This window comes from Flavobacterium sp. HTF (genome assembly GCF_003105115.1).
Classification (GTDB): Bacteria; Bacteroidota; Bacteroidia; order Flavobacteriales; family Flavobacteriaceae; genus Flavobacterium.
Window position 1 is genome coordinate 1 of sequence record NZ_QETH01000012.1, and the last position, 57,671, is coordinate 57,671.

54 protein-coding genes and 2 tRNA genes (1 of these 56 running past the window's edge) are annotated in these 57,671 nt (G+C 33.9%); 24 read left to right on the forward strand and 32 right to left on the reverse strand.

Annotated elements, in window-relative coordinates:
* The 4 genes from DCO46_RS05645 to mutS form a co-directional block, all read right to left on the reverse strand.
* Positions 1–260: DUF1508 domain-containing protein (locus DCO46_RS05645; RefSeq protein ID WP_116751592.1), on the reverse strand; the 260-nt coding region annotated here is incomplete at its 3' end.
* 133 nt (positions 261–393) lie between these two features.
* Positions 394–479 (reverse strand) — tRNA-Leu (locus DCO46_RS05650).
* Between the two features lie 47 nt (positions 480–526).
* Positions 527–599, reverse strand: a tRNA-Gly gene (locus DCO46_RS05655).
* A 158-nt stretch (positions 600–757) separates the two neighbouring features.
* Complete coding sequence (gene mutS / locus DCO46_RS05660) at positions 758–3,364, reverse strand: DNA mismatch repair protein MutS (RefSeq protein WP_116751593.1); 2,607 nt, start codon at positions 3,362–3,364, stop codon at positions 758–760.
* Positions 3,365–3,519: 155 nt separating this feature from the next.
* Here mutS and DCO46_RS05665 point away from each other — a divergent pair, with 155 nt between their 5' ends.
* From DCO46_RS05665 to DCO46_RS05675, 3 genes are all read left to right on the forward strand, one after another.
* Complete coding sequence (locus DCO46_RS05665) at positions 3,520–3,951, forward strand: DUF1573 domain-containing protein (RefSeq protein WP_042565706.1); 432 nt, start codon at positions 3,520–3,522, stop codon at positions 3,949–3,951.
* A gap of 76 nt (positions 3,952–4,027) precedes the next feature.
* Positions 4,028–4,564 carry an RNA methyltransferase gene (locus DCO46_RS05670; protein ID WP_116751594.1) on the forward strand — a complete coding sequence of 179 codons (537 nt, stop codon included), beginning with the start codon at positions 4,028–4,030 and terminating at the stop codon, positions 4,562–4,564.
* A gap of 113 nt (positions 4,565–4,677) precedes the next feature.
* Positions 4,678–7,704 carry a T9SS type B sorting domain-containing protein gene (locus tag DCO46_RS05675; RefSeq protein ID WP_243416257.1) on the forward strand — a complete coding sequence of 1,009 codons (3,027 nt, stop codon included), beginning with the start codon at positions 4,678–4,680 and terminating at the stop codon, positions 7,702–7,704.
* 102 nt (positions 7,705–7,806) lie between these two features.
* On the opposite strand, the gene folK is transcribed toward DCO46_RS05675, so the two are convergent.
* A complete protein-coding gene (gene folK / locus DCO46_RS05680) occupies positions 7,807–8,940 on the reverse strand; it encodes a 2-amino-4-hydroxy-6-hydroxymethyldihydropteridine diphosphokinase (protein WP_116751595.1) in 1,134 nt (377 codons plus the stop codon).
* A 135-nt stretch (positions 8,941–9,075) separates the two neighbouring features.
* On the opposite strand from folK, the gene sppA reads away from it, so the two are divergent.
* Together sppA and DCO46_RS05690 are read left to right on the forward strand one after the other, a co-directional pair.
* Entirely contained in the window at positions 9,076–10,833 is a 1,758-nt protein-coding gene (gene sppA, locus DCO46_RS05685) for a signal peptide peptidase SppA (RefSeq protein WP_116751596.1), read from the forward strand.
* 350 nt (positions 10,834–11,183) lie between these two features.
* Entirely contained in the window at positions 11,184–13,784 is a 2,601-nt protein-coding gene (locus DCO46_RS05690) for an AsmA family protein (RefSeq protein WP_116751597.1), read from the forward strand.
* Positions 13,785–13,854: 70 nt separating this feature from the next.
* Here the strand turns inward: DCO46_RS05690 and DCO46_RS05695 are convergent, their stop codons facing one another.
* Positions 13,855–14,895, reverse strand: a complete 1,041-nt coding sequence (locus tag DCO46_RS05695) for a glycosyltransferase family 9 protein (RefSeq protein ID WP_243416258.1) — start codon at positions 14,893–14,895, stop codon at positions 13,855–13,857.
* Between the two features lie 242 nt (positions 14,896–15,137).
* Complete coding sequence (locus tag DCO46_RS05700) at positions 15,138–15,932, reverse strand: DUF2797 domain-containing protein (RefSeq protein WP_116751599.1); 795 nt, start codon at positions 15,930–15,932, stop codon at positions 15,138–15,140.
* A gap of 232 nt (positions 15,933–16,164) precedes the next feature.
* Here DCO46_RS05700 and DCO46_RS05705 point away from each other — a divergent pair, with 232 nt between their 5' ends.
* Positions 16,165–17,688 carry a GH3 auxin-responsive promoter family protein gene (locus DCO46_RS05705; protein WP_116751665.1) on the forward strand — a complete coding sequence of 508 codons (1,524 nt, stop codon included), beginning with the start codon at positions 16,165–16,167 and terminating at the stop codon, positions 17,686–17,688.
* Between the two features lie 280 nt (positions 17,689–17,968).
* Here DCO46_RS05705 and serB read toward each other — a convergent pair whose 3' ends face one another.
* From serB to DCO46_RS05740, 7 genes are all read right to left on the reverse strand, one after another.
* The gene (gene serB / locus DCO46_RS05710) at positions 17,969–19,198 is read right to left on the reverse strand and encodes a phosphoserine phosphatase SerB (RefSeq protein ID WP_116751600.1); all 1,230 of its coding nucleotides are present in this window, start codon (positions 19,196–19,198) and stop codon (positions 17,969–17,971) included.
* A 219-nt stretch (positions 19,199–19,417) separates the two neighbouring features.
* The gene (locus tag DCO46_RS05715; RefSeq protein WP_116751601.1) at positions 19,418–19,855 is read right to left on the reverse strand and encodes a VOC family protein; all 438 of its coding nucleotides are present in this window, start codon (positions 19,853–19,855) and stop codon (positions 19,418–19,420) included.
* A gap of 10 nt (positions 19,856–19,865) precedes the next feature.
* Positions 19,866–20,306, reverse strand: coding sequence for an SRPBCC domain-containing protein (locus tag DCO46_RS05720; protein ID WP_116751602.1), 441 nt, complete (start codon positions 20,304–20,306; stop codon positions 19,866–19,868).
* Between the two features lies 1 nt (position 20,307).
* Positions 20,308–20,718, reverse strand: a complete 411-nt coding sequence (locus DCO46_RS05725; RefSeq protein ID WP_116751603.1) for a VOC family protein — start codon at positions 20,716–20,718, stop codon at positions 20,308–20,310.
* An 11-nt stretch (positions 20,719–20,729) separates the two neighbouring features.
* Positions 20,730–21,137, reverse strand: a complete 408-nt coding sequence (locus tag DCO46_RS05730; RefSeq protein ID WP_116751604.1) for an SRPBCC family protein — start codon at positions 21,135–21,137, stop codon at positions 20,730–20,732.
* A gap of 40 nt (positions 21,138–21,177) precedes the next feature.
* On the reverse strand, positions 21,178–21,582 hold the full coding sequence (locus DCO46_RS05735) for an SRPBCC domain-containing protein (RefSeq protein ID WP_116751605.1): 405 nt from the start codon (positions 21,580–21,582) through the stop codon (positions 21,178–21,180).
* 1 nt (position 21,583) lies between these two features.
* The gene (locus DCO46_RS05740) at positions 21,584–21,991 is read right to left on the reverse strand and encodes a VOC family protein (RefSeq protein WP_116751606.1); all 408 of its coding nucleotides are present in this window, start codon (positions 21,989–21,991) and stop codon (positions 21,584–21,586) included.
* A 140-nt stretch (positions 21,992–22,131) separates the two neighbouring features.
* Here DCO46_RS05740 and DCO46_RS05745 point away from each other — a divergent pair, with 140 nt between their 5' ends.
* Positions 22,132–23,097, forward strand: a complete 966-nt coding sequence (locus tag DCO46_RS05745; RefSeq protein WP_116751607.1) for a GlxA family transcriptional regulator — start codon at positions 22,132–22,134, stop codon at positions 23,095–23,097.
* Positions 23,098–23,308: 211 nt separating this feature from the next.
* On the opposite strand, the gene clpX is transcribed toward DCO46_RS05745, so the two are convergent.
* The 6 genes from clpX to DCO46_RS05775 all read right to left on the reverse strand — a co-directional run bounded on the left by clpX (position 23,309) and on the right by DCO46_RS05775 (position 29,344).
* Positions 23,309–24,541, reverse strand: coding sequence for an ATP-dependent Clp protease ATP-binding subunit ClpX (gene clpX / locus DCO46_RS05750; RefSeq protein ID WP_116751608.1), 1,233 nt, complete (start codon positions 24,539–24,541; stop codon positions 23,309–23,311).
* A 176-nt stretch (positions 24,542–24,717) separates the two neighbouring features.
* On the reverse strand, positions 24,718–25,392 hold the full coding sequence (clpP, locus tag DCO46_RS05755; protein WP_116751609.1) for an ATP-dependent Clp endopeptidase proteolytic subunit ClpP: 675 nt from the start codon (positions 25,390–25,392) through the stop codon (positions 24,718–24,720).
* 238 nt (positions 25,393–25,630) lie between these two features.
* Entirely contained in the window at positions 25,631–26,953 is a 1,323-nt protein-coding gene (locus DCO46_RS05760; protein WP_116751610.1) for a trigger factor, read from the reverse strand.
* A gap of 118 nt (positions 26,954–27,071) precedes the next feature.
* The gene (locus DCO46_RS05765) at positions 27,072–27,416 is read right to left on the reverse strand and encodes a phage holin family protein (RefSeq protein WP_116751611.1); all 345 of its coding nucleotides are present in this window, start codon (positions 27,414–27,416) and stop codon (positions 27,072–27,074) included.
* 89 nt (positions 27,417–27,505) lie between these two features.
* Entirely contained in the window at positions 27,506–28,435 is a 930-nt protein-coding gene (locus tag DCO46_RS05770; protein ID WP_116751612.1) for a sterol desaturase family protein, read from the reverse strand.
* Between the two features lie 144 nt (positions 28,436–28,579).
* On the reverse strand, positions 28,580–29,344 hold the full coding sequence (locus DCO46_RS05775; RefSeq protein ID WP_116751613.1) for an alpha/beta fold hydrolase: 765 nt from the start codon (positions 29,342–29,344) through the stop codon (positions 28,580–28,582).
* Positions 29,345–29,562: 218 nt separating this feature from the next.
* Here DCO46_RS05775 and DCO46_RS05780 point away from each other — a divergent pair, with 218 nt between their 5' ends.
* A complete protein-coding gene (locus DCO46_RS05780; RefSeq protein WP_116751614.1) occupies positions 29,563–30,693 on the forward strand; it encodes a hypothetical protein in 1,131 nt (376 codons plus the stop codon).
* Positions 30,694–30,792: 99 nt separating this feature from the next.
* Here the strand turns inward: DCO46_RS05780 and DCO46_RS05785 are convergent, their stop codons facing one another.
* Positions 30,793–31,506, reverse strand: a complete 714-nt coding sequence (locus DCO46_RS05785) for a pyridoxine 5'-phosphate synthase (RefSeq protein WP_116751615.1) — start codon at positions 31,504–31,506, stop codon at positions 30,793–30,795.
* A gap of 116 nt (positions 31,507–31,622) precedes the next feature.
* Between DCO46_RS05785 and DCO46_RS05790 the strand changes: the two genes are divergently transcribed.
* The 7 genes from DCO46_RS05790 (at position 31,623) to DCO46_RS05820 (ending at position 39,134) form a co-directional block, all read left to right on the forward strand.
* A complete protein-coding gene (locus DCO46_RS05790) occupies positions 31,623–32,282 on the forward strand; it encodes a CBS domain-containing protein (protein ID WP_116751616.1) in 660 nt (219 codons plus the stop codon).
* A 99-nt stretch (positions 32,283–32,381) separates the two neighbouring features.
* Positions 32,382–33,266: an NAD kinase gene (locus DCO46_RS05795; RefSeq protein WP_116751617.1), complete on the forward strand. Its 885-nt coding sequence runs from the start codon at positions 32,382–32,384 to the stop codon at positions 33,264–33,266.
* A 173-nt stretch (positions 33,267–33,439) separates the two neighbouring features.
* Complete coding sequence (locus DCO46_RS05800) at positions 33,440–34,123, forward strand: DUF6089 family protein (RefSeq protein ID WP_116751618.1); 684 nt, start codon at positions 33,440–33,442, stop codon at positions 34,121–34,123.
* A gap of 4 nt (positions 34,124–34,127) precedes the next feature.
* Positions 34,128–34,868, forward strand: a complete 741-nt coding sequence (locus DCO46_RS05805) for an isoprenyl transferase (protein WP_116751619.1) — start codon at positions 34,128–34,130, stop codon at positions 34,866–34,868.
* Positions 34,801–37,560 carry an outer membrane protein assembly factor gene (locus DCO46_RS05810; RefSeq protein ID WP_116751620.1) on the forward strand — a complete coding sequence of 920 codons (2,760 nt, stop codon included), beginning with the start codon at positions 34,801–34,803 and terminating at the stop codon, positions 37,558–37,560. The genes DCO46_RS05805 and DCO46_RS05810 overlap by 68 nt, the downstream gene beginning before the upstream one ends.
* A gap of 42 nt (positions 37,561–37,602) precedes the next feature.
* A complete protein-coding gene (locus tag DCO46_RS05815; protein ID WP_116751621.1) occupies positions 37,603–38,616 on the forward strand; it encodes an OmpH family outer membrane protein in 1,014 nt (337 codons plus the stop codon).
* A 14-nt stretch (positions 38,617–38,630) separates the two neighbouring features.
* Positions 38,631–39,134: an OmpH family outer membrane protein gene (locus DCO46_RS05820; RefSeq protein ID WP_207784950.1), complete on the forward strand. Its 504-nt coding sequence runs from the start codon at positions 38,631–38,633 to the stop codon at positions 39,132–39,134.
* Positions 39,135–39,290: 156 nt separating this feature from the next.
* On the opposite strand, the gene DCO46_RS22625 is transcribed toward DCO46_RS05820, so the two are convergent.
* Positions 39,291–39,467 (reverse strand): hypothetical protein, encoded by a 177-nt coding sequence (locus DCO46_RS22625; protein WP_165828844.1) that lies wholly within the window; start codon positions 39,465–39,467, stop codon positions 39,291–39,293.
* Between the two features lie 110 nt (positions 39,468–39,577).
* Between DCO46_RS22625 and murI the strand changes: the two genes are divergently transcribed.
* Positions 39,578–40,354 (forward strand): glutamate racemase, encoded by a 777-nt coding sequence (gene murI, locus DCO46_RS05825; RefSeq protein WP_116751622.1) that lies wholly within the window; start codon positions 39,578–39,580, stop codon positions 40,352–40,354.
* Position 40,355: 1 nt separating this feature from the next.
* On the opposite strand, the gene DCO46_RS05830 is transcribed toward murI, so the two are convergent.
* Complete coding sequence (locus tag DCO46_RS05830) at positions 40,356–41,591, reverse strand: aromatic hydrocarbon degradation protein (protein ID WP_116751623.1); 1,236 nt, start codon at positions 41,589–41,591, stop codon at positions 40,356–40,358.
* Complete coding sequence (locus DCO46_RS05835) at positions 41,592–42,917, reverse strand: DUF4270 family protein (protein WP_243416259.1); 1,326 nt, start codon at positions 42,915–42,917, stop codon at positions 41,592–41,594.
* A gap of 230 nt (positions 42,918–43,147) precedes the next feature.
* Here DCO46_RS05835 and DCO46_RS05840 point away from each other — a divergent pair, with 230 nt between their 5' ends.
* The 6 genes from DCO46_RS05840 to DCO46_RS05865 all read left to right on the forward strand — a co-directional run bounded on the left by DCO46_RS05840 (position 43,148) and on the right by DCO46_RS05865 (position 47,969).
* Positions 43,148–43,987 (forward strand): DUF6268 family outer membrane beta-barrel protein, encoded by an 840-nt coding sequence (locus DCO46_RS05840; protein WP_116751625.1) that lies wholly within the window; start codon positions 43,148–43,150, stop codon positions 43,985–43,987.
* A gap of 16 nt (positions 43,988–44,003) precedes the next feature.
* Entirely contained in the window at positions 44,004–45,011 is a 1,008-nt protein-coding gene (locus DCO46_RS05845; RefSeq protein WP_116751626.1) for a Kelch repeat-containing protein, read from the forward strand.
* Positions 44,995–45,330: a DUF4907 domain-containing protein gene (locus tag DCO46_RS05850; RefSeq protein ID WP_243416260.1), complete on the forward strand. Its 336-nt coding sequence runs from the start codon at positions 44,995–44,997 to the stop codon at positions 45,328–45,330. The genes DCO46_RS05845 and DCO46_RS05850 overlap by 17 nt, the downstream gene beginning before the upstream one ends.
* Positions 45,331–46,431 carry a sensor histidine kinase gene (locus DCO46_RS05855; RefSeq protein WP_116751627.1) on the forward strand — a complete coding sequence of 367 codons (1,101 nt, stop codon included), beginning with the start codon at positions 45,331–45,333 and terminating at the stop codon, positions 46,429–46,431.
* A gap of 11 nt (positions 46,432–46,442) precedes the next feature.
* The gene (locus DCO46_RS05860) at positions 46,443–47,150 is read left to right on the forward strand and encodes an intradiol ring-cleavage dioxygenase (protein WP_116751628.1); all 708 of its coding nucleotides are present in this window, start codon (positions 46,443–46,445) and stop codon (positions 47,148–47,150) included.
* A gap of 102 nt (positions 47,151–47,252) precedes the next feature.
* On the forward strand, positions 47,253–47,969 hold the full coding sequence (locus DCO46_RS05865) for a LytR/AlgR family response regulator transcription factor (protein WP_116751629.1): 717 nt from the start codon (positions 47,253–47,255) through the stop codon (positions 47,967–47,969).
* Positions 47,970–48,064: 95 nt separating this feature from the next.
* On the opposite strand, the gene DCO46_RS05870 is transcribed toward DCO46_RS05865, so the two are convergent.
* Positions 48,065–48,583: a gamma carbonic anhydrase family protein gene (locus DCO46_RS05870; protein ID WP_116751630.1), complete on the reverse strand. Its 519-nt coding sequence runs from the start codon at positions 48,581–48,583 to the stop codon at positions 48,065–48,067.
* 12 nt (positions 48,584–48,595) lie between these two features.
* Positions 48,596–49,585 carry a type IX secretion system membrane protein PorP/SprF gene (locus DCO46_RS05875; protein ID WP_116751631.1) on the reverse strand — a complete coding sequence of 330 codons (990 nt, stop codon included), beginning with the start codon at positions 49,583–49,585 and terminating at the stop codon, positions 48,596–48,598.
* A 142-nt stretch (positions 49,586–49,727) separates the two neighbouring features.
* On the opposite strand from DCO46_RS05875, the gene DCO46_RS05880 reads away from it, so the two are divergent.
* Positions 49,728–50,627 (forward strand): NifU family protein, encoded by a 900-nt coding sequence (locus DCO46_RS05880; RefSeq protein WP_116751632.1) that lies wholly within the window; start codon positions 49,728–49,730, stop codon positions 50,625–50,627.
* A 71-nt stretch (positions 50,628–50,698) separates the two neighbouring features.
* Positions 50,699–51,511: a mechanosensitive ion channel family protein gene (locus DCO46_RS05885; protein WP_116751633.1), complete on the forward strand. Its 813-nt coding sequence runs from the start codon at positions 50,699–50,701 to the stop codon at positions 51,509–51,511.
* On the opposite strand, the gene tsaB is transcribed toward DCO46_RS05885, so the two are convergent.
* The 6 genes from tsaB to DCO46_RS05915 all read right to left on the reverse strand — a co-directional run.
* A complete protein-coding gene (gene tsaB, locus DCO46_RS05890; protein ID WP_116751634.1) occupies positions 51,512–52,186 on the reverse strand; it encodes a tRNA (adenosine(37)-N6)-threonylcarbamoyltransferase complex dimerization subunit type 1 TsaB in 675 nt (224 codons plus the stop codon).
* Positions 52,187–52,214: 28 nt separating this feature from the next.
* Positions 52,215–53,504, reverse strand: a complete 1,290-nt coding sequence (locus DCO46_RS05895; RefSeq protein ID WP_116751635.1) for an efflux RND transporter periplasmic adaptor subunit — start codon at positions 53,502–53,504, stop codon at positions 52,215–52,217.
* Positions 53,505–53,510: 6 nt separating this feature from the next.
* Positions 53,511–54,962, reverse strand: coding sequence for a TolC family protein (locus DCO46_RS05900; RefSeq protein ID WP_116751636.1), 1,452 nt, complete (start codon positions 54,960–54,962; stop codon positions 53,511–53,513).
* A gap of 80 nt (positions 54,963–55,042) precedes the next feature.
* On the reverse strand, positions 55,043–56,158 hold the full coding sequence (locus tag DCO46_RS05905; RefSeq protein WP_116751637.1) for an efflux RND transporter periplasmic adaptor subunit: 1,116 nt from the start codon (positions 56,156–56,158) through the stop codon (positions 55,043–55,045).
* Between the two features lie 39 nt (positions 56,159–56,197).
* Positions 56,198–57,463 carry an ABC transporter permease gene (locus DCO46_RS05910; protein WP_116751638.1) on the reverse strand — a complete coding sequence of 422 codons (1,266 nt, stop codon included), beginning with the start codon at positions 57,461–57,463 and terminating at the stop codon, positions 56,198–56,200.
* A 2-nt stretch (positions 57,464–57,465) separates the two neighbouring features.
* Positions 57,466–57,671, reverse strand: the end of a protein-coding gene (locus DCO46_RS05915; RefSeq protein WP_116751639.1) for an ABC transporter permease. The gene runs 1,039 nt beyond the window's last position; only the last 206 of its 1,245 coding nucleotides appear in the window; its start codon lies beyond the right edge, outside the window; the stop codon is at positions 57,466–57,468.

Sequence of the window (57,671 nt, forward strand, 5' to 3'; positions counted from 1 at the left end):
AAAAGCAATTCTGTTGTGTATTTTCGACTTGTTGCAAAGTGAAGCTCACCCAACATCAGTTTAAAGAAATATTTTCCTCCTGAGCCTTTAAATTTTAAAAATTTAGCCTGCTCCGTATTTATTTTAAACTTCTCAATATCCTCTTCACACTCAAACTTCAATTCATAGCTTAAACTTGTAAAAATTACTTTCCCTCTCCTGGAAGTGAACACAAATTTATATTCATCATTAAACCGCCTGCTAATTACAAAAGCACCCATTTATAATTTAAATTTAGATTGAAGATTTTTTAGATTCCTATGATAGTAAAACTCAAATTTGATCTTTAAATTGCATTTTCACAGATTTAAGTTTACACCATAAAAAAAGCCTCTTCAAAAGAAGAGGCTTTAGTACTCAGAGCGGGACTTGAACCCGCACGAACATTGCTGTTCACTGGATTTTAAGTCCAGCGTGTCTACCAATTTCACCATCCGAGCATTATACTTATTCGATGTTACAACATCATCGAGCAATTTTGCTTTTGAGCGAAAAACGGGGCTCGAACCCGCGACCTCGACCTTGGCAAGGTCGCGCTCTACCAACTGAGCTATTTTCGCGTTTCAAATTCTGTTAAGAACTGCAACACCTGACTTGTCTTGTATTGCGAGTGCAAATTTAGGACATTTATTCAATTATACAAGCATTTTTCGAAAAAAAAATTCACTTATTTTATAACATTCTGATAACCTAAACTTTAAATCTGAATTTTCTAATTTTATTTCTTTACCAACATTCTTTTAATCTCATTAAGCTTCATCAAAGCCTCCACTGGTGTGATTGCATTAATATCTAAGCCTAAAATTTCCTCTTTTATCTCTTCCAGTAACGGATCATCAAGATTAAAAAAACTCATCTGCATTTCATCATTTGCAGACTTGATTCCGTTTAGTGCATCGCTCGAATGATTTTTTTCCAGTTTTTTCAAAAGTTTTTGTGCTTTTGAAATAACAAGCTGCGGCATTCCGGCCATTTTAGCAACGTGAATTCCAAAACTGTGTGCGCTTCCTCCTTTTACAAGCTTTCTAACAAATAAGACGGTATCTTTTAATTCTTTTACAGCTACATTAAAATTCTGAATTCTCGGAAGCGATTCCGTCATTTCATTTAATTCATGATAATGTGTCGCAAAAAGCGTTTTTGCATTTGAAGGATGCTCATGCAGAAATTCGGCAATAGCCCAGGCAATCGAAATTCCGTCATACGTACTGGTTCCTCTTCCAATCTCATCTAGCAACACTAAACTCCTGTCAGAGATATTATTCAAAATAGAAGCCGTTTCATTCATTTCAACCATAAAAGTTGACTCTCCCATCGAAATATTATCGGAAGCCCCAACTCTTGTAAAAATCTTATCAACGATTCCCATTCTGACGCTGTCTGCAGGAACAAAACTTCCCATTTGCGCCAATAGAACAATCAATGCCGTTTGTCTCAAAATTGCCGATTTACCGGACATGTTTGGTCCTGTAATCATAATAATCTGCTGTGTTTCCCTGTCTAAAAAAACATCATTGGCGATGTAAGGAGTTCCAACCGGTAATTGCTTTTCAATCACAGGATGTCTTCCGTTTTTTATATCCAGCTCAAAGGTATCATCAATTTCAGGACACACATATTGATTTTCGATTGCTAATTGGGTAAACGAACACAAACAGTCTAATTGCGCAACCAGATAAGCATTCATTTGAACCGGTTTGATGTAAGTTGCAATCCAGGCAACTAATTGCTCAAAAAGATCGGTTTCAATTTTATAGATTTTTTCTTCTGCCCCTAAAATTTTAGTTTCGTATTCTTTTAATTCTTCTGTGATATAACGTTCCGCATTAACCAAAGTTTGCTTTCGGATCCATTCTTCGGGAACTTTGTCTTTATGGGTATTTCTAACTTCAATGTAATATCCGAATACATTATTGAATGATATTTTTAAAGAGGAAATTCCTGTTCTCTCTGATTCTCTTTTTTCGATTCCTTCCAGAAACTCTTTTCCGGAAGTAGAAATAGCACGCAAATCATCCAGCTCTTCATTGACACCTTTTGCGATTGCATTTCCTTTTGAAATTGCAACGGGTGCATCCTGATTTAAAGTGTTTTTGATTTTTTCTCTTAATAAATCACAGGCATGCAAACTATCACCAATAATTTTTACGGCTTCCTGTGGGCTTTCCAGCGCCAGGGCCTTAATTGGAACAATAGCATCTAAAGATTCTTTTAGGTAAATAATTTCACGGGGCGAAACTTTTCCTGCCGCAATTTTGGAAATCAAACGCTCTAAATCTGAAATTTGCTTGATTTGATATTGAATATTATGCAGAACTTCAGAATTTGACTTTAGATAGAAAACTACATCATGACGGCCTTTTATCTTATTGCTGTCTTTTAGAGGAAGGGCAAGCCAGCGTTTCAGCAAACGTCCGCCCATTGGCGAAAGTGTTCTGTCAATAACATCTAAGAGTGTTACTGCATTTGGATTATAGCTGTGATATAGTTCTAAGTTTCGAATCGTAAAACGATCCATCCAGACATACGCATCTTCCGCAATACGCTGAATCGCCGTGATGTGCTGCACACGATTATGCTGTGTTTCTGACAAATAATACAAAATTGCTCCCGAAGCAATAATACCTTCTTTTAATTCTTCAATACCAAATCCTTTTAAAGAAGTAGTCTGGAAATGTTTTGTCAGGGTTTCTAACGCGTAGTCTTCCTTATAAATCCAGTCTTCAAGATAGAAACTATGAAAATCTTCTCCAAAAGCTTCTTTAAAATCACTTTTATTGTTCTTTGGAACTAAAATCTCGCTCGGATTAAAATTCTGAAGTAATTTATCAATGTATTCTGCATTTCCCTGAGCTGTTAGGAATTCTCCTGTGGAAACATCCAAAAAAGAGACTCCTATATTTTTATTAGCAAAATATACCGATGCTAAAAAGTTATTTGTTTTTGATTGTAAAACCTCATCGTTCAAAGAAACTCCGGGCGTTACCAGTTCTGTCACACCTCTTTTTACGATTGTTTTAGTCATTTTGGGATCTTCAAGCTGATCACAGATCGCAACACGAAGTCCGGCTTTAACTAACTTTGGCAAATAGGTGTTAATAGAATGGTGTGGGAATCCGGCAAGTGCTGTTTCAGTTTCAGAACCTGCTCCCCTTTTTGTCAATGTGATACCAAGAATTTTAGAAGCCCTGATAGCATCTTCTCCAAAGGTTTCATAAAAATCCCCTACTCTGAAAAGCAGACATGCATCAGGATATTTTCTCTTGATTTCGTTGTACTGTTTCATTAAGGGTGTTTCTTTCACCACTTTCTCTTTCGTTGCCAAATTATTATATTTTAAATGAAATTTTGTGACAGCGAATTTAGGATTTTTTGAAGGAATATCGAAGGCTTCAAAAATTAAAATATTTTAAGAATTTTTTAAGTTCAGATATAAGAATTTTATATAGATTTGTGATAATTAAAAAAGACTCATAAAAGATGAAAAAAATAATTTTATTTGCTATGTTAGCTGTAGTTGGAATTACAGCTTCTAATGCTCAAAGCACTAAAAAAGCTAAAGCTGCGAAAGTTGCTAAAATTGAAGGAGCTGGAATGGCTTTTGAAACTGAAACAATTGACTACGGAACAATCGCTCATAATGCGGATGGAAAACGTGAGTTTGTTTTTGTAAACAACGGAACTAAGCCACTTATCATTACAAACACACAAGGATCTTGTGGATGTACTGTTCCTACAACACCAAAAGAGCCAATCGCTCCGGGTGCTAAAGGTATTATTGGAGTAAAATATGCTACTGACAGAGTTGGTGCTTTTACTAAAACGGTAACTGTTACTTCTAATGCTGAAGGACAACCAACAAAAGTACTTACTATTAAAGGTACTGTTTTACCAGATCCGGTAAAAAGCTAATCTGAAAAACACTTAAAATAATTGAAAAAGCTTCCTTATCTTTGGAAGCTTTTTTTATGACCTGAACCTGACCCAAATGAGAAAACTTGAAAATAGCGAATTAGACAGAAAATCGATTGAAGATTTTAAGGAATCAGAGAAGACTCCTCTGATTTTGGTATTAGACGATATTCGCAGTCTGCATAATATCGGTTCTGTATTTAGAACTGCAGATGCTTTTTTGATTGAAAAAATTATCTTATGCGGTATTACGGCTACCCCTCCAAACAAAGAAATTCATAAAACAGCACTTGGCGCTACTGAAACTGTCGCCTGGGAGCATCACGAGAATGTACTGGAAGTTATCGAAAACCTTAAAAAAGATAGTGTACTGACTCTCGCCATTGAACAAGTCGAAAGCGCGGTTTTCCTTCAGGATTTTAAAGTGGAGAAAAATCAAAAATATGCTTTAATTTTCGGAAACGAAGTTTATGGCGTTGCTCAGGAAGCAGTTGCAATTTGTGATGGATGTATTGAAATTCCGCAACTCGGAACAAAACATTCCTTAAACATTTCTGTAAGTGCCGGAATTGTTGTTTGGGATTTATTTAAAAAATTAAAATGGCCAAACTAACAATTAAAGAATATTTGTATCTAAAAAATGTGATTTTTAAATCAATTTAAGTATTTAAATGTTAGATATGTAAATATATTTTTTTATTATTAAGAAATTGATACTTTTATAAAATGAAAGCTATCAATTTCCTAAAACCACTACGTTTATTATTTTTATTATTATTCCCTTTTGTGGGATTTGCTCAATATACATCTATTCCTGATCCAAATTTTGAACAGGCTTTAATTGATTTAAATATTGACAGCGGTCCTATTGATGGTCAGGTTCTGATTGCAAATGTCAAAGACGTAACAGCACTATTTGTTCCGGGCAAAAACATTTTTAACTTAACAGGTATTGAGGCTTTTGTAAAATTAGAAAAATTAGATGTCGGGATACTTAATGATAATATATTTCAAAGAAACTTTCTTACCAATTTAAATCTTACCAACAACATTTTTCTGAAATCTCTAACATGCGGATATAATCAATTATCTACTATCGATCTTTCAAAAAACACGGCATTGGAAATTCTATCTATAGGAAATAATGAATTAAGCAGTCTGGATGTTTCAAAAAACACATCTTTAACTAACCTTATATTTCACAACAATAACATTACAAGCATAAACCTTGCTCAAAATACTTCTTTAATAAACATAACTTGCATCTTTAATAAGTTAACCACTTTAGATGTTTCAAAAAACATCAATTTAATAACTCTAAATTGCGGTAATAACAATTTATCAAATCTTGACATTTCTAAAAACTCACTACTGCAAGCATTATTCGTAAATAATAATCAAATAACTTCTCTGGATACTTCTAATAATCCAAATTTAGGATTATTAGATTGCAGAAGTAATCAAATAACTTCTCTGAATATCCCTAATAGTTTAGGCACCTTAGACTGCAGTTATAATCAATTATCTAGTTTAGATATGTCTAACAATACTAATCTTAATACTCTTTTGTGCAATCATAATCTGTTGACAAAATTGAATTTAAAAAACGGACAGAACACAAAACTAGACTCTCCAAATTTTAAATTTAACTCCGGTCTGACCTGTATACAAGTAGATAATGAAGCTTATTCAAATACAAACTGGAAAATCTACAAAGATAATACAGCAAAATATTCAAACGACTGTAGTAAACTTGCAACAACTGCTCCTATTGTTAAAGCAACCGGAGATCAGCTATACTGCCCACAAAATCCAATGAAAATTGTAACTGATTTTACTATAACTCACGACCCTGCAGAAACAGGAACTAAAGTTATTTATATTCAAATTTCGTCTGGTTATTCAAGTGGTTTAGATCAGCTTACTCTTTCAAATCCGGCAGCACATCCTAATTTAACGACAAGCTGGGATGCAACAGCAGGGAAATTAAGTATAAAAAATCTAACAGGTACTGATGTTTTATATGCTGATTTAGTCGACGCTGTAAAAGATGTGATTTTCTTAAATTCTTCGGCTTCAGCTTCCGGAACAAGAACTTTTTCAATAACAATTGGTAATGCCAATTATTTACCTTCTACGCAACATTATTATTTATTTGTTCCAAGTGTTGGTATAACCTGGATAAATGCCAAAACTGCTGCAGAAGCCACAAGCTATTACGGTCTGGAAGGCTATCTGGCAACTGTATTATCTGCTGATGAAGCCATATTAATTGGCGAACAGGCGTCCGGAACAGGATGGATTGGAGGAAGTGATGCCGAAACAGAAGGTATCTGGAAATGGGTAACAGGTCCGGAAGCAGGAACTGTTATGAATTATACTTTTTGGAATTCAGGCGAACCAAATAATCTGGGCGATGAAGATTATGCCCATATTACGCAGCCGGGAGTTGGCACCAGAGGGTCGTGGAATGATTTGTCCAATACCGGTTCATTAAGTCCCGGAGACAATTATCAGCCAAAAGGTTTTGTTGTAGAATATGGCGGAATGCCGGGAGAAGTTCCTTTGCAGATTGCTGCCAGTACCAAAATAACAATTCCGGAAGTAAATATTGTTACACCCAATCCGGTTTGTGATTCGGGCAGTTTTACTTTGACCGCTACTTCAACACCCGGAACCACTATAAGCTGGTATGACGTCCCAACAGGCGGAACACCTCTGAAAAGCGGAACAAGTTTTACAACTCCCACATTAAACACAACAACTATTTATTACGCAGACCCCGGTTGTGAGAGCAAAAGAAAGCCCGTTACTGCTACCGTAAATATAACTCCAAACATGCCTGTTGCTGCAGAATCTACTGTGTCCAGATGTGGAGAAGGTACCGTAAACTTACAAGCCAGCTCAAATATTGGGGTTATAAACTGGTACGCAGCTTCAACAGGAGGTCCAAGTTTGTTTACCGGAAATAGTTTTTCTACACCTTCAATTTCAGCAAATACTACTTATTACGCAGAGGCTTCCAATAATGGTTGTGTAAATTCAAACCGTATTCCGGTAAATGCTGTCATCTATAGCCTTCCTGTGGTTACAGATGAAACTGTTATTCTATGTCAGTCGCAAAAAATTATACTCGATGCAGGAATTGCAGGAATGGGTTATTTATGGTCTAACGGAGATACAACACAAACAACAGAAGTAAGCACAGGAGGAACTTACACTGTTGAAGTGACAAGTCCGGCTCCTGAAAGTTGTCCCAATACAAAAACAATAATCGTAAATGAACATGTTTTTCCTCAAATAAAAAGTATTAATGTCAACGGAAGAAAAGCTACTATTAATCTGGCCATTGAAAAAGATTATTTTGAATATTCTGTTGATGGTTTTAATTTTCAGGATTCTAATGTGTTTTATGATGTTCCGGGAGGGCTGCAAACAGCTTATGTGAGAGATAAAAGCGGATGCGGAGGAACTATACAAAACTTCGTGGTTTTGGTTTTTCCTGCATTTTTCACTCCAAATAATGACACTTTTAATGACGTTTGGGAGGTAACCGGAATTGAGAATTACCCTCAGGCGAAAGTCACCATTTTTGACCGATACGGAAAACTTATAACACAATTAAGTTCCGGAAAAATGAGTTGGGATGGCACTTTTGACAAGATCCCCCTTCCCGCTTCTGATTATTGGTACGCAATGGAGATTGATAACACTATGCCTGTTTTTAAAGGACATTTTACTTTGAAGAGATGATTTTTTAAATTAGAAAATGTGGCAATGTGGCAATTTGATAATTAAAAAAAATTAAGAATTAGATAAACCCTTTCTAATTATCTAATTATCTCAATTGAAAAATTATCTAATTTTTTTCTGAATCTCATTTAAAATAAAAAGATAGTCTTCGTGTTTCTTTACAAAGTCACGGTCTGAAACATCAATAATCAAAACATTTAAATCTGCTTGGGATTTGATGTATTCTAAATATCCATTATTTATTTTTTCTAAATATTCAGCCGAAATATTTTGCTCATAAGGGCGTCCGCGGCGTTTGATATTCTCGAGTAGCCTTCCTGTATTTTGGTATAAATAGACATACAAATCAGGTTTTTGCATTTCTTTGTAAATGATATCAAATAAGTTTCTGTGCAAACGATATTCATCTTCAGCAAGCGTAATTTTGGCAAAAATCAATGATTTAAAAATATGATAATCAGCTACAATAAAGTCTTTGAACAAATCAAACTGAGCCAGGTCATCTGACAATTGCTGATAACGATCCGCCAAAAAAGACATTTCTAAAGGAAACGCATATCTGTTTTGGTCTTTATAAAATTTGGGTAAAAAAGGATTGTCTGCAAAGCGTTCCAAAACTGTTTTAGCATTAAAATCTTCTGCGATTTTATGTGCCAACGTCGTTTTTCCGGCTCCTATATTTCCTTCAAAAGAAATATAGTTAAACTTTTCTAATGGGATTTCCTGCAATGGATTTTTCAAATCCTGAACCACAGTACAAACGCTTTCATCCGGAGTAATTGCCAGTAATTCGGATATTGTTTTTTGAAAAACAGGGTGTTTCCAGTCCAGATTTAAATCCTGTACGGGCAACAAAACAAATTTCCTGTTTTGCATTAGCGGATGCGGAACCTGAAGTTTATCAGACTGAATAATTTCATTATCAAAAATAATCAGATCGATGTCTATAATCCTGGATTGATATCCTTGCTCACTGGTACGGATTCGTCCTAAATGTTTTTCTATTTTTAAAACCTGACTAAGTATTTTCTGAGCAGAAAATGAAGTATGAAGAGTAAGCGCGCAGTTATAAAAAGCATCACTTTCAAAGCCCCATGCGGGAGTTTCATATAGTCTGGAAACCTGTATCACGGTTCCTACCTCCTGATGTATCAGATCAATACAACTTTGGATGTTTGTTAACCGGTTTCCTTCATTACTTCCTATAGATAAAACGACCTGGTGCTGTGATTTCATAATAAATGCAAATTAACTAAAACTATTTTAGAATTAACAATATATTTGTGAAAGGAGTTCTAGATTAATCCGTAACTTGTTTATTAAAAGTGTAACGTTTTACTCTTTTTTGCTACTTATATAAAAAATGTATTTATGAAATTTCTAGGAAATGTAGTTGCCACAGTGATTGGTATTTTTGTGTTTATTATGTTGTTCTTTTTTGGGGTAATTCTTATCGGAACTATTTTTGGAGGTGAAGATACGGTTTCAGTCAAAGCTGATTCTGTTATAGAATTAGATCTGAAGAAAATCAAAAATGACTATGCAGGAAAATACAAAGATCCATGGGTTACCGCTTTTTCTGATTCAAAAGGAGTTGGTTTAACCGATGTAATCAACGCAATCGAAGCTGCAGAAAAAGACGATAAAATCAAAGGAATTTCAATTCTAAACGACCAGTCATCATTAGGGCTTGCGCAGTATAAAGACTTAAGAAATGCGCTTGAAAAATTCAAAAAATCAGGAAAATTTGTCTGGGCATACGCCAATACTTATTCTCAGAAAGAATATTATTTAAATTCTGTTGCCAATACAATTTATCTGAATCCTGCGGGAGATTTAGATTTTAAAGGACTTTCGTCTGAAATTATGTTCTTTAAGGACTTTCAGGACAAAACAGGTATTCATATGGAAGTGATTCGTCATGGAAAATATAAAAGTGCTGTTGAACCATTTTTAGAAAATAAAATGAGTGATGCAAACAGAGAACAGATAACGGCTCTTTTAAATTCTGTCTGGGCAACCGTTTCTAATGACATTTCAAAAAGCCGAAATATTCCTATTGATAAAGTAAACGAAATTGCAAATGGTTTGCTTGCAAGAACTCCGGAAATGGCAAAAGCGCAACATCTGGTTGACATTGTAGCCTATGAAGACGTTTATCACAATGCTATCAAAGAAAAATTAAAAGTTGATAAAGATGAAGACTATAATAAGATTTCGATTTTAGACTATACTCAAAACAATATTACCACTGCTCTGACAAATTCTTCAAGTGATCAGATTGCTGTGATTTACGCGCAGGGCGAAATTGAAAGCGGTGAAGGCGATGTAACTGTAATTGGCGAAGGCGCAATGCGTCGTTCTTTGCAGGAGGCGAGAAAAAATGATGATGTAAAAGCGATTGTTCTTCGAATTGACAGCCCGGGCGGAAGTGCTCTGACATCTGACCTGATCTGGAGAGAAATTGAAATTACCAAAAAAGTAAAACCGGTTGTGGTTTCTATGGGTAATTATGCTGCGTCAGGAGGTTATTACATTGCCTGTAATGCAGATAAGATTTTTGCTGAAAGCAACACTATAACAGGTTCAATTGGTGTTTTTGGAATTCTTCCAAATTTCACTCCTTTAGCCAATAAATTAGGGATTAATACCGAACAAGTTGAAACTCACGAAAATTCAGCAAACTACAGTCCGTTTGTACCCGTAGATGAAAAATTCAAAGCTTTTACTTTAGAAAGTGTAGAAAACATTTACAAGACTTTTGTAACCCATGTTGCCCAAGGAAGAAAAATGACTTTTGCTCAGGTTGATTCTATTGCGCAAGGAAGAGTGTGGTCTGGTTCTGAAGCTGTAAAAATTGGTCTGGTTGATAAAATCGGCGGACTAAATGATGCTATAGCAGAAGCAGCAAGAATTGCCAAAATAAAATCATACAGTACACAAAATTATCCTGAATACGAAAAATCGTTCAACGAACTATTGTCCGGTTTTCCTTTTGCAAAATCTAAGGAAGCTTTTATAAAAGAAGAAATTGGCGAAGAAAACTACCTTATTATTGAACAGGTAAAAAGACTTCAGAAACAAAAAGGTGTTCAGGCAATGTTGCCTTATGGAATAAATATCCGATAAAAAACCAAAAAATATAGTCAAATCCGTTTGGGGTATTCTCAGACGGATTTTTTTTGTTTTTAATTAACCCAAAGTTAATTTCTACTTAACATCATTAACGTGTTGTGTTATCTATTTTAGCAAAAAATTACAGCGCTTTAATAAAAATCAAAACCGTACTTCATAAAGTTTTAAAAATATATAAAATTAATTTATTTTTTTTTGATAGCTTGCCTTAATCGAAATTCGATATACGGCAGGCTATTGTTTTTTTATGAAAAATTTCAAATAACCTGAACGATAAAAGTATATTTTTGCAAGAATAATACACATAAATTAAGAACCTTAAAATCTCAAATCTATAATTAATTATGTTAAAGAAAATTTTAAAAATCGCAGCAATTGTTCTTGTGGTATTTGTTGCCGCATTATTCGCTATCCCCTATTTTTTCAAGGATCAGATAAAAGCGAAAATCGCAGAAGCTATTAATGAAAGTGTAGATGCAAAAGTGAGTTTTGCAGATGCTGACTTAAGTTTATTCAAAAATTTCCCAAATGCTGCTGTCGGGATTGATAGTCTGGTCATTATCAACAAAGCACCATTTGAAGGCGATACTTTGGTTTCGCTGGGGAAATTAAATCTGAAAATGAGCATTAAAGAACTTTTTAAAGGAAAAGATGAACCTTTGAATATTGAAGGAATCACTTCTGAAAATGGTCTGATCAATATCATTTTTAATAAAGATGGTGTAGGAAATTTTGACATTGCCTTAAAAGACAAAGAAAAAACGGAAAAAGAAGAAGCCGGCAAGCCATTGGCCTTAAAAATCCAGAACTACAAAATTGAAAATTTTACTTTTAGATATATCGATCAGGGTTCTAAAATTAAAATGGTAATTGACAGCCTGAATCATGAAGGAACAGGAGATTTTACAAATTCCAAACTTGATTTAAACACAAAAACGACAGCGAACGTGTCATTAGACATGGACAAGGTTAATTATATGAAAAATATAAAATTAACATTAGATGCTATTCTTGGAATTGATTTAGAAAAGAGCAAATATACTTTTAAAGAAAACAAGGCTTTAATCAACCAATTGCCTTTAGAATTTGACGGGTTTATCCAGATGGTTGAGGCAGGTCAGATTTATGATTTGAAATTTAAAACTCCAACTTCCTCATTTACAAATTTCTTAGGCTTAATTCCTTCGGCTTATGCTTCCGGTTTAGACGGTGTAAAAACGACAGGAGATTTTACTGTAGCAGGCTTTGCTAAAGGGGAATTAACAGATAAAACTGTACCAAAATTCAATATTGCAATTGCTTCAAACAATGCTTCTTTTCAATACCCGAACTTACCAAAATCGGTTCAGAATATTGTAATTGATACCAAAATCATTAATGAAACCGGAATTTTAAACGATACTTACGTTAATTTAGATAAACTGTCGTTTAGAATTGATCAGGATGTTTTCAGCGCTAAAGCAAATGTGAAAAACATTACTGTAAACCCAATTGTTGATGCTGCATTAAAAGGAACTATTAACCTGGCAAACCTTTCAAAAGCGTATCCAATTAAACTGGACAAACCTTTGGCTGGTATTTTAAAAGCGGATGTAACTACCAATTTTGATATGGCTTCTGTAGAAAACAGCCAATATCAAAACATCAAAAATGCAGGTACAATGAGTTTATCAGGTTTTAAATATACTGATGAAAACAATAAATCAATGAATATCAGCACTGCTTTGGTTGAGTTTAATCCAAGCAGAATCAACCTTAAGCAATTTGATGCTACTACAGGAAAAAGTGATATCAGCATCAATGGAGTTTTGGAGAATTTCTATGGTTTTATGTTCAAAAAACAGGAACTGAAAGGAAATTTCAACATGAGCTCAAACCAATTGGCTGTTGATGATTTTATGACTTCTGGCGAACCGGCAAAAACAGAAACAAAAACTCCGGCAAAACCGGCTGAAGCAATGAAAATACCGGCATTTTTAAATTGTACTTTAAATGCAAAAGCCAACACGGTTTTATATGATAATCTAAAACTAAAAGATGTTGCCGGAAAATTAATTATCAAAGATGAAAAAGCAACTTTAGAGAACTTCAAAACTTCTATTTTCGGAGGATCAATTGGCTTAAACGGAGCGGTTTCCACAAAAGAAAAAGTACCCACTTTTGATGTGAATTTAGGATTCAATCAGGTTGATATTGCACAGACTTTCACCCAATTGGAGATGATGAAAAAAATTGCTCCATTGGCAGGAATTATCAACGGAAAACTGAATTCGACTATTAAATTGAATGGAAATCTTGATGCTAAAGAACTGACTCCGGATTTAAAATCGATTTCAGGAGATTTGCTTGGACAATTACTTTCGACTACAGTAAATTCTAAAAATTCGACTGTATTGAATTCGCTTACCTCAAATATCAAATTCCTTGATTTAAGCAAGCTGAACTTAAATGACTTAAAAATGGCATTGACTTTTGATAATGGAAAAGTAAATGTGAAACCATTTGACATTAAATACCAGGATATCAAAGTTACGGTTGGCGGAACTCACGGTTTTGACCAAACGATGAATTATAACTTAAAACTAGATGTTCCGGCCAAATATTTAGGAACTGAAGCTAACGCATTAATTGCTAAAATGTCTCCTGCTGATGCTGCAAAACTGGACAATATTCCTGTAAATGCATTGATTACAGGTAACTTTTCTAATCCAAAAGTATCTACTGATATGAAAAGTGCTGTGAGCAGCCTGACCACACAATTAGTGAATCAGCAAAAAGAGAAGTTAACTCAAAAAGGAGCTTCTGCCCTTACTGATCTGCTTAATAAAAACACGAAAGCAAAAGACACGACAAAAGCTGCAGCTACTGAAAAAGAACAAAAAACTCAGGAAGCTACCAAAAAAGCAAGTGACTTGCTAAACGGTTTGTTTAAGAAGAAAAAATAAGCAAGTATATTACAAGCATAAAAAAAGGTCAATCTGTTACGATTGACCTTTTTTGTTTTAACAACTTTTTTTAACCAGCATCCGAATAAATCTTCAGCTTTCCGTTATTTAAAATATTATCCAGTATTTTAAAATAATCTTTCTTAGAGCTTTTAATGATATTAACTCCAATACTGCAGTTATCATAAGGTCCGTACATTTTGATATCTGAAACAGAAAACAAGCCTACAGTCGGGGTCTGAACAGCACTGGCTAAATGCATCATTCCGCTGTCTGCGCCAATAAACACATCTGTATGCGCTATCAATGCTCCTATTTCACGAATATCTTTACTATAAAATGTCGGTACCTGAAAAGCAATTTGTGATACATTTTCTATTGGCAAAACTTCAATTATATTATAGTTTCTGTATTGATTTTTTATTGCTTTATAAAAATCTTCCCACCATAATTCTGATAAACATTTTGTTCCTGTTGCGTAGGTAAATAAGCAGATTGTTCTTTTTGAATTATTACCTGTCAATTTCTCCAGTTTTCTTTTTCCGTCAGACAATTCATAAGGGGATAGTTTTAGGTCTAAAGGAGCAATTATTTTATTTCTTTTTGCAACACCCAATTTGGTTAAGTAATTTCTGAAATTATAAATTGGATATTTTGCGATGTGAGCATAGTCGCTTTTTTCCTGAAGGGACGGATCATTTAAATCACCGTAAAATTTATATTTTGCTTTTGAAAAACGAACAGCTAAGCGGCCTGATGAAGAATTATGATCAACATTTATGGCCATGTCGTAAGGCTGTTTTTTTATAGAAATCCAAACCTTTATGTATTCTAATAAATTTTTAAAAGGTTTTTTGGGAAGATGAATTGTTTTATAAACCTGATCATAGTTTTCAAAAATAATGGGCGCCAGCGGACCTTTTACAAACAAATCGATTTTACAATTTGGAAATGTTTCGGCAACTTCCTGAACAAGAGGAGAAATGAGCAAAAGGTTACCAAGCCGTGCATTGGGTCTGCAGATTAAAACTCTCTTGATATCGTTTTTGTCAACCAAAAAAATACCTGTATCTGTTTTTTGTTTACCGATATTCTTAGTGAGGCTACGCATTAAGACCCGTCTAAAGACATTTATTTTTTTTAAAATACTCATGTATCAATAATTTATAATTTATTTGAAAATCACTGCTATTTTAACTTGTTCAAATTAAGCAGTTTAATTCTTTAAAATTATATTCTTATCAATAAGCAATTATTACAAAATTGTAACCAGATGTATCATTATTCGCACTTTTAATATTATTTCGATGGTTAAAAATTTACAAACAGAACTAAATCAGAGTTTTAAAAGCATTAGACCTCTATGGTTACCAAATATCCTTCTGATCCACGAACATTAAAAACAGTTCCGTCTTCAAATATCAGATATTGGCCTTTTATCCCGGTTAATTTTCCATTATAAGAAGGGGTTTTGTCTAAATTAAGACTGGCCACCTTTGCCGGGAAATTTAAAACAGGGTAATTAAGTTCGTAAACATCATTTTTTTCGCTGAAGAAATATTGGCGGACTTCTTCCGGAATCAGGCTTTCAATTTTTACTTTTTCCTGTATTAAATCAAAAGTTTGTGAACTGCTCTGAAGCATTTTTCGCCAATTTGTTTTATCAGTATAATGACTTTTCAGAGCCACCTCGGCAATTCCTGCCAAATAACGATTCGGAACCTCAACAACAGCAATTGCCTGACTGGCGCCCTGGTCAATCCAGCGTGTTGGTACTTGCGTTTTGCGGGTAACACCTACTTTTATTTCGCTGGCCACGGCCAAATACACTACGTGAGGCTGCAGCTGCACTTTTTGCTCATATTCCAAATCACGGTCTGCAATTCCTAAATGTGCCGTACTCAACTCAGGTCTCATAATCCAGTCACCAACTGCAGGGCTGGAATAGAAGCAATCATAACAAAAACCCTGTCTGAAAATTTTTTTCTTTTTATTGCAATTCAGGCATTGATAACCTGCAAAATTAATCTCAATGTCTTTATTCAGTAACTGATTCATATTAAGAAAACTGTCTTCAAAAACCAAATAATACTGAATTGGATTTCCGATTTCTGTTTGCATTTTTGTAAGTACTCCTTGATATGTCATTAGAATTTTAGATTACTGATTTTAAGGTTTAGATTTTCTTTTATAGTGCTTAATTTAATTCTCAATCGAATAAAATTAGAATCTTTACTGGAAATAGAATGGTTTTTTTTACAAAAAAACACTATTTTTGATACAGTGACAAAGTTAATATTTGTCTGTTGATATTCAAATTTTAAATTTCCTGATTTACGATAACCGTATAATCAGTAATCTAAAAAATCCAAAAATTTCCATGCCCTTATCAATAATAAACTCGTTTGCATCCTGGGTTCTTAAGCAAAGGATCCACCAAATAGAGCTCTTTCTAAAATATCCGAATGAAGTTCAGGAAGAATTGTTGCATAATTTATTGACAGCTTCTGAAAATACAATAATTGGAAAAAAATATGATTTTTCGTCTATAAGCTCTTATCAGACTTTTACTGAAAGAGTACCTATTGCGACTTATGAAGAACTGCAGCCTTTAATCGAACGTACACGTCAGGGTGAACAATCGGTTTTTTGGGATACGCCTATCAAATGGTTTGCTAAATCAAGCGGAACCACAAATGCAAAAAGTAAATTTATTCCGGTAAGTAATGAAGCCCTGGAAGATTGCCACTATAAAGGAAGCAAGGATTTACTCTGTTTGTACCTCAACAATAATGAAGATTCTGAATTGTTTTTAGGAAAAAGTCTTCGTCTGGGCGGAAGTTCCCAGATCTACGAAAACAACAATACTTTCTTTGGAGACCTTTCGGCCATTTTAATTGAAAATATGCCAATCTGGGCAGAATTCAGCAGTACACCAAGCAGTAAAACGTCGTTGATGAGCGAATGGGAAACCAAAATTGCTGCCATTATCAATGAAACAAAAAATGAAAATGTAACCAGTTTTGCAGGAGTTCCTTCATGGATGCTGGTTTTAATGAATAAAGTCCTTGAAAATACCGGAAAACAAAATTTATTGGAAATCTGGCCAAACCTGGAAGTTTATTTTCACGGAGGCGTAAGTTTCTCTCCTTATAAAGAACAATACAAAAATATTTTACCAAGCAGTGATTTTAAATATTACGAAATATACAATGCATCTGAAGGCTTTTTTGCTATTCAGGACTTAAATAATTCGAGTGATTTATTATTGATGCTGGATTACGGAATTTTCTATGAATTTATTCCGATGGATAGTTTTGGAGCTGCGGATCAGAAAGCGATTCGTTTAGCCGATGTTGAACTGAATAAAAACTATGCTATTGTTATTACGACCAATTCCGGTTTATGGCGTTATTTGATAGGTGACACTGTTCGTTTTACTTCTTTGAATCCATACAGAATTCGCGTAACCGGAAGAACCAAACATCATATCAATGTTTTTGGCGAAGAGTTAATGGTCGAAAATACGGATCAGGCCATTGCCAAAGCTTGCCAGATTACCCAAACGGAAGTGATTGATTATACTGTTGCTCCTATTTTTATGCAGGACAAGGAAAAAGGCGCTCACGAATGGATGATCGAATTCAAGAAAAAACCTGCTGATGTTGGTCTTTTCCAAAAAGTTCTGGATGAAACGCTTCAGACTTTAAATTCTGATTACGAAGCGAAACGTTACAACAATATGACTTTAAATCCTTTGGTGATTAATGTTGCCAGAGAGAATCTTTTTTATGACTGGCTGAAAGAAAGAGATAAACTTGGCGGTCAGCATAAGATTCCGAGACTTTCTAACCAGAGGGATTATTTGGAGCAGCTTAAAGAGATGTGTAAGTTAAAAGTATAATCGCATGAGGGATAGAAGTGGAAATCCTTTTTGTTTTTTCTTTAAAAACAAAAAGATTGGAACGGATAGCCCGGCCCGGAGGGACATGCTCAAATAAAAAACCTCAGCTTATATTTAAGACTGAGGTTTTATTTTTTTATTTTGAAATAGCCTTCTCGCAGATATTTATCGTTCTTCGAAATGATAAAAATGAGTTGAATTTAATTTGTCAGGCTGAGCTTACTTTAAGCTCTATTTACGCTTAAATCCCTTCGACTTCGCTAAGGGTGACAATCGAATATTACATCATATCAATATATCTGTCGTGGTATCCTAACAAGTATAAAACACCGTCGAGACCTAAACTTGAAATGGAAGTTGAGGCGCTTTCTTTTACTTTTTGTTTGGCGTGAAAAGCAATTCCCAAACCGGCTAAATTCAGCATTGGCAAATCGTTTGCTCCGTCACCAACTGCAATGGTTTGATTGATATGAATGCCTTCTTTTTCTGCAATGGCTTTTAGGTGTTCCGCTTTTTTTTGTCCGTCAACAATGTCACCTATATATTTACCCGTTAATTTACCGTCTATTATTTCTAACTTATTGGCATGAACATAATCTATACCCAGTTCTTTTTGCAGGTATTCTCCAAAATAGGTAAATCCTCCGGAAAGAATTGCAGTTTTATATCCATAATATTTCAGGGCTTTCATCAAACGATGTGCGCCTTTTGTTATCGGTAATTTCTCAGCAACTGATCTTAAAACATCTTCACTTAAACCTTCCAGCAAAGCCATACGCTGTTTGAAACTTTCGTTGAAATCAATTTCGCCGTTCATGGCCAGTTCTGTAATCGCTTTTACCTGATCACCTACTCCGTTAAGTTCTGCCAGCTCATCAATTACCTCTGCCTGAATTAATGTCGAATCCATATCGAAACATACCAGACGTCTGTTTCTTCTGTAAATATTGTCTTCCTGAAACGAAATATCAACATCAAGAGTTCGTGAAATCTGCATAAAACTGGCCGTCATGACAATTTTATTTACGATTTCTCCTGTCACAGACAATTGTATACAAGAGCGTGGATTATCTTCTTTTTCGATAATAGACGTTCTCCCTGTCAGCCTGATTATAGAGTCGATATTCAGGTTTTGATCCGATAATATTTTAGTTACTGCTGCCAGTTGTGAAGCTGCCAGTTTTTCGCCCAGAATATTAATAATATAGCGTTGTTTTGATTGTGATTTAACCCATGATTCGTAATCGTCAATAGAAATTGGAATAAACTTAACTTTTACTTCCAATTCATATGCTTTAAACAATAAATCTTTTAAGACTGGTGCGGAAGATGAGCCTGTTTTGATTTCAAATAAAATACCTAAAGACAGTGTATCGTGAATATCGGCCTGGCCTATATCTAAAATAACGGCATCATAGGTTGCCAAAACTGCTGTTAAACCTGCTGTAACTCCGGGTTTATCGTGACCTGAAACTTTTAATAAAATAATCTCTTTATCTTCTGTTGTCATTTTTTCTTTATTGATTAAGAAGCGACAAAAATCGGTAATCTATTGATGATAAAAAAGAATAATCCTTGTTTTTTTAAACACAAAAAGCACATAAGAATGTGCTTTTTGAAATAATTTAACAATTATGATTCAGTATTAGAATAACATAACTTTTGTTTTTCTTTTGACACGAATTCCACAAATTACTGTGTGAAAATTTGTGAATTCATAACAGGGAAATTATTTAGCCGGGTTTTCATCAAAGTTGACCATCCAGCTTATCTCAAATTTATCCTGAAGCATTCCAAAGTAAGCACTCCAAAATGTTTTCTCCATTGGCATATACACTTTTCCTCCTGCAGAAAGTCCGTTAAAAATCCTGTCTGCTTCCTCTTTACTTTCTACGTTTACAGAAATTTGAAAGTTGCTTCCAACAACTACATCTCCATATCTCGGGTGACTGTCACTTCCCATCAAAATTGTATTTCCAATTGGGAAAGAAACGTGCATAATTCTGTTTCCCTCTTCTTCAGAAAGTCCTTCACTACCACCATCCTCTGCCGGCGCCTCGTTAAATTTTCCGATATAGGAAAATTCTCCGCCAAAAACTGATTTATAAAATAGAAATGCCTCTTCGCAATTTCCGTTAAACATTAAATAAGTGTTAACTGTTGCCATATTCTTTGTTTTATTTTTGTTCAGATAATTCTTTTACTGTTTCTAATCCTTTTGGAAAAGCTTCTTTAAAATAATCGAGATATTTTTCGACTACATCAACCTGCGCAACCAAATTGGTAAATTCGTCATCGGCATTTAACCGGTATGTTTCCATTGCGCCGCTCCATTTTTTGGTTTCTTCGTTAAGAGGCAGTTCTTTAAAGTCTTTTATTTCTCCTATATGCTTAAAAGCCATATATTGATTCGGAATCTTAGTTTCAATTATACTGTTCATTCCTTCTCCGCCGGGAGACATAAAATGTATTTTATCTCCTTCGTTCCAGTCACTGACTGCATACGAACCTTCACAAAAAGCTCCCGTCCATTTTTTATATGTATCATCATTCCATAAAACAGACCATACTTTTTCTACCGGAGCCTTAATCCTGATTGTAAATTCTAGTGTTTCCATATTAATGTGGGATTTTACTAAGATCCATGTACAAAACATTCCAGCGATGCCCGTCAAGATCGGCAAAAGCAGCTCCATACATCCAGCCCTGACTTTCGGCAGGAGGAGCAAAAACATTTCCACCGGCAGCTTTTACTTTTTCAATCAGTTCGTCGACTTCTTCTCTGCTTTCAGCATCAATCGAAATCAAAATTTCTGAACCTGATTGCGTATCGGTAATTTTGTTTTGGGAAAAACTTTCAAACAAAGTTTCTTCAAACAACATTACTACAAAGTGTCCGTCACCCACCAGCATACAAGTAGAAGTTGGTGTATCGTGTTGCTGATTAAAAGAAAAACCAATTTTCCAGAAAAAGTCTTTTGCTTTTGCTACATTTTTTACAGGCAAATTCAACCAAATTTGTTTTGTCATAGTTTCTTTTTTTAAGTTATACTTTCTACATATTTTTTAAAATTATCCAAAATAGCCTGCCAGCCGCCACGCTGCATTTCTTCCGGATTTTGTGTTTCGGGGTCAAAGCTTTCTGTAATTTCTACTCCGTTTGGAGTTTCTTTAAAAGTAATTTCTGCTTTTCTGCCATCACCCATTACATATTTTATAGCTTCATTTTGTTTCACCACAGTATATTCTCCCCAAAAATCAAAACTCATACTGCCGTCTTTTGCCGCCATAGTTGTTGAGAATTTTCCGCCTGCTCTTAAGTCATTTTCTGCATGAGGCGCATGCCAGTCCGGCGATGCAAAAGCCCAGTTTTTTATATGCGCAGGTTCGTTCCAAAATTCCCAGACTTTGTCTATTGGTGCATTAATCGTGGTTTGTACTGTTATCATTGTTACAATAAAATTAAAATTGATTTTGTTTTACTTTATCCTAAAAATTTTCGGCGTAACGTTTAAAATTATCTATAACTGCCTGGCACCATTCTTTCTGCATACTTTCAGAATCTTGTTTCTGAGGTTCAAACGCTTCTGTAAGTATTACTACATTACCGTTTTCTTCAAAATGGATTCTTGCCGTTCTGTTATCTTCCAGCTTATATTCTATTAATTGATTTTTCTGCACTTTGGTATATATGCCTTCAAAATCAAAACCTGAGCTCTGATCTTTAGACATCATTGTAAATTTGAATTTGCCATCAATTCTCAGATCGTTCTTTGCATGTGATGTTTGCCAGTCTTCACCCGGGGTATTCCATTTTACAATATGTTCTGGCAAAGTCCATAATTCCCAAACTTTTTCTATTGACGTGTTAATTTTAGTTTGTACTGAAATCATCTTACATATTTGGTATCTGGCTTTCATCCATGCAAAAGATTTCCCAATGATGCCCCTCTAAATCAAGAAAAGTTCTCTGGTACATCCATCCATAATCTTTTGCTTCTCTATAATTGGTTCCGCCTGCCTTAACTGCCTTTTCAATCATTTCATCTACCTGTTGTCGTGTTTCCACAGAAATAGAAATAAGAACTTCGCTGGTTGTAGCGCTATCGCAAATTTGCTTATCTGTAAATGTTTGGTAAAATTCTTCAACCAAAAGCATGACGTTAATATTTTCGCCAATGATCAGACAAGTTCCTTTGTCATTAGTAAATTTTTGATTAAATGAAAAACCCAGCTCAGTAAAAAAAGTAATCGAACGTTTTAAATCTTTTACGGCAAGATTTAAGAAAATTTTTGTTTTCATATTTATAAAATTACAAATTATTTAAAACAAATGTAAAATTTTAAACAATCCATAATAATACAATAAAAGTCATTTTTAGGGTCATTTAAGACAAATTATATATTTTTGTAAGAAGTAACTTTTTTGAAAAAGCAAAAATCATGAGCAAGAAAACAGGTTTAATCGTACCACACGATTATAAATTATTGAGCATAGCAGCTATTTTAGAAGTTTTTGAAACGGCTAATAAACTATATAAAGGAGACGAAAAACCTTTTGATATTATGATTTTTCAGTCTTCAGAACAGATTAGCGAGAAAGAATTATTTGGCTATGAAGTTAAGTCCATAGAAAAATCTGAAGAAATTTTAGATCTTATTCTGATTCCAGCTTTTACAACAGATAATATGAGCGAGATGATTGCCAAGAATAAAAAGTTTATTCCGTGGCTTCAGGAACATCATAAGTCAGGAGCCGAACTGGCGAGTTTTTGCACTGGTGCTTTTTTATTTGCTGCTTCCGGTTTATTAAATGAAAAACTGGCCACAACCCATGTTGATGCCTGCAGTGCTTTTACAAAAGCTTTTCCTCTGGTAAAATTAAAATCAGAAGAAACCTTAACGGCAGATGGCAGTTTGTATACAAGTGGCGGGTCAACATCGACTTTTCATTTACTGATTCTTTTGGTTCAGAAATATTGCGGAAACGAAATTGCCGTTCAGATTGCCAAGATTTTCTCGATTGATTTAAACAGATACAAACAAAGTTATTTCAGCACTTTCAGACCGAATCATTTACACAATGATACTTTGGTTGCTATGTTGCAGCAGAAAATAGAAAATCATTACAGCACAATAGAAAAACTGGAAGAAATCACCAAAGATATTCCGACGAGTGCACGAAACATGACACGTCGTTTTAAACAAGTTACAGGGATTCCACCAATTGAATATCTACAGAATATCAGGGTTGAAAGCTCAAAAAAGTATCTGGAACAAACCCAGCTTTCTATCTCTGAAATTATCGAAAAAACAGGTTATAACGATCCCAAAGCGTTTAGAAAAGTATTTTATAAAATGGTCGGAATGAAGCCTATTGAATATAGGGAGAAGTTCAGAGTGCAGTAATTTTTATCAGAAGCAGAAAAAATTTGTTTTAATAAGAACCACCCGTCCTGCTCTACACTATATCTTTTGTTGTCTCCCGAGGCTTCGGGACCACAACAAAAGGATGCCGTTCCGATCAGGGCTAAAAAGAAAATTTCATTTTTACAACTCCATAAAAAAACCTGTCCAACTAAATGAACAGGTTTTTAATTATTTTGAAAAGATTACTTAATTAAGAAGCAATCTCCATTCTCTTCAATAAATTTTTATTTAAAGTATGTTCTGCATAATCTCTGTCGATTGTCAAAACTTTATCGTCTGAACTTGGCAATTCATACATTGCGTCAGTTAAGATTGCTTCGCATAAAGAACGTAATCCACGAGCTCCTAATTTGTATTCTAATGCTTTATCTACAATAAAATCCAAAGCTTCATCAGTAATACTGAATTCTACTTCATCCATCAAAAATAACTTTTGATATTGTTTGATTAAAGCATTTTTTGGCTGAGTCAAAATGGCACGCAATGTTTCTCTGTCTAAAGGATCCATGTGTGTTAAAACCGGAAGACGGCCAATAATTTCAGGAATTAATCCAAAATCTTTGATGTCTTTTGGAATAATATATTGCAATAAATTGTCTTTATCAATATTATCTACATTTTTTGAAGTAGAATATCCAACTGCCTGACGGTTTAAACGTTTAGAAATAATACGTTCTACTCCATCAAAAGCACCTCCTGCAATAAACAGGATGTTTTGGGTATTTACCTCAACAAATTTCTGATCGGGATGTTTACGTCCTCCTTTTGGCGGTACGTTTACAACTGTTCCTTCTAACAATTTTAATAATGCCTGTTGTACACCTTCACCCGAAACGTCACGCGTTATTGACGGATTATCGCTCTTGCGGGCGATTTTATCAATTTCGTCAATAAATACAATTCCTCTTTCGGCTTTGGTTACATCATAATCTGCAGCCTGTAATAAACGTGTCAGAATACTTTCAACGTCTTCACCTACATAACCTGCTTCTGTTAAAACTGTTGCATCAACAATAGCCAAAGGAACGTCTAACATTTTTGCGATAGTTTTTGCTACCAATGTTTTTCCTGTTCCGGTCTGGCCAACCATAATGATATTACTTTTTTCAATCTCCACTTCATCGTCCAGTTGCTGTTGCATTAAACGTTTGTAGTGATTGTAAACCGCAACCGACATTACTTTTTTTGTCTGGTCCTGTCCAATAACATATTGATCTAAGAAAGCTCTGATTTCTTTTGGTTTCTTTAAAATTAAGTCCCCAACTAATTTTGTGCTTCCACTTGATTTTAATTCTTCTAATACAATTCCGTGTGCCTGTTCAATACATTTATCACAAATATGTGCATTGATACCTGCAATTAATAAATTAGTTTCTGGCTTCTTTCTTCCACAAAACGAACATTCTAATACTACTTTTGCCATTCCTTATTTAGTTGCTAAGTTGCAAAGATACTAAGTTTCTGAGATTTTATGATTTAAAGCTCAAAAACTTAGCACCCCATTAACTTTAATATTTTTTGTTTCAGGTTTAAAATGTTTCAGGTTTCAGGTTAACGATTGCAACCTGAAACCTGAAACCTAAAACTTTAGACTAATTTTTAGCTTCTTTTTAAAACTTCATCAATCATTCCGTATTCTTTAGCCTCGTCAGCTTTCATCCAGTAATCACGCTCACTGTCTTTGTGTACTCTTTCAAAAGTTTGTCCTGAGTGCTGAGAGATAATATTGTATAATTCATCTTTCAGTTTCAACATTTCGCGTAAGTTGATTTCCATATCTGTAGCAACACCTTGTGCTCCTCCCGATGGCTGGTGAATCATTACTCTTGAATGTGGCAATGCTGAACGTTTTCCTGCAGCTCCGGCACATAATAAAACGGCTCCCATAGAAGCTGCCATACCTGTACAGATTGTTGCTACATCCGGTTTAATGTATTGCATTGTATCATAAATCCCCAAACCAGCGTAAACGCTTCCTCCAGGAGAATTTAGATAAATTTGAATGTCTTTTGAAGCGTCAGCACTTTCTAAAAATAATAATTGCGCCTGAACGATATTTGCGATTTGATCATCAATACCTGTTCCTAAAAAGATAATCCTGTCCATCATTAATCTTGAGAAAACATCTAACTGAGAAACATTCAGCTGACGTTCTTCTATAATATATGGAGTCATGTTAGTTGGGTTCATCGCTGCTACGATTTTGTCATAGTACATTGCGTTTACTCCCTGGTGCTTTGTAGCAAATTTTTTGAATTCTTTACCGTAGTTCATATTTAAGTGTTCTAAGTTTTACGTTTATCTTTATATTCTTCCATCAAAGGTTATACCTATTTCAAAAGGATGTCAATTTGTCTTCTTTTATTTTGTTTCAGGTTTGTTTTTGTTTCAGGTTTCAAGTTGTATGCTTGATGTGTAGTTAACTTGAAACTAAACAACATGAAACCTGAAACAAAAGAAAAAGCGTCAAAAGAAAAAATCTCTTGACGCTCAAATATAATTATTTTAGAAATTATTCTCCGTAAGAAGCGGCAATAAATTCTTCATAAGTTACTTCTTTAGTTGTAGGGTTTGCTTTTTCTTTAAACAAATCTAACAATTTAGCTGCTACAACCTGCTCAGAAAGTCTTTTCACTTCTTCCTGGTTAGATAAAACTCTGGCAACAATTCCCTGAACTTCTTCGTCAGTTGGGTTTGTTTGTCCAAATTGAGCCATTTGTTGTTTGATAGCGTTTGTTGTAAAAGCTTTCAAATCGTCAAATGTAATCTGGATGTTACTTTGAGCCATTGCTTTTCCTTCAATTAATTGAAAACGTAAACCTTTTTCTGATCTTGCGTATTCAACTTCAGCTTCTTCTGCAGAAAGTTTTTTCTCTCCAACAGTTTGTAACCATTTTTTAAGAAATTCTGACGGTAAATCAAATTTTGTGTTTTCGATAAGGAAATCCTGAACGTCCATCAATAATTTTTGATCTGCCTGTTGTGCAAATTGAGATTCAGCATCTTCTTTAATCTTCGCTTTTAAATCTTCAAGAGAAGCTACTTTTCCTTCACCAAAAAGTTTATCAAATAAATCTTGATTCAATTCTGCTAATTCTGCTCCGTTGATTGCTTCAATAGTAAAGTTTACTTCGATATCTAAACCGTGAACATCATCATGAGCTACTTTTAAGTAATCCATTAATTGGTGATCATCTTCAAATAAACCTTTTGTGCTTACTGTAACAACATCTCCAACTTTTTTACCAATGAATTTGTCTCCTGCTTTTTTATTGAAAGCAGATACAGAAATTGTAGTTGTATTATTGATCCCTTTTTCTTCATTTGAGAAAGTTCCTGTCAAATCAGAGTCAGCAACAACTTTGTCCTGAGGAATTGCTTTACCGAATTGTTTTTGGATACGTTCTACTTGTCCGTCGATTAATTTATCATCTGCAGTAACAATATATTTTACGATATTGTTTTTAGCCTCAAGATCAATTTCGAAGTTTGGCACTAAACCAATTTCGTATTCGAAAGTTAATTCTTCAGCATCCCAATCAAAGTTTTCGTCTTCTTTTGCAAGAGGAGTTCCTAAAAGATTTAATCTTTCAGATTGAACAAAACGCTCTAAAGCCAAATCAACTACTTTCTTAACTTCTTCCTGCTTAATAGCTTTTCCGTATTGTTTTTCAACAAGATCTTTAGGAACTTGTCCTTTTCTAAAACCTTTAACGGTTGCCAAAGGCATTTTTTCGTTTATTCTTTTTGCTACCTGACCTTTATAATCCATGTGAACAACTGTCATTACAATTGTTTCATTCACAGCGTCTTTTGCTACTCTTTTAATATCCATCGTCTTCTTTAATTTACGTAATAAAATTGGGTTGCAAAATTATAAAATTTTTGCAACCCAACCAAGTTTTTAACCTATTGTATTTATAAGGTATTTTTAATCCTTTTTGTGTTTTCTTTTATTTGTCGTCTCTTAATATTTTATAAGTAATAGACTGAAGAACAGATAGTATTACACTAAATAGTAAAGCTGTCCAGAAGGAATCTACTTTAAAACCTCCCACAATATTTGTGCACAGCAAAATAATGACTGCGTTAATCACTAATAAAAACAAGCCCAAAGTAATAACCGTTACAGGCAGTGTAAGGACAACCAATATTGGTTTTATAAAAAGATTAAGCAATCCTAAAACGACTGCAACAATTACAGCTGTACCAAAACTTGCCACATGAACTCCTGACAAAATATTCGCTATTAACAAAACCAGTGCTGCTGTAACAAGGAGTCTAAGTATTATTTTCATAACTTTTTCTTTTAAAATTTTAATAAAAGTAATAATTTTTTATCTAACCTTACATTTATTCAGAAATGGTTATTGAATTAAAATCTGAGTTACTTTAGTATGCTGTTTTGTTTCAATTGATATTCTCTTTGGTAATCTTTTACCGTTTTACCTTGTCCATTTGGTTTCCAGCCAGGAGCATAAAATATATACTTTAATCGGTTTTGCCAGCCAATTCCAGGTTGCTTAATATCTTTCCACATTTTTTTCCATTCGTAAAACAAATTCTCAAAAGCACCATCATTTTTTGGCTTTGGGTAAATTCCAAATTTTACGGGTATTTCCGGTTCTTCTTTCTGAAAAGTTCCAAATATTCTATCCCAAATTATTAAGGCCATTCCCATGTTTTTATCTAAATATTTGATATTTCTGGCATGATGCACCCGATGATGCGATGGCGTTACTAAAATCCATTCAAAAATTCCCATACTTTTTACACTTTGTGTATGAACCAAAGTTCCATAAACCTGAAACAATGCATAAGCCGCCATAATATGCCAGGGATTAAACCCTAAAAAAGCCAAAGGAGAAAAATACAAATAGCGGTAAAGCGGCTGAAAAACAGGTGATCTGAATCCGGTAGAAATGTTGTAGTATTCTGAACTATGATGCGTAATATGTACTGACCAAAAAAAACGGGATTTATGATCTACAACATGTAATACATAATAAGCAAAATCCTGTAGTAAAAAAACAGCAGCCCAATAATACCAAATCTGTGTATTCCAAGAAACAATGCGGTGTTGAAAAAAGAAGAACATAACCCCAAAAGCAAAAGATTTCATTATAAGATCTAATGCAAAATTCAATACCGCAAATATGACATTTACAAAAACGTCATTTTTAGTATACAGGTTTTTTTTACCAAAATGACTAAAGAGCATTTCGACCAAAATCAAAAGGGCAAAGAATGGAGAAGAATACAAATAAATCAATCCTACACCATTTTCATCGAATAAATTATAAAAATTGAAATCCATTAAACAATAAACATTAAAATTCACAAAGCAAATTTATGAATTTCAATATTTAAAAGTAAGTAAATTCTTTCTTTTTTCAATTTTTATATTATTTAATGTATTGTCAATTTACACAATACGAACAAAAACAAAATCTTAAAAAAGCTACTCTTTCAAAAATTGAGTTGTCAGTTCAAAAAACATTTTCGGATTTTCGGCATGAAGCCAATGCCCTGCATTTGGGATAGTTTCCAGTTTTAAATCCGGAAAATGCTGACGTATCTGATCAATATCTTCATCTAATATATATCCTGAATTTCCTCCGCGGATAAATAATGTTGGCTTTCCAAAAATCAAACCGTCTGCCAAAGGTTTTCCGATTGCATCGAGATTGTTATTAAATACTTCCAGATTAAAACGGAAAGCTAATTGCCCCGGTTCTGCCCAATATAAATTTTTCAAAAGAAATTGACGGGTTCCAAAATCAGACACATATTCTGCTACGATTGCCTCTACGTCATTTCGGCCTGGCTTTACAGAAAAATCAACTGCATTTAGTCCTGCCAGAATATCCTGGTGGTGTTGTTTGTAAAACTTAGGGCCGATATCTGCTACGATTAGCTTATCTACGATTTCCGGATGAGTTGTTGCAAAAAGCATTGCGACTTTTCCTCCCATCGAATGTCCTAAAAGATCAATACTGGTCAATTGATTTGCCTGGCAATAGTCAAATACATCTTTTACCATCGCTTCATAACTCCATTCCTCAGAATGAAAACTACGGCCGTGATTTCTTAAATCTAAAATATGAACCTGAAAACCGGCTTCTACATATTGTCCTGCCAACGTTTTCCAGTTATCAGACATTCCGAGAAATCCGTGCATAATGACGAATGGTTTTCCTTCGCCTTCTATTTTTGAATACAGCATTTATTATTATCGTTTTATTTTACAAATATAAAAAACTTATCTGGCAATTTACTTCCTGAACAAGCCACTAGATATACCTGAAGTTTATTTATTAAATAAAAACATACAATTTATATATTTTTATGCAGAAAATGAATTCAAAATAATACCTTCGCGCCGTGAAAATCAAAATTACACTTTGATTTTATTATTTAATTTTAACCCCTTAACCCAAAACCATGATTAAAAAAATCATTTTATTTTCATTAGTAATTTCTCAATTTGTAACATCCTGCTCCGGTAGCGATGATGTATCAGATAATGAGACACAGTTAATCAATAAAGAAAATTTATTGAAAAAGGAATTCCCTGTTTGTACTACATTAGAAAAAACAGAAAACAGAGGTGAAACTTCAAAAGGCCACGCTGTATTTAAAAACAATAACAACTGGGTTACAGGCCAAACCATAAGAATTCGATTCGTAGGCGGTTCTGTTGAGCTTCAGAATAAAATTAAAGAGTATGCCAGTGAATGGACATCTGCTGCTAATTTAAATTTTGTTTATGTTGGAACAAATGACGAATCTGATGCTGCAATTTTCTTTCAGACAGGAAGCAATTACACATTTGGAAAATCAATTAATTTTGGACAATTAAGCAACCCAAACGCTACAGATGAAATTATTAGAGGTATTACATTACATGAATTTGGACATTTGTTAGGTCTTCAACATGAAAATCAAAGCCCGGCTGCTAATATTCAATGGAACAAACCTGTTGTTTATGATTATTATCAAAATGTAATTGGATGGAACAGAGATTTGGTGGACAGTCAGATATTTAATGCGTTGCCAACCACTTCTTACAATACTTATACGCCATATGATGATTCTTCTGTAATGACTTATTCTTTCCCGGCTTCTTTTACAACAAATGGATTTTCTATTCCTTTTATTTCTGCTTTGTCAATTACAGACAAAATGTTTATTGCAAAAATGTTTCCGTTTCCTGTAAAATCTAAATTATACCCAGGTGACAGAGTGACGACAACCAGCAGGTTGACATCTCCAAATGGAAATTATACTTTATATATAAGATCAGGAAAATTAGTGCTATATAGCAACACAGAATTTAGAGACCTGGGTCACGTTACTCCAAATATCAAGTTTAGCAATGTAACTTCTTCAAATGTATATCTTGAAGTAAGAGGGAATATTATATTACTTTACAAAGGCAATGTTTCAAAAACTATCGGACCAAACATACCAGTAGGAAACTTACAATATATAAACCTTAATGATTCAGGAAATATTGAAGCAGTTGCAAATGGTGTTGTTGTATTTTCAATAAACCTGAAAACTGACCTATAAATTTTCCACTTTTTGTCTGGAAACTTACAATCAAAAAAAAATCTGGCGTAAAACCCAGATTTTTTTTGATCTTATTTGAACTAATAATTTATTGAAATCTTATTTCAATTTGTTCAAATACATATTAACAACATTATCCAAACCAAGATAAAGTGCTTCTGCAATTAAGGCATGCCCTATGGAAACTTCCAGAAGTCCCGGGATATTTTGTTTGAAAAACTGAATATTATCAAGGCTTAAATCATGACCTGCATTTATTCCCAAACCCAATTCGTTTGCCAGTTCTGCCGCTTTTACATACGGGTCAATTCCGTTTTTATTGCCTAAACCATATTGATGAGCAAAGGCTTCAGTGTATAATTCGATTCTGTCTGTTCCTGTTTTTTTTGCTGCTTCGATCATTTCCAAAACCGGATCTACAAATATTGAAGTTCTGATACCGTTTCTCTGAAATTCCTGAATAACTTCAATCAGATAATCCTGATTTTTTATCGTATCCCAACCAGCAGAAGAGGTAATAGCACCAATGGCATCAGGAACAAGCGTTACCTGATCTGGCTTACATTCTAAGACCAGATCGATAAAATTATGCTGCGGATTTCCTTCAATATTATATTCTGTATGTACAATGGCTTTTAAATCTCTTGCATCCTGATAGCGAATATGTCGCTCATCCGGGCGAGGGTGAATAGTTATTCCCTGTCCACCAAAATTCTGAATATCCGCTGCTACTTTTAACAAATCAGGAACATTTCCGCCACGTGCATTTCTTAGAGTTGCAATTTTATTGATATTTACACTTAACTTTGTCATATAAATAGATAATTAATTCTAGTAACATTATATTTGTTACGACAAAAATACAAAGTAAAACGTAGCGGTTTTTGCTATTTTTTGATTATTTTGCAACAAATATCTACAATTGATTTATGACAGAAATTACCAACTATATCACAAACGATTTTCGAGCAATCGACAGCCAGGAAACGATAGCGTCGGTTCAGGACTTTTTTGCCGATTTAAATTTTTCTCATTTCCCTGTCCTGGAAAATGGCATTTATATTGGAAGTATTGCTTCTGATGACGTTGAGACTTTTGATATAGACAAAAAAGCTATTGATTATAAATATACTTTAGAGCGCTTTTTTACCCGAAAATCAATGATCTGGCTGGATGTTTTAGAAATTTTCGCCAAAAACCACACCAATATAATTCCTGTTCTTGATGAAAATAATATCTACATAGGGTATTATGAAATGGAGGATATTATGAAATTCTTTAAGGAAACTACTTTTTTAAAGGAACAGGGCGGAATAATTATCGTTCAAAAAGGAATTACAGACTATTCTATGAGTCAGGTTACTCAGATTGTAGAGAGTAACAACGGAAAAGTGCTGGGCTGTTTTATCTCTGAAGCTGATCTGGAAAATGTTCAGATTACAATAAAAATCGGATTAGGAGCCATGAACGAGATCATCCAGACTTTTAGAAGATATAATTATGAAATCATATCTGAACATCAGGAAGACACTTACATTAACAGTTTAAAGGAACGTTCTGACTATTTAGACAAATATCTTAACATATAAATTAAGAATGTGTCAATGAGAAAATTTGTTTATTAGATAATTTTCGCATTTCCCAATTATCTAATTGACACATTGACAAATTATCTAATTTAACAAAGAATGAAAGTAGCCATTTACGGACAATATTATCAAAACAGTACCGAACCAATCATTAAGGACATTTTTTTGTTTTTCAAATCTAACAATGTTGAAATGGTTATTGAAGAAAATTTTCTTAAAATGCTTTATGAAAAAGAGCTTATTGAAAAAGAATACAACACTTTTTCACCAAGCACTTCATTAGATGATAGTTTTGAAATGTTAATCAGTATTGGCGGCGACGGTACTCTTTTGAGAGCGGCGACCCTGGTTCGTAATTCAGGCGTTCCGATTTTAGGAATAAACGCAGGAAGACTGGGCTTTTTAGCCACTGTACAAAAAGAAAATATTGATAGTTTTTTACAGTTTGTAATTGAAAAGAATTACACTACTTCTGAGAGAACTTTATTAAGCCTGACTTGTGAACCGGAAATTGATAGTATTGCAGAATTAAATTTTGCCATGAATGAGGTAACGGTAAGCAGAAAAGATACCACCTCGATGATTACTGTAGAAACTTATCTGAATAATGAATACCTCAATTCTTACTGGGCAGACGGACTAATTATTTCGACCCCAACAGGATCTACAGGATATTCTTTGAGCTGCGGTGGGCCATTATTGACTCCGGATGTTAAAAGTTTAGTAATTACTCCAATTGCACCACATAACTTAACTGCCAGACCGCTCGTTATTCCTGACGATACAGAAATAAAGCTTCGTGTATCAGGAAGAGAAGATCAATATCTGGTTTCATTAGATTCAAGAATTTCATCTGTAAAAAACGAGTCCGTTTTAACAATAAAAAAAACAGATTTCAAAATAAAGATGGTGGAGATTCCAGGCGAAACTTTCCTGAAAACCCTGAGAAATAAATTACTTTGGGGTGAAGACAAGAGAAATTAATCTCTTTTCTGATCTAACACTATACGATTATAGTACTTTTTTCCGTTTTGCATGTATCGAATCATCAGTAAATGTCTCAAAATCATATTGTAAATTGAAAAAAAAGCACATTTAACTAAAGGAACGCTGATTCGTATCGAGAATTATTATATTTGCACGCAATTTTGAATTAAATGAAGAAAATTTTTAATTTATTGTTATGTTTTTTACCCTTCATTACACTAAACGCTCAGATTAATGAGATTGGTGTATTTTTGGGCGGAAGCAACTTTGTAGGTGATGTTGGAAGCACGACTTATATTGCACCGGAAAAACCAGCTTTCGGTATTTTATATAAATGGAATAAAAGTCCGCGCCATTCTTACCGCTTCTCCTATACACAATCTAATGTAGTAGGAAATGATTTTGATTCTGACGAAACAGGCAGAAGCAGGAGAGGTTATAAGTTTAAAAACAACATAAAAGAACTTTCTGCCGGTTTAGAGTTCAATTTTTTTGATTTTAATCTTCATGATTATCATCCAAAAATTACACCTTATATATATTCAGGTCTGAGTTATTTCAACTATGACGAATTATATATATCGGGAGGGCAGACACAAAAAGATAAAAATTCAAGTTCATTTGCCATACCTATTATATTAGGTATAAAATCAAATGTAACACCTCATTTAATTTTAGCAGCCGAAGTTGGAGCCCGCTACACTTTTACTGACGATATTGACGGAAGCAATCCCAGCAATGGAAATTTAGCGCCGTTACGCTTTGGAAATATAAACAACAATGACTGGTATGTTTTCTCTGGTCTTACTTTAACGTATACTTTCGGAAAAAAACCTTGCTATTGTGCAGAATAATAAAATGAATTTACTAGACTCAATAGACCAAACCAATTTACCCAAACACCTGGCCATTATTATGGACGGGAATGGCCGTTGGGCAAAACAACAAGGCTTTCTAAGGGCCTTTGGCCACGAAAATGGAACAAAATCTGTAAAAAAAACCATTACCACCTGTGCTCAACTTGGAATTGAGTATTTAACGCTATATGCTTTTTCTACAGAAAACTGGAACCGCCCCAAATTAGAAGTAGAAGCTTTAATGAAAATATTAATTAATTCATTAAAAAAGGAGCTTGTAACTTTACAGGAAAATAACATCAGGTTAAATGCGATTGGAAATCTTGAAAAATTACCAAAAACAGCTCAAAAAGAGCTTTTAGACGTTATTGAAAAAACAAAAAACAATACTCGCCTCACCTTAACTCTGGCGTTAAGTTACGGATCGAGAGAAGAATTGGTAAATGCCGTAAGAATCATCAGTGATAAAGTTAAAAATAATATAATTTCATTAGACACTATTGACGATTCAATTATAAATGAGCATCTTTACACGCAAAATTTACCTGATGTAGATTTATTAATACGAACAAGTGGAGAACATAGAATAAGTAACTTTTTGTTGTGGCAGATTGCCTATGCAGAATTATATTTTACTAATGTCTTGTGGCCAGACTTTAAAGACCAGGATTTATATGAGGCTATTATTAGTTATCAAAAAAGAGAACGTAGATTTGGAAAAACCAGTGAACAAATTAAATAATTTTTTAGTGTTACAAAAAAGAATACAGATAGTCCTTACCCTACTTCTTTTGGGTAGTTTTTCACAAATAAAAGCACAAGAGAGAGTTCCTTTTGATCAAGGAAAAAAATATATTCTTGCTAAAGTTTCTGTTGTTGGTAAAATAAGCTTCAATGAGCAAACGGTTGTTACTTTTTCGGGTCTTCAAAAGGGACAGGAAATAGCAGTTCCCGGAGAGGAAATTAGTGGAGCTATTAAAAAACTAGGCAAACTTGGCCTTTTTGACGAAATTGCTTTCTATGTAAATAAAATTGATAACGATAGTATCTATTTAGACTTAAACATTGTCGAACTTCCTAAATTAAATGAAGTTAAATTTGTTGGGGTTAAAAAGAGTAAAGTAGAAGGATTAATCAAGGATAACAATTTAACTAAAAATAAAATTGTAAACGAGAACCTTATTACAACCACTAAGAATTATATTGAAAACAAATATAAAAAAGATGGTTTTTACAACACTAAAGTTACCATTACAAACACTCCTGATACCACTGCCGGAAATCAGGTAAATATGCTTGTAAGGGTTGATAAAGGTGATAAGGTAAAAATTAGCAGCATTGACTTTATAGGCAATACTAAGCTAAGTGACAGCAAGCTTAGAGCTGCCATGAAAGATACCAAACAAAAAAATATACTTCGCGTCTTTAAGGCATCAAAATTTATACCTGAAAAGTATAAAACTGACTTAGAGAAAGTAATTGCGACCTATAAGGAAAAAGGATATCGTGATGCACGTATTATCTACGATTCTGTTACCTATGACAAGAAAAGAAATATGCTTGCCATTAAAATTAATCTTGAAGAAGGGAACAAATATTACTTTGGAAATATTAAGTTTTTAGGAAATACTGTTTATTCTGATCAATTATTAAACCGTTATTTAGGAATTAAAAAAGGTGAAACTTATAATGGAGTTTTACTTGAAAAAAGAATTGCAGACAAAACAAAACCAGATGCAGAAGATATTACAAACTTATACCAAAACAATGGTTATTTGTTTTCAAATATTAATGCTGTAGAGGTAAAAACGGTTAATGATACAATCGATTTTGAGATTAGAGTTACAGAAGGTCCGATTGCTTACTTTAATAAAATATCAGTTGTTGGTAATGACAAAACAAATGACCGTGTTATTTATCGTGAATTAAGGACTAAACCGGGTGAAAAATACAGTAAAGAACAGTTAGTAAGAACTATACGTGAAATTGGGCAATTAGGATTTTTTGATCCTGAAGCGATTGACCCTAAATTCAAAAATGTAGATGCAGCTGCCGGAACTGTTGATATTGAATACCATGTAGTTGAAAAAGGTTCAAGCCAAGTAGAACTTCAGGGAGGTTATGGCGGAGGCGGATTTATTGGAACTCTGGGATTGTCTTTTAACAATTTCTCAGCCAAAAATATATTCAAAAAAGATTCTTATAAGCCATTACCTATGGGAGATGGACAAAAAGTTTCGCTTCGTTTACAGGGAAGTACTTACTTCCAGACTTATAGTGTATCGTTTTCAGAACCTTGGTTTGGAGGAAAAAAACCTGTACAATTTAGTTCTTCTATTTCATACAGTAAACAGTTCTTAAACAATTATATAACAAGAGATGTTGACAGAAGCAAAAGTTTTAATATTTTTACAATACAAGTTGGTTTAGCAAAAAGATTAACTGTGCCTGATGACTATTTTGTTCTTTCACAATCAGTAAGTTACCAACATTATGATTTAAATAATTATAACACAGGTTTATTTACTTTTGGTAATGGTGCTTCAAGAAACTTAGCCTATACAATTGGAATTTCAAGAAGTAATAAAGGGGTAAATCCAATTTTCCCAACTTATGGATCGGAGTTTAGTATTTCAGCAAAAGTTACTCCTCCATATTCATTGTTTAATGGTATTGATTATGGTGATTTACAAAATCAAAAAGAATACAAAACTCAATATACAGGAGTATCTGGAAACGGTGCAGATGGTAAACCGTTGAACAACGGTGATTATGTAAAGGTAACTGGATATAATGCTAACGGACAAGCTTTATATAGCAGTGTAGGTTCGGATTATGCAAGTGCAGATACAGATCAGGGAAAAGTCGATCAGAAAAAATATAACTGGTTAGAATATTATAAAGTTAAATTTAAAGCTGACTGGTATACTAAAGTTTACGGAAAACTGGTATTAAGAACATTAACAGAATTTGGTTTCTTAGGAGCTTATGATCAGTCACGTGGTGTTGTACCTTTTGAACGTTTTTATTTAGGAGGAGACGGAATAGCTAACTACTCTATGGATGGTAGAGAAACTATTCAGTTAAGAGGTTATCCGAACAACTCGTTGACACCGGTAAATTCTAACGGAGAGCAAATTGGAGCAACTATTTATAACAAATTCTCTATGGAATTACGTTATCCAATTACATTAAAAGCGTCAGCATCTATTTATGCCTTAACGTTTTTAGAAGCAGGTTCATCATATCCGACATTTAAAGAATATAACCCATTTGATTTAAGTCGTTCAGCTGGTGTTGGTCTACGTGTATTTATGCCTGCATTTGGATTATTGGGTATCGATTTTGGTTATGGTTTCGATGCTTTACCAGGATCTGTGACTAATAAGGCAAATGGTTGGGAAACACATTTCATTATTGGACAACAATTTTAGAGAAATTACGTTTGGTTAAAAATCATCAAATAAAGTTATGTTATGAGAAAACTATATTTATTTATATTTTTAGCCTTGATTGTAGCAAATACAAGTCAGGCTCAGACTAGAACGACAAGGATTGGCTACATCGACATGGAGTATATTCTGGAAAACGTTTCCGATTATAAAGAAGCAAAAGCACAGCTTGAGTTAAAAGCTCAAAAATGGAAACAGGAAATTGAGGCTAAAAAAATAGAAATAAATAAACTCAAAGAAAGTCTTACCACTGAAAAAGCTTTGCTCACCAAAGAGCTTATTGACGAGAGGGAAACTGAAATTAAATTTCAGGAAACTGAAATGTTAGACTACCAACAGAAGCAGTTTGGTGCCGATGGGAATTTAATGAGACAGAAAGCTGCTTTGGCAAAACCTATCCAGGATCAGGTTTTTACAGCAGTTCAGGATATTGCAGAAGCAAAAAATTATGATTTTATTTTTGACAGATCATCAGATTTGACAATGCTTTTCAGTAATAAAAGATTTGATATTAGTGATCAGGTTATACGAATTCTGAACAGAACAGAAAAACGTGAACAATTGACTAAAAAACAATTGAAAGAACAGGAAGCTAAAGAAAATCTTGAGAACGCCATTGATGAAAATCCGGCAATGAAAGACAGGCAAAAAGTTCTGGATGACAGAAAAGCGGCAAGAGAAAAATTAATTCAGGACAGAAAAGCCGAACAAGAAGCTAAGAAGAAAGAATACGAAGACAGAAGAAAAGCAATATTAGAAGAAAGAGAAGCCAAAAAAAATGGCACGGTTTCTGAACCAGCAAAAACAGAAGCAACAAAAATAGACAACACGTCAAAACCTGCTGCAACAACGGAACAAAAGGCTACTACAACTGAGCCTGTAACTCCGGCGGATAACAAAGCAGAAGAAAGACAAAAACTTTACGAACAACGTAAAAAAGAATTAGAAGAGAGAAAAAAGAAAATTTTAGAAGAAAGAGAAGCGGCGAAAAAAGCAAAAGAAGCCCAAACACAAAAAACAAATACGACCAATAATTAATTAATATTTTAAAAATGATGAAACAAATCAAAACTTTACTAATTGCTGCTATGTTAGTTTTAGGAGCGAGTAACACAATGAACGCACAAGCTAAGGTAGCTCATGTTGATGTTAGCGAGATTATGTCGAAAATGCCTGCAATGCTTGATGCTCAAAATCAACTACAAAAATTAAGTGGTACATACGATACTGAGTACAAAAAAATGGTTGACGAATACCAAGTAAAAATCAAAAAGTATGAAGCTGAAGCTGCTACTGTAACTGAAGCTGTAAACGGTGAGCGTTCTAAAGAAGTTCAGGATATGCAAAAAAGAATTGTTGATTACAGAGACAATGCGCAAAAAGAACTACAACAAAAAGAAAATGACATCGTAAAACCTTTAATGGAAAAAGTTAGAGCTTCTATCCAAAAAGTGGGTAAAGCTAAAGGTTTCCAATATGTATTAGACGGTTCTACTCTTTTATTAGCTGATGGTCCAAACATTACTGCTGATGTTAAAAAAGATTTAGGTTTCTAATATAAAAACCGAATTATAAAAAACGGCTTAACTGAATAGTTAAGCCGTTTTTTTTGAGCTATATATCACATCTCTTATTTTGAGATTGAAAAGTTTCTGCTTGTTGGTTGTAAAATAAAAAGAGGAGTTAAAAAAACTCCTCTTTTTGATATTATATTATAAATCAGGACACTTAGTTGTTAATGGTACACAATCCCATAGGATATTACCATTCTCATCTTCTCCCCGATAACATACCTTACCAGTATGACATACCGGATGAGTCCCACCGCTAAATTTTTTTAATTCTTCCCTTGATAATTTTTCTGCAGATAACTTTTGGATAATCTTCATAGTATAAATTGTTTAGGTTAAACACAAATATAGTATTTTTTTTACATTTAAATGATATTTTATTTAAGCCCCTGATTGTAGAAAAACCAAGAAATATGTAACTTTGTCTCATGACGAATAACAATCCTATAGGCGTTTTTGATTCCGGCATTGGAGGGACTTCCATCTGGAGCGCCATTCACGAGCTACTTCCGAACGAAAAAACCATTTATCTGGCAGACAGTAAAAATGCTCCTTATGGTCAGAGAACCAAAGAAGAGATTGTTGCCTTAAGCAAAAAAAATGTGGATTTTTTAATTGCAAACAATTGCAAACTTATTGTCGTTGCCTGCAATACAGCAACTACAAATGCAATTAGAGAATTGCGTGAAGAGTATGATATCCCGTTTATAGGAATTGAACCCGCTATAAAACCGGCTGCTAATAATTCTAAAACTCAAGTAATTGGAATTTTGGCTACAAAAGGAACATTGAACAGTGAACTGTTTAACAAAACTGCCGAGATGTTTCAGAATACTACCATAATTGAGCAGGTTGGGCATGGTCTGGTTCAGCTTATTGAAGACGGTAATCTTAATTCGCCGGAAATGACACAATTACTGGAAACGTATTTACAACCAATGATAGAGGCCAATATTGACTATCTGGTTTTAGGTTGCAGCCATTATCCATACCTGATACCTCAGATCAAAAAAATTCTTCCGGAACATATAAAAATTATAGACTCCGGAGAAGCTGTTGCGCGCCAGACTCAAAATATCCTGCGCGAACAGGTTGGGTTTACTGATACCGAAAGCAGCGATCCTGTATTCTATGTCAACTCAAATCCTTCTGTATTAGAATCTATTTTAGAAAATAAATATCCGGTTATACAAAAGGATTTCTAGTCTATTCAATTTTTCGCTTGACGAACCAAATTCCATCCAAAGATAAATTGAGAGAGATTTTATGGTAATTTTCTTTTATGAGATTATCAGAAATCTTCCCTTTTTGTCCATAGGAATACGAAACATGCAAGGCCGATAAAGTATTTTCAATAGGCAGCGAAAGTCCAACAGAAATTGCAGCGTTATTTACTCTTTTCCCATCAACTTCGAGATAACCGGTATCAAAATTTGCACCGGCAGCATATTGAATCCTATCCCAATAAGTTCGTGTATTTTTTTTAGTACTAAAGGTAAATCCGAGTGCAAATCGGTCCTGGTTTACAAAATCACCATATAAATCGGATTGATTGGTATTATTCCAAAGGCTTTTTTCATAATCTAAACTCAGATTCAGATTATTTTTAAAACGCTTGCTAATTCCAACTCCAATTTCTAAGGGCATATAATAATCATCTGCATCAGAAGCCACATCAGACTCTACAGGAGTTTCTATTTCATTTGCATAGGTTTGTACACTTTGCATTTTTGAGGCTTTGACTTTTGCTGGCATTTTAAAAGTTGTCCCAACAGTAAAAGTCGAATCAATTTTATATTGCGATCCTAAAGTTGCACGTACTCCGCTGTAGTCCGTTTTTTTATTGATTGAGGTGACTGAATTTGAAATTAAATAACTTCTGTCATCTGTTGTATTCCCAAACAACATAGTTGCCGAAACTCCTAAAGATAATTTTTGCCCAAATCGATATCCGTATGAAAAATCAAAATTATTTAATCCGCCTGAGCCTTCTGCTGTTAAATAATAATATTCCTGACTATCTGAAATTGGAAGTTTTAAGTTAGAAATTTTAAAAGCCGCACTCGAATAAGGCCTTAAAGATGCACTAAACCCGGAATTTTTGGTCACAGGAAAAGCAAAAGCAAGATGTGAAAACTGAAAATTGTTACGTTTTTCTGATCTTGAACCACTTTCATAGGTTGTTGAAATAGCTTTTCCGCCAAGATCAAACATAAAATGATTAAGTGGCAAATGCGCTAACGAAGCCGGATTTAGATTATTAATAAAATTATAGGATGGCAACGCAATTCCGGATGAACCAATTGCCGGAATTGATCCAAAATCTGCATCATATAAACTCCCTAGACCGTACAGAGAATAAGGTGAACTGGAAATACTTTGGGAAAATGAAGTCAACGACATCAGAATGACGCCACTCAAATAGATTATTTTATTTTTCATTTAATATGAGATATAATAAATTTTCAGCTGAATTTTATTGTTCACATGTTTTTGATCTCCTAAAACAATGCGGTTTACGGTTTTAGAAATTCCTGGCAATGTCAAAACCAGGGAAGATTTTGAATCGGTTGTCTTGAGCATTTCCTTTTGTAAAAAGTTTCCAACAGATAATGTATAACCGATATTTTCATTAAACTCATCGCTTTTTTTATTTAATATTCCGTAAACTGTTTTTCCTGCAGAATTTACTAATGAACTGCTGATTCTGTTTAAATTATCAGCGACATATACCTGTAGAGAATCGGCTAAAGGGTATTTTTCTGAATAAGAATTATTTACAGGTTTTAAAATCAATTGTGCATCTACAATTGCTCCTTTATCTGAAATATGCCTTAACTGTTTTAGATTAGGAAAATCCAGTCGGCAGGCAACTCCGGTTCCTGATTGAATAAATCCTTGCCGGTTGGTCAATATACTGGATAATTTACTATTCGAAACCGGAAGGTTCTGAAGCAGGGTTCCTGTTTTATCTGATGAAATAGAATTAAACTGCTTTCCCGTCTCGCTAACTACAAAGTCAATATAATAAGACTTCTCTTCCTCTCCCTGATATTTTGAATAGTACATCCTGACGACACTTGTACCTGTATGAAAACCAATTACACTAGAGGAATTTGTTGTTGATGGAACCAAAACAAGTCCTTTTAAATATTCTGAAAAACTGGTAAAATCTGTAATTTCTCTCTTCTTTATTTTCTGAAAAATTTCTGATCCAAAAACAGGATCCATTTTTATATTAATAGAATCTTTTTCAGTAGGTCTTGGTTTATAAGAAATGGAACCTAAACTTTCCTGGCTGTAAATTAAAACAGAGTTGTTATAAAAACTATCATCATCTGTATTCGGTTTTACTTTCTGAAGAATTCTGTGGATATCAAACTTCTGAACCTGGGTTGTATCTCCATAATAATAGTTAGTATATTTTAAAATCATCGAAATTGAATCAAACACATAATTAACAGATTCTGTATCTGAACCTCCACTTAATAAGGAATATGATTTTGCTCCTAATTGAAAATAGCTGTCTGATTTTACTTTTCCAAAAATAGGATCTTCATAATTACCTATAAGAATCCTGCTTTGAGATGAAGTAACAAGTGAATCAAAATTTATGGTAGACATATCTACAGTCACAGTATCAATTAAGATCACCTTATTATTTACAGCGAGGTAATCGGAACCAACAACAAATTCGCCTGCATCTGTGTCTGTACCACATGAGAATATTGCAAAAGCAAAAAACAACATCAATATAAATTTATTCATAATCCTATTTTTGAACAAATATAGACTGCGCTCTTTTGCACTACATAATAACATATACAGTCGCGCATTTTTGGACTATAAATAGCAGAAAATCATCTATAACCTAATTATAGCTACTAATACTTCATTCAGCCTTAAAAAAGGCGATTTAGTCTATCAAAAAGCACCATACATATATCTTCTTTTTTTTAAAACCATCAGCCTCCTACTTTTGAGCCAATAATTAAGTAATGAAAATAAGATTTTTAATTTGTTCGGTTTTCTGCATTTCATTTTTCGGTATGAAAGCCCAGGAACAGTTTTCTGCAGAAGTGAATACAAAAACTGAACCTGCCGGAAAAATTAATTTTAATGAAACCAATATTGGATTTTCATTTCATAAAAAAATAAGTTCAAACAGTACGATCACGAATACATTAGCATACTCGAATTTGAAAATAAATTATGACTCAGGAAGCTTTGGGGTTTTTAAAAATCTGGATGAGTTGAATCAAATTCAGAACAAATTTGATTTTTCTTATACTGTTTCGGATAAGACGAAATTGAAATTTTCTGTTACACCAACCCTTAATTTTCAACAAAAACCAGATGCTTCTGATTTTACCGTTTTAGGAGATTTTGAGGTTAGTCAGCAACTGGGTTCAAAAACAACAATAAGTATTGGTGCAGCAAGGACAACTGCTTTTGGTTCTCCCAGATTTATACCGGTTTTATCTTTAGATTATAAAGTAAATGAGCAAAGTAATATTCTTATCGGTTTCCCGGATTCAAAAATATCGTATTCCAATAATATCAGGAATAAGTTTAGTCTGACGAATAGTTTTAATGGTAATTTTTATCATTTAGATTCTGAAAATCCGGACTATAGTAGCTCAAAAGCAATTGTATCACAAATGACTTCTGCGATTGAATATGAGCGAAACATAGACAAAAACTGGTTTATAAACTTTAAGGCGGGATATGATTTTAATAAAAAATACAATCTGACCGATAACAACAATCACAAGGTTTATGATTTTAATATAAACGATGGCTACATTTTAGGAATTGGGATCAAATACAAACAATAAATAAATTTAATACACTATGAATAATTTTAAAAAAGGAATATTATTCGCGGCACTGTTTTCGGGTCTGTTTTTTACAGGCTGTAGTAACGATGATGACGATGATGAATTAATTGGAAACTGGATAAAAAAATCAGCTTTTGACGGGCCTGCAAGATCTAGTGCAACCAGTTTTGTTATTGGAGATTATGCTTATATAGCAACCGGGTATACCGGAGACGTTTATTTAAAAGATTTATGGGCTTATAATTCGAATGGGGATTATTGGGAACAGAAAGCAGATTTTACAGGAATTGGAAGAAGTTCTGCTTCTAGTTTTACACTAAATGATAAAGGATATGTTGGACTTGGCTATGACGGTACAAATAAACTTAAGGATTTTTATCAGTATGATCCTGCGGGCAACAGCTGGACGCAAAAAACAGATTTCGCCGGTACAGCACGATATGCGGCTGTTGGTTTTCAGGCTGGCGGAAAAGCTTATTTCGGAACGGGTTATGACGGGAATTATTTAAAAGATTTCTATCAGTATGATGATCAGGCAAATACCTGGACACTGGTAAACGGATTTAGTGGAAACAAAAGACGTAATGCAACTGTCTTCGTCATTGATAATAAAGCCTATCTGGCAACTGGTGTGAACAACGGGGTCTATCAGGAAGATTTCTGGGAATTTAATCCTTCTACTGATGTCTGGACACGAAAAAGAGATATTGATAAAGATGAAGATGATGATGACTCATACAACGATGAGTACGCCATTGTTCGTTCTAACGCGTCAAGTTTTACCATGAACGGATTAGGTTATGTAGTCGGCGGAGAAAACATAAAAACAATCTGGGAGTACAATCCGTCAAGCGATATCTGGGTTGAAAGAACTCCTATGGAAGGCGCAACAAGAACAGATGCTGTAGGTTTTGCGATTAACAACCGTGGTTTTTACATGCTAGGAAGAATAGGTACAACTTATTTTGATGATACCTGGGAATTTAAACCAACAGAGGAGCAAAATGATGACGATAATTAATATTAAAAAATTCTTCCGGGCTAACATCCGGAAGAACTTATTGCTTGTTTTTCTGATATTACAATTTGCAGCTTGTTCGAAGAATCAGGTGTTTAAGACGGAAACATTTAAAACAACTTCAGGATGGGGTTATTCGATTGCATATAAAGACCAAATAATTATCAAACAATCGGTCATTCCTGTTATTAATGATTCTAAAAGTTTTGCCACAGAAGAAGATGCTCATAAACTGGCTGATCTGGTTGTAAAAAAACTCCAGCAGAACATATCACCAACGGTAACTAAAAATGATTTAATTTTATTAAAAATAAAATTCTAAATGAACATAGGTGCCATAAAAAATACAAGCTCAAATAAAATTCTGTTCCATGTCATTATATGGGTATTCTTTATTTTGACTTCACTGATACAGTTTTACGAAAGTCCGTTTACAATCAACAATGATTTTTATGTACAGTGGTTTACAGGTATTATTTTATTTTATCTGAATTATTTTTACCTGGTTCCTTCCCTGCTTTTAGAAAAAAAATACTGGCTTTATTTTGCTTTTATTTTGGCACTGATTATTCTTTTTATGGTTATAAGGATGAACTATTTTATGCCTGAATTTAAGCTCTCCAGACCTAATAACATGCCTCCGCCTGAAGAACTGAAAATTTTTTTGAAAAATCACAGGATTAGGGCGATTCCGGCACGACAACCTTTGTTCTTTAAAATCGGGCCTTCCCTTTTTTATATTCTTATTATTACCATTAGTGCCATTATCAGAACATTAACTGAATTTTATAACAACCAACAAAACAAATTAATCGCGGAAACACACAGAACTAATACTGAATTGATTTATTTGCGAAAACAAACCAATCCGCATTTTTTATTTAATTCCTTAAACAGTATTTATTCTCTGGCTCACAAGAAATCTGATTTGGTCCCTGATGCCATCGTAACATTATCAGAATTAATGCGCTACATGCTGTATGAAACCGATAATAAAACGGTGGCTTTAGAAAAAGAAATCAATTATATTCAGAATTACATTGAGTTACAAAAACTAAGACTCAACAACATAGAAGATATTTTTGTTAATGTCCACGGAGACACAAAAAATAAATTTATCGAACCTTTGCTGCTTATTTCTTTTGTTGAAAATGCTTTTAAATACGGAACCGATTACAAGGGTGCCGCACATGTAAAAATTAAGATTATTATTTTCGAAAACAGTCTTGATTTCTGGATAGAAAATACAATTGAAAATTATGTAAAAGATCCTGAAAACTCAGGAATTGGATTAGTAAATATTCAAAACAGACTTGATTTACTTTATCCTAACGCACACGAACTAACTATAACACAAGACAGTAAACTCTATCAGATACATTTAAATTTAAACTTAGACAGTATTCAAACCACAATAAATTAAATCTGGTAATTATGGACAGAAAAAACTTCATCAGAAATGGTCTTTTAGGAATTGCTTCATTAGCTACAGCAGCCAAATTATTAGAATCCTGCTCTAAAGATGATAATAATGGAGACTCCGATAGTTCTGCCGATGGAAGCTGCATGGTTTCTCCAGCAGAAACAAAAGGTCCTTTTCCGATAAAAACGCCAAGTCAGCTCGTTTTAGAAAACATTAAATCTGACCGTGTCGGAATTGCTCTTCTTGTTAACCTGACTATCGAGAATAGAAATAATAATTGCGAGCCTTTATCCGGTGTTTTAGTTGATATCTGGCATTGTGATAAAGATGGAAATTATTCTGAATATGGCGGAACTCAAATGCAACAGACCGATTATACTTCTGTTCATTTTTTAAGGGGGAGACAAACAACAGATTCAAAAGGAGAAGTTTCCTTTATTTCTATTTATCCTGGCTGGTATCAGGGCAGAGCACCACACGTACATGTGGAAGTTTTAAGCAATAGTGGTGCATCGTTACTGGTTACACAAATTGCATTTCCTGAAAATATTTCAAGTGAAGTATATGCAAGTACAAATTATGCAGCACATGGTCAGGCCGATACCGCAAATACAAGAGACAATGTTTTTTCGGATAGTCTTTCTGATGAATTAGGAACATTAACAGGAAATCTGACAGATGGTTATATATTAAGTAAAACAATCATCGTAAACGGTTAATTTTAAACCAAAACAGTAATTTATGAAAATTTTAAAACTTAATTTACTGGTTTCAAACTACTTTTGGCCACCAAAACAATTTAAGAACATAATCTTCAACAGATGAAATGCGTAATTATAGATGACGAACCGTTAGCGGTTGAATTATTAGAAGATTTTGTCAAAAAAGTAGATACACTAGAATTGCTTCGTACTTTTAATAATGCTATAGATGCTGTTTCCTTTATCAATCAGAATAATGTTGATTTGATTTTTTTAGATATTCAAATGCCACATTTCTCGGGAATTGAATTTCTGAACACAATTGAAAAAAAACCGTTGATTATTTTTACCACTGCTTATTCAGATTATGCTGTAGAAGGCTTTAATCTTGGTGCTGTTGATTATCTGGTAAAACCGATACCTTTTCATCGCTTTTTAAAATCGGTCGTTAGGGCACAACAAATCTCAAATCCTGCTGCCGTAATCCAGCCACTAACAGAAAACAGTACAACTCCGGAATCTGAACAGGATTTTATGTTTGTAAGAGCTGAATATGAGAATGTCAAAATGAATTTTTCGGACATTTTGTTTATTGAAGGCCTGAAAGATTATGTAAAAATATACACAACCGATAATAAATTTACACTGACATTAATCAGTTTAATAAAACTGGAAAATTTACTCTCTACTAAAGGATTTTCAAGAATTCACAGATCGTACATCATTAATATTAAACATGTAAAATCAATACAAAAAAATAAGGTCCTGATTAGTGATAAAAGAATTCCAATCAGCGAAAGCTACAAAACTGCTTTCTTTGAAAAAATCAATTTATAATTATTAAATTCCAAAAGTAAAAAATTCCAAATTCCAATGATATCGACATTTTGTTGAATTTGGAATTTGGAATTTAATTTTTGAATTTTTTTATCTTATTCTTCGTTTTTAAACCAGCCCGAATACATAACATAGTTATTAGAAATACGTTCGATTTCACCTGCAAAATCTGACTGATCTATATCTTTTACTTTTTTCGCCGGAACTCCGGCATAAATGCTTCCTGATTCTACAACCGTGTTTTGTGTCAAAACTGCACCCGCTGCTACAATAGAATTACTTTCGATCACACAGTTATCCATAACAATTGCCCCCATACCAATCAAAACATTGTCATGAACGGTACATCCATGAACAATAGCATTGTGGCCAATAGAAACATTATTGCCTATAATGGTTGGATGCTTTTGATAAGTACAGTGAATAATCGCACCATCCTGAATATTAACTTTATTACCAATTTTGATAAAATGTACATCACCTCGAATAACGGCATTGAACCAAACACTGCAGGAAGTTCCAAAAGTTACATCGCCAACAATAGTTGCATTTTCTGCTACATAACAATCCTCAGGAATTGCAGGTGATTTTCCGTTTACAGATTTAATAAGCATAACATAAAAGATTTAATTAATAGCCGGGCAATTACAATCGTAACGTTCTTTTTTACAAAACAAATTGATTCCTAAAGTTAATTGGTGATAACCTCCGGTATCAAATTTTACATCACCCGTCACTTGAGAATAAGTATAAGCAAACATAAAATTATTGTAATTTATACCCACAATAGGTGTTATATATTGTAATTTTTGAGATGATACTCCACTTCCTGTACTGTATTGTGCCCCATCAAAACTTCTTCTGTACGATAGTGCAGCCCATAAACTTCCAAAATCCATGCTTTTGTAAGCTTTCATGTTTATATCAATTGATTTTTCTTTTGTCTGATCAAACATTTGAAATAAAACGGATGGTTCCCAGGTAATATTTTCTCTTTTTCCAAAAACGTATCCGGAACTAAAAAGAAATTTTCTTAAATTATCATTTTCATAATCTGTATACAACTGTCTTCTGGTTTCCAATACGCCCTGTACAGTTGCATGGGCATAAAAGTCGAGGTAATTGTATGAAGCTCCAAAATCGACATTGAAATAAGAATCTTTTTGGATAGCCCCAAAAACAATAGGGTCAAAAGTGTTGCCAAACTCAGTCTCATCCAACTGATTCTGTATAACACCTCCGCTGATACCAAATGAAAGCTGGTTCAGATCCACTTCATCTCTCGAAAACATAATATGGTGAGCGTAAGTAAGTTTTACTCCTTTTTGAGAATGATATCCATTTTTATCATTAAAAACAATTATTCCTCCACCAGATCTCTCCCCTAACCTTCCATTAAAACTCAACGTTTGCAGAGAGGGCGCATCATCCTGTCCAAACCATTGTTTTCTGGCTGTAAGCCTTATTTTTGCACAATTTGAAGCTCCTGCCATTGATGGATGAATCAGGTAGTAATTATCTGACAGATAATCGGAGTAAACAGGAATTCCTTCTTGAGAATAGGAATAAAATGATGTAATCAAAAAAATAAAGAAAACCCTGATCCTAAATCTCATAAAGGTAATTTGTTTAAATATATTTTACGACTATGCAATTTAGTACGATTAATTTGCGAAGAGTCTTAATTATTTTATTAAAAAACCAAATATAGGTATTAGTAGAAAATAACTTTACTAAATTTGCAAAAAAATACTACTCATGACAAAAATCACCATAAAAGAAACTCAAAATCCAACTATCTTAAAGTTTGAATTTGAAGACTTCATTACACAGAACCAGAATTACGAATTTAAAAATATTGATGAAGCGGAAGCTTCGCCTTTGGCACAACAATTATTTTATCTTCCGTTTGTAAAAACAGTTTATATCTCAGGAAATTTTATTGCTATTGAAAGATACAGTATTGTAGAATGGGATGATGTAAAAGATGCTGTTGCTGAACAAATTGCCTCATTTGTAGACAAGGGCGGAGTTATTATTAAAGTTGACGAAAACAAAGCCAAAAAGCAGCCAATTACTGTTTATGGCGAAACAACACCAAACCCTTCTGCTCTAAAATTTGTTGTAAGCAGAATGCTGACCAGAAATGCCGTTGAGTATAAAAATATAGACCAGACAGCTTCATCACCACTGGCAAAAGAATTGTTTAAATTCCCTTTTGTTAAAGAGGTTTTTATTGATGAAAATTATATTTCCGTAACCAAATACGACATCAATAACTGGGATGAAATTACTCTGGAAATAAGAACTTTTATCAAACAATTTATTGAAAATGGCGGAACAGTTTTAGATGAAAGTTTAGTTGAAGTAACAACAAAGAATGACATCACCAAAGACGAAGCATTTGATAAACTGGATGTCACTTCCCAACAGATCATTAATATACTCGAAGAATACGTAAAACCGGCAGTAGCTGCTGATGGAGGAAATATCGCTTTTGATTCTTATAATGAGAATGACAAAACAGTAAAAGTAATTTTACAAGGAGCCTGCAGCGGTTGTCCGTCATCGACATTTACACTGAAAAGCGGTATCGAAAACATGCTGAAAAGTATGTTGAACGATGAACAAATTAAGGTTGAGGCTTTAAACGCGTAAATAAATATTTTATATTTGCAATCTAATACCAAGCCTTCTCTATTGAGAAGGTTTTTTTTTATTTAAATACAATGGACATCAATTCAGACCAATTTAGCAGTTACGCCAGCAGGTATATAGAAGTATTACTTGATTATTCGCCAAAATTAATTTCAGCTTTTCTGATTTTATTTGTGGGACTTTACGCTATCAGATTAATAAACAGGATCATCAGAAAAATAATGGTAAAGAGAAATCTTGACCCGACCCTGACCAAATTTCTTGCCGATATCTTACTATGGGCTTTACGAATTTTATTATTTGTAACTTTTATTTCAAAACTCGGAATCGAGACTTCATCGTTTGTTGCTATTTTAGGAGCAATGGGACTTGCTGTCGGTTTATCACTGCAAGGTTCGCTTTCTAACTTTGCAGGAGGAATGCTGATTATCGTTTTCAAGCCTTTTAAGGTTGGTGATACTATCGAAGCTCAGGGAGTTATTGCTACTGTTGTAGAAATTCAGATTTTTGTAACCAAAATGCTTACAGGGAATAACCAGACAGTTTTTGTACCTAATGGTGCTTTATCAAACGGAACGATTATCAATTATTCGATGCAGGGAGAAAGAAGAGCCGATCTTACATTTTCCGTTTCCTATGATTCTGATATCAAAAAAGCAAAAGAGATTCTGGTGGATGTTTTAAACAAAAATCCAAAAGTGCTAAAAAAGCCTGCTGCTGAAGTTTTTGTCAAAAACTTATCGGCAAGTTCTGTAGATTTTGCGGTACGTCCGTGGGCTAAAAATGAAAATTTTGGTGCTGTTTTCTCAGAGACTCTTGAGAATTGCAAAACAGCCTTGGATGAAGCAGGTATTTCTGTTCAGCCATTTACACTTCAAAAATAATTATGCCTTTTTTGATGGCGTGGTCATCATAAAATCTTTTAAATAATACGGTTCAAAATAAGCGACATCAACAGTGTCGCTTTTTTGATATTTATCAAAACTGATTGCACTCATGGCTGCTGCCGAAGGGTATTTGATCTCTTCTAAAAAAATAAAATTTTCTTTGGTTAAAACTGACTTACATTTTTCGGCACAATCACCGACAAAATAAACAGTTTCATTGATATCCTGAAAAGAATTTTCATCTATAACTTCTGCCAGAATGGGTCTTTCTGTTTCTAATTTATGATTAAAAATTTCACTGTAAACTTCCATTCTTCGGGCATCCAGCATTGGAATAATTTTTCCGTCAGAAACCTTTGCCTGCGATGCTAACGTCTGCAAAGTATCTATAGCAATTAAGGGTAAATTCAATGCAAAACACAATCCTTTTGCTGCCGAAACCCCAATTCTCAGACCGGTGTAGGAACCTGGCCCCTGGCTTACTGCAATAGCACTTAAATCCTGAACCGATATTTTTGCCTCGGCAATTGCTTCTTCTATAAAAACATGTAATTTTTCGGCATGTGAATATCCTTCTTCTGCGATTTCTTTACATAGAATAGTTTCACCATTTTTTGCTATGGCTACAGAGCAGTTTTTAGTTGCTGTTTCGATATTGAGAATAAAAGACAAAGTATTGTTTTTAATATTATTACTAAAATTATTTCTTAGGAGTATTCGTTTTAGCCTTTACTTTATCTCCGGAATTTAGTTCTTTAGAAACAGTAGTATAAGGTCCGGTAATTACAACATCCCCCGGTTTTAACCCAGACATTACTTCAATATTAGTATCGTCCTGAATACCGGTTTTAATGATTCTGATTTTGGCTTTATCACCAACTTTTACAAAAACACATTCGAATTTTTTATCGCTTTTCGGAGCTGCTTTTTTATCTTCAACAGGACCTTCGGCAGTAAAGTCTTTTACAGCAGCTGTATCCGATTTTACCACTACAGAGCTAATTGGAACCGCCAGAACGTTGGCTTTAGTTTGCGTTATAATATCAACAGTAGCTGTCATCCCAGGTCTGAAAGGCGAATAAGCATTTGGTTTACCGTCTAATAAATCCTGGTATGATTCTTTTAAAATTCTGATTTTAACTTTAAAATTTGTTACCTGATCAGAGGTCAATGTTGTACTTGCCGAGTTTGAAATACTGGTCACAATTCCTTTGAATTTCTTTTTCAAATAAGCATCCACTTCAACATTTGCTTCGTCACCGATTTTTATTTTTACAATATCATTTTCATTTACATCAACTTCAACTTCCATATTGTTTAGGTTGGCAACTCTCAAAAGTTCCGTTCCTGCCATTTGCTGTGTTCCCAGGACACGTTCTCCTAATTCTACGTTCAATACAGAAATAGTACCATCTGCCGGAGCATAAATTGTTGTACGCCCCAGATTATCTTTAGCTTCATTTACAGATGCTGAAGCACTCTGAACGGTGTAATATGCATTTTGTTTAGTGGCTTTGGCTACTTCAAAAGAAGCAATTGCTTTATCCCAATCTGATTTCGAAATAACCCCTTTGTCATACAACGTTTTATTACGCTCATAATTTGCTTTTGCTTCTTTAAAACTGGCTTCAGATTGTGTCAGGCCAGCTTTTGTTCCGGATAAATTTGACACGGAACGATTGTAACTTGAAGTGTATAAATCCGGGTTTATTTTTACTAATAAATCTCCTTTTTTTACTACCTGACCTTCTTTTACATTCAATAAAATAATTTCTCCCGAAACTTCCGGAGAAATCTTAACTTCAATTTCAGGCTGAATTTTACCTGTTGCCGAAACTGTTTCTACAACAGTTGAAGCTACTACTTTTGAAATTTCTACTTCTTTTCCTTCATCTTTATTACCTATTGCTCCGGCCTTTCTAAGACCAATTAATGCTATAATTAAAATCACAGCTCCACCTAGCAAAAAGTAAATTGTTTTTTTTGACATAATAAATTATTTTGTAATAATTGGAACAATTGGAATTCCGAAATAGAACTCAAGTATTTTTATTTTGAACATGTAATCGTATTTTGTTCTGATAACGTCTGACTGTGCATTTGTCAGCAAAGTTTGAGCCTGAGTAAAATCAAATGAGTTCATCAAACCGACATCATACTTTTCTTTTGCATAATTATAAGCCTGTTGTCTTGCTTCTAAAGTTATCGTTGATGATTCATAAGTATTTAAAGCTCCTTTTGCATCTGTAAAAGCTGTATAAACGTTACGTTGCAAATCTAAACTTTTTTGCTCTAAATCTATTTTAGATTTTTCTAAACTTACTTTGCTTCTTTCAACATTATTTCTAACTGAAAATCCATTGAAAATTGGAACGCTAAGCTGTAATCCGAACGAATGTCCTTTGTTATCGCTAAACTGATCAAAAACAGGTTGAGGCGCCCCCAAAATCGGAGTAAAGTTATTCTCTAATACTGCCTGATTTGTTCCTTCAACAAAACCAATTTGACTTGTTGGATTATTTAGATTTGGAGTTGCACCTGTGACAACATCAGAATAACTTGCTCTGGTCGTAAAAGAGTAAAAACCAGACAAAGTTGGCTGATAAGCACCTTTTGCGATGGCAACATTCTTTTCAGCAATTTCAAGATTAGTCTGTGCCAATTTCAATTCAGTTCTCGTCTCTTTTGCTTTGTTGTAAATATCAATTGGACTTTGTGCCATGATATTATTTTCATCTTTCACTTCAGTATCATCTACTACGTCAAAGTCTGCAAATTCTTTTAATTGTAAAAGCTGTGCTAAACTTAATTTTGAAATCAAGAGATTGTTTTCAGAAACAGTAATGTTTTGCCTGTCAGTTGCAACAGTTGCTTTTAGATCAAATAAATCTCCGCGCGGAATTGTTCCGGCATTTACCATTTCTTCAGAACGGGCATAACGCTTTTCGTCAATTGCCAATTGTTCTTTTTTAACTTTTAAATCTTCTTTATTGGATAAAATTTGCAGAAATGCACTGGCTACATTTAAAGAAATATCTTCCTGCATCTTAACTAATTGATATTGTGACGCAATAATAGAAAGCTTTGCTCTTCTGTATGTATTTTGATTTTGAAGTCCTTTGTAAATATCAACTCCGGCATTTAAACCTACAGATGAATATTGAGTTGTTTGATTACGCAACAGACCTGTCGTAACATCCTGATTTAAACCGACATTCCAGGAGTGTGAGGCATTTCCACTTACTGTAGGCAAATAACTTCCAAATGCACCTCTTTTATCAATTACAGCATTTTTGACATCTAGTTCTGTAAGCTTTATTGTGATATTATTTTCTAATGCATATCTTACGCATTCTTCTAAAGTCCACTGTTTTGTTTGTGCCTGACCCGATAATCCAAAAGCGAATAACAATGCAAAGACAAGACTATTATATTTATTTATTTTCATATATTTTGAATGAAGGCGCAGTATCGATACTACGCAAATTTAACATTTTTTAAACCCAAAAACCTTTTTACAGAATCAAATTATTTTTTTTCTCCTTCAGTAATTAAACCCTGATTCCAGATTTTTATTTTATCTGTCTTTTTAATTCCGCTTTTAACCTGAACATAAATTCCGTCACTAACTCCCAAAACTAAATCTTTTCTTTGAAACTTCTGCGGAGCTGTTTCGATCTCTACATACGGTTTTTGTGTTTTTTTGTCAAATTGAACTAACGATTCTTTTATGGCCAAAACTTTGTCTGCTTTTTCTAAGATGATAGAAGCATTTGCACTCAGACCGGCTCTGATAAAGGTAGCATCTCTGTTTTCTAAAGAAGCTTTAATTTCAAACTGAATTGCTCCGTTTTCTGTAACTCCTTTTGGTGCGATGTAAGTTAGAATCGCTTCAAATTTTTTATTTTCAATAGCTCCGACTGTAATTTCGATAGCCATTTTCTCTTTTATTTTACCAACTTCAGATTCATCTATTTTTCCAACAAAAATCATTCTTCCAACGTCGGCTACACTTGCAATTGTAGTTCCTTCATTAAAATTATTACTTTCAATAACCTGGTTTCCGACTTTTACCGGAACGTCTAAAACCATTCCGTTTACAGTTGAACGAATTAAGGTATTAGCATAACTTCCCAATGATGAAGTTGTTCCTGTTTTTACAATATCGAGACTTTGTTTTGCTGCCTGATAGTTTTGTTTTGCCTGTGTGTAAGCTAATTGTGCTGCATCAAAATCATTTGCTGAAATAACATCTTTATCATACAATGTTTTTTGTCTTTTAAAGATTTTTTCCTGATTATCCAAAGCAATTTTAGCAGTCTGTACCTGATTTTGTGTACTGCTTACGTTTGATACATTTGCAACAACCCTAATTTTGGCAATCATATCGCCTGCTTTGATTTTCTCTCCGGCTTTAATATACACCTGCTCTATAATTCCTGAAATGTTCGGTTTGATTAAGACCTCTTCATCTGGCTGAATATTACCTGTAGCAATTGTATTTTTTACAATCGTTTTAATTTCTGCTTTTTCAGTTTTAAAGACAATTGGCGACTCCTGATTCTTAGCATATAAATAATATAGCGCACCAAAGAAAACTATAGCAATAAAAATTAAAATGGTGACGGTTACTCCTTTTTTCATTTTGTTTTTGGTTTAATCGATTATTTTTTGATTGATAATTTATTCTGTTCGTAAAGCATCTACCGGCTTCACATTGATTGCGGTCTGCGCCGGAATAAATCCTGCGAGCAAACCAGATCCTACTAATATTAATAAGGCAACAAATACAACTCTTAAATCTACACTCGGGTTAGAAAACATGGTATCGCTTCCCGGTGGCATCGAGTCCAGAGCCATATTCAGCAATGCTATAATTCCGGTTGCAACGGCAATTCCGAACATACCCGATATGATAGTCAAAAATATAGATTCTGATAAAATTTGCCCACGTATCGCTGCCGGTGTTGCTCCCAAAGCCCTGCGGATTCCAATTTCTTTAGTACGTTCCTTGACTACAATCAGCATGATATTTGAAATACCAATTACTCCTGAAATCAATACTAATGTTCCTACAAAATAAGCAATGAATTTTAGAATATCAAACAAACTTTGCACTTTATTGAATTGTTCGTATAAATCAAAATTTCCTACTGCCCTGTCATCTGCCGGATTTACGGAATGAAGCGATTTTATTAACTCTAAAATTTTAGGTTTCAGAGAAGTAATCGAGGTTTCATCTTTTGCTGTAAGTGCCATCCAGCCTACTTTATCGCCATAATTAAAAGCCTGTTGAAATGTCGTAAACGGAATGAAAATATTTTTTTGTTCCTGTTCTGCATTTCCTCCCTGCTGCTTAGAATTATAAACGCCAATTACCATAAAATTAATTCCGTTTATTTTGATATAAGTCCCAATAGCTTCTTCTTCTTTATTATAAAGTTCCGATATCACTCCTTTACCAATAATCGCTATTTTTCTCCTTTCGGCAATATCCTGCTGGTTTATAAAACGACCTTTTATGATATCCATTGGCTGTTGCTTGATTAGTTCGGGATAATCACCATAAACAGTAAAAGAAGATGTTTTTGTACCGCGAACCACATTATTTGTTCCATTAAAATCACCTAACTGATTTCTTGGCGAAACATATAACAAATCCGGAAAAGCTTGTTTCAAAGCCATTACATCACTGTTTCTAAAATCATAACGACGTGTTTTTGGCAAACCTTTATACGCTTTTGAGGTAGTCTGGCTCCACATAAACATGGTGTTTGTGGCAATACCATCAAACCCTTTTTTTATCCCGTTTTCCAGACCTTTTCCTGCTGCCAGTAATATGACAAGAATAAATATTCCCCAAAACACACCAAATGCTGTCAGAAGAGTTCTAAACACATTGGCCGTCAGAGCCTGCAAAATTTCGTCCCAATTATCTTTCTTAAACATAATTATTCGTCTCTAAGTGCTACAATAGGTCTAATTTTAGCTGCTCTGTAAGCTGGAAAAAATCCTGCCATTGCACCAGCAAAAACAAGCAGAACCAGTGTGGTAAGAGCCACAGTAAAATCAACCTCAGGGTTTCTAAAATATTCACTTTGCACCATTGGCCCAACAAATTCCAATAATAACAAACTTGCCAGTAAGCCGACAAATC

Bases quoted from the DNA above. Each gene is read 5' to 3' on its own strand.
- DCO46_RS05760 (WP_116751610.1), bottom strand. From the start codon at position 26,953: ATGGATATTAAAAGAGTAGCAAAAGACGCTGTGAATGAAACAATTGTA.
- DCO46_RS05785 (WP_116751615.1), bottom strand. From the start codon at position 31,506: ATGACAAAGTTAAGTGTAAATATCAATAAAATTGCAACTCTAAGAAAT.
- DCO46_RS05700 (WP_116751599.1), bottom strand. From the start codon at position 15,932: ATGACATATCAAGGAGTACTTACAAAAATGCAAACAGAAATCGGAAAT.
- DCO46_RS05895 (WP_116751635.1), bottom strand. From the start codon at position 53,504: ATGTCAAAAAAAACAATTTACTTTTTGCTAGGTGGAGCTGTGATTTTA.
- DCO46_RS05840 (WP_116751625.1), top strand. From the start codon at position 43,148: ATGAAAATAAGATTTTTAATTTGTTCGGTTTTCTGCATTTCATTTTTC.
- DCO46_RS05725 (WP_116751603.1), bottom strand. From the start codon at position 20,718: ATGACAAAACAAATTTGGTTGAATTTGCCTGTAAAAAATGTAGCAAAA.
- DCO46_RS05810 (WP_116751620.1), top strand. From the start codon at position 34,801: ATGAGGCTATTATTAGTTATCAAAAAAGAGAACGTAGATTTGGAAAAA.
- DCO46_RS05870 (WP_116751630.1), bottom strand. From the start codon at position 48,583: ATGCTTATTAAATCTGTAAACGGAAAATCACCTGCAATTCCTGAGGAT.
- DCO46_RS05855 (WP_116751627.1), top strand. From the start codon at position 45,331: ATGAACATAGGTGCCATAAAAAATACAAGCTCAAATAAAATTCTGTTC.
- DCO46_RS05745 (WP_116751607.1), top strand. From the start codon at position 22,132: ATGAGCAAGAAAACAGGTTTAATCGTACCACACGATTATAAATTATTG.
- clpP (WP_116751609.1), bottom strand. From the start codon at position 25,392: ATGAACTACGGTAAAGAATTCAAAAAATTTGCTACAAAGCACCAGGGA.
- DCO46_RS05730 (WP_116751604.1), bottom strand. From the start codon at position 21,137: ATGATAACAGTACAAACCACGATTAATGCACCAATAGACAAAGTCTGG.
- DCO46_RS05910 (WP_116751638.1), bottom strand. From the start codon at position 57,463: ATGTTTAAGAAAGATAATTGGGACGAAATTTTGCAGGCTCTGACGGCC.
- DCO46_RS05860 (WP_116751628.1), top strand. From the start codon at position 46,443: ATGGACAGAAAAAACTTCATCAGAAATGGTCTTTTAGGAATTGCTTCA.
- DCO46_RS05885 (WP_116751633.1), top strand. From the start codon at position 50,699: ATGGACATCAATTCAGACCAATTTAGCAGTTACGCCAGCAGGTATATA.
- DCO46_RS05900 (WP_116751636.1), bottom strand. From the start codon at position 54,962: ATGAAAATAAATAAATATAATAGTCTTGTCTTTGCATTGTTATTCGCT.
- DCO46_RS05845 (WP_116751626.1), top strand. From the start codon at position 44,004: ATGAATAATTTTAAAAAAGGAATATTATTCGCGGCACTGTTTTCGGGT.
- clpX (WP_116751608.1), bottom strand. From the start codon at position 24,541: ATGGCAAAAGTAGTATTAGAATGTTCGTTTTGTGGAAGAAAGAAGCCA.
- DCO46_RS22625 (WP_165828844.1), bottom strand. From the start codon at position 39,467: ATGAAGATTATCCAAAAGTTATCTGCAGAAAAATTATCAAGGGAAGAA.
- DCO46_RS05820 (WP_207784950.1), top strand. From the start codon at position 38,631: ATGATGAAACAAATCAAAACTTTACTAATTGCTGCTATGTTAGTTTTA.
- DCO46_RS05705 (WP_116751665.1), top strand. From the start codon at position 16,165: ATGCCCTTATCAATAATAAACTCGTTTGCATCCTGGGTTCTTAAGCAA.
- DCO46_RS05850 (WP_243416260.1), top strand. From the start codon at position 44,995: ATGATGACGATAATTAATATTAAAAAATTCTTCCGGGCTAACATCCGG.
- DCO46_RS05815 (WP_116751621.1), top strand. From the start codon at position 37,603: ATGAGAAAACTATATTTATTTATATTTTTAGCCTTGATTGTAGCAAAT.
- DCO46_RS05780 (WP_116751614.1), top strand. From the start codon at position 29,563: ATGATTAAAAAAATCATTTTATTTTCATTAGTAATTTCTCAATTTGTA.
- DCO46_RS05765 (WP_116751611.1), bottom strand. From the start codon at position 27,416: ATGAAAATAATACTTAGACTCCTTGTTACAGCAGCACTGGTTTTGTTA.
- DCO46_RS05715 (WP_116751601.1), bottom strand. From the start codon at position 19,855: ATGGCAACAGTTAACACTTATTTAATGTTTAACGGAAATTGCGAAGAG.
- DCO46_RS05905 (WP_116751637.1), bottom strand. From the start codon at position 56,158: ATGAAAAAAGGAGTAACCGTCACCATTTTAATTTTTATTGCTATAGTT.
- DCO46_RS05795 (WP_116751617.1), top strand. From the start codon at position 32,382: ATGAAAGTAGCCATTTACGGACAATATTATCAAAACAGTACCGAACCA.
- DCO46_RS05805 (WP_116751619.1), top strand. From the start codon at position 34,128: ATGAATTTACTAGACTCAATAGACCAAACCAATTTACCCAAACACCTG.
- DCO46_RS05800 (WP_116751618.1), top strand. From the start codon at position 33,440: ATGAAGAAAATTTTTAATTTATTGTTATGTTTTTTACCCTTCATTACA.
- DCO46_RS05775 (WP_116751613.1), bottom strand. From the start codon at position 29,344: ATGCTGTATTCAAAAATAGAAGGCGAAGGAAAACCATTCGTCATTATG.
- DCO46_RS05675 (WP_243416257.1), top strand. From the start codon at position 4,678: ATGAAAGCTATCAATTTCCTAAAACCACTACGTTTATTATTTTTATTA.
- DCO46_RS05865 (WP_116751629.1), top strand. From the start codon at position 47,253: ATGAAATGCGTAATTATAGATGACGAACCGTTAGCGGTTGAATTATTA.
- DCO46_RS05690 (WP_116751597.1), top strand. From the start codon at position 11,184: ATGTTAAAGAAAATTTTAAAAATCGCAGCAATTGTTCTTGTGGTATTT.
- DCO46_RS05740 (WP_116751606.1), bottom strand. From the start codon at position 21,991: ATGAAAACAAAAATTTTCTTAAATCTTGCCGTAAAAGATTTAAAACGT.
- DCO46_RS05670 (WP_116751594.1), top strand. From the start codon at position 4,028: ATGAGAAAACTTGAAAATAGCGAATTAGACAGAAAATCGATTGAAGAT.
- DCO46_RS05830 (WP_116751623.1), bottom strand. From the start codon at position 41,591: ATGAAAAATAAAATAATCTATTTGAGTGGCGTCATTCTGATGTCGTTG.
- sppA (WP_116751596.1), top strand. From the start codon at position 9,076: ATGAAATTTCTAGGAAATGTAGTTGCCACAGTGATTGGTATTTTTGTG.
- DCO46_RS05875 (WP_116751631.1), bottom strand. From the start codon at position 49,585: ATGAGATTTAGGATCAGGGTTTTCTTTATTTTTTTGATTACATCATTT.
- DCO46_RS05735 (WP_116751605.1), bottom strand. From the start codon at position 21,582: ATGATTTCAGTACAAACTAAAATTAACACGTCAATAGAAAAAGTTTGG.
- serB (WP_116751600.1), bottom strand. From the start codon at position 19,198: ATGACAACAGAAGATAAAGAGATTATTTTATTAAAAGTTTCAGGTCAC.
- DCO46_RS05880 (WP_116751632.1), top strand. From the start codon at position 49,728: ATGACAAAAATCACCATAAAAGAAACTCAAAATCCAACTATCTTAAAG.
- DCO46_RS05790 (WP_116751616.1), top strand. From the start codon at position 31,623: ATGACAGAAATTACCAACTATATCACAAACGATTTTCGAGCAATCGAC.
- folK (WP_116751595.1), bottom strand. From the start codon at position 8,940: ATGAAATCACAGCACCAGGTCGTTTTATCTATAGGAAGTAATGAAGGA.
- DCO46_RS05770 (WP_116751612.1), bottom strand. From the start codon at position 28,435: ATGGATTTCAATTTTTATAATTTATTCGATGAAAATGGTGTAGGATTG.
- DCO46_RS05835 (WP_243416259.1), bottom strand. From the start codon at position 42,917: ATGAATAAATTTATATTGATGTTGTTTTTTGCTTTTGCAATATTCTCA.
- murI (WP_116751622.1), top strand. From the start codon at position 39,578: ATGACGAATAACAATCCTATAGGCGTTTTTGATTCCGGCATTGGAGGG.
- DCO46_RS05695 (WP_243416258.1), bottom strand. From the start codon at position 14,895: ATGCGTAGCCTCACTAAGAATATCGGTAAACAAAAAACAGATACAGGT.
- DCO46_RS05665 (WP_042565706.1), top strand. From the start codon at position 3,520: ATGAAAAAAATAATTTTATTTGCTATGTTAGCTGTAGTTGGAATTACA.
- DCO46_RS05720 (WP_116751602.1), bottom strand. From the start codon at position 20,306: ATGGAAACACTAGAATTTACAATCAGGATTAAGGCTCCGGTAGAAAAA.